General features: G+C 65.0%; 55 protein-coding genes and 1 pseudogene (2 of these 56 cut by a window edge). 38 read left to right on the forward strand and 18 right to left on the reverse strand.

Annotated elements, in window-relative coordinates:
* The 5 genes from N7650_RS12855 to N7650_RS12875 all read left to right on the forward strand — a co-directional run.
* On the forward strand, nt 1-870 hold the 3' portion of the coding sequence (locus N7650_RS12855) for an MFS transporter (RefSeq protein ID WP_279898514.1). It extends 390 nt beyond the left edge of the window; 870 of the gene's 1,260 nt are visible here — the last part of the coding sequence; its start codon lies off the left edge, out of view; the stop codon is at nt 868-870.
* Nucleotides 871-913: 43 nt separating this feature from the next.
* Nucleotides 914-1,576: a helix-turn-helix transcriptional regulator gene (locus N7650_RS12860; protein WP_279898515.1), complete on the forward strand. Its 663-nt coding sequence runs from the start codon at nt 914-916 to the stop codon at nt 1,574-1,576.
* A 267-nt stretch (nt 1,577-1,843) separates the two neighbouring features.
* The gene (locus tag N7650_RS12865; protein WP_279898516.1) at nt 1,844-2,215 is read left to right on the forward strand and encodes a GFA family protein; all 372 of its coding nucleotides are present in this window, start codon (nt 1,844-1,846) and stop codon (nt 2,213-2,215) included.
* Nucleotides 2,216-2,352: 137 nt separating this feature from the next.
* Nucleotides 2,353-3,171, forward strand: coding sequence for a molybdenum cofactor biosynthesis F family protein (locus N7650_RS12870; protein ID WP_279898518.1), 819 nt, complete (start codon nt 2,353-2,355; stop codon nt 3,169-3,171).
* Nucleotides 3,168-3,947: an SDR family NAD(P)-dependent oxidoreductase gene (locus tag N7650_RS12875; protein WP_279898519.1), complete on the forward strand. Its 780-nt coding sequence runs from the start codon at nt 3,168-3,170 to the stop codon at nt 3,945-3,947. Before N7650_RS12870 ends, N7650_RS12875 begins: the two co-directional genes overlap by 4 nt.
* 11 nt (nt 3,948-3,958) lie before the next feature.
* Here N7650_RS12875 and N7650_RS12880 read toward each other — a convergent pair whose 3' ends face one another.
* The 3 genes from N7650_RS12880 to N7650_RS12890 form a co-directional block, all read right to left on the reverse strand.
* Nucleotides 3,959-4,996, reverse strand: a complete 1,038-nt coding sequence (locus N7650_RS12880; RefSeq protein ID WP_279898520.1) for an NADP(H)-dependent aldo-keto reductase — start codon at nt 4,994-4,996, stop codon at nt 3,959-3,961.
* Between the two features lie 75 nt (nt 4,997-5,071).
* Nucleotides 5,072-6,028: an aliphatic sulfonate ABC transporter substrate-binding protein gene (locus N7650_RS12885; RefSeq protein ID WP_009401642.1), complete on the reverse strand. Its 957-nt coding sequence runs from the start codon at nt 6,026-6,028 to the stop codon at nt 5,072-5,074.
* 18 nt (nt 6,029-6,046) lie between these two features.
* A complete protein-coding gene (locus N7650_RS12890) occupies nt 6,047-7,024 on the reverse strand; it encodes an ABC transporter substrate-binding protein (RefSeq protein WP_279898522.1) in 978 nt (325 codons plus the stop codon).
* Between the two features lie 244 nt (nt 7,025-7,268).
* Between N7650_RS12890 and N7650_RS12895 the strand changes: the two genes are divergently transcribed.
* The 4 genes from N7650_RS12895 (at nt 7,269) to N7650_RS12910 (ending at nt 12,507) form a co-directional block, all read left to right on the forward strand.
* Nucleotides 7,269-8,453 carry an acyl-CoA dehydrogenase family protein gene (locus N7650_RS12895; RefSeq protein WP_009401644.1) on the forward strand — a complete coding sequence of 395 codons (1,185 nt, stop codon included), beginning with the start codon at nt 7,269-7,271 and terminating at the stop codon, nt 8,451-8,453.
* On the forward strand, nt 8,450-9,394 hold the full coding sequence (locus N7650_RS12900) for a D-isomer specific 2-hydroxyacid dehydrogenase family protein (protein WP_279898523.1): 945 nt from the start codon (nt 8,450-8,452) through the stop codon (nt 9,392-9,394). Before N7650_RS12895 ends, N7650_RS12900 begins: the two co-directional genes overlap by 4 nt.
* A 22-nt stretch (nt 9,395-9,416) precedes the next feature.
* Entirely contained in the window at nt 9,417-10,217 is an 801-nt protein-coding gene (locus N7650_RS12905) for a class II aldolase/adducin family protein (protein WP_009401646.1), read from the forward strand.
* Nucleotides 10,218-10,371: 154 nt separating this feature from the next.
* The gene (locus N7650_RS12910) at nt 10,372-12,507 is read left to right on the forward strand and encodes a TonB-dependent receptor (protein WP_279898525.1); all 2,136 of its coding nucleotides are present in this window, start codon (nt 10,372-10,374) and stop codon (nt 12,505-12,507) included.
* On the opposite strand, the gene N7650_RS12915 is transcribed toward N7650_RS12910, so the two are convergent.
* On the reverse strand, nt 12,508-12,696 hold the full coding sequence (locus N7650_RS12915) for a hypothetical protein (RefSeq protein ID WP_279898527.1): 189 nt from the start codon (nt 12,694-12,696) through the stop codon (nt 12,508-12,510). It lies immediately after the preceding gene.
* Between the two features lie 181 nt (nt 12,697-12,877).
* On the opposite strand from N7650_RS12915, the gene N7650_RS12920 reads away from it, so the two are divergent.
* Nucleotides 12,878-14,557 (forward strand): methyl-accepting chemotaxis protein, encoded by a 1,680-nt coding sequence (locus N7650_RS12920; protein ID WP_279898528.1) that lies wholly within the window; start codon nt 12,878-12,880, stop codon nt 14,555-14,557.
* Between the two features lie 15 nt (nt 14,558-14,572).
* On the opposite strand, the gene N7650_RS12925 is transcribed toward N7650_RS12920, so the two are convergent.
* On the reverse strand, nt 14,573-14,752 hold the full coding sequence (locus N7650_RS12925) for a DUF6021 family protein (RefSeq protein WP_009401650.1): 180 nt from the start codon (nt 14,750-14,752) through the stop codon (nt 14,573-14,575).
* A 262-nt stretch (nt 14,753-15,014) separates the two neighbouring features.
* On the opposite strand from N7650_RS12925, the pseudogene N7650_RS12930 reads away from it, so the two are divergent.
* Nucleotides 15,015-15,170 (forward strand): annotated as a pseudogene (locus tag N7650_RS12930) (general stress protein); the annotation flags it as partial.
* A gap of 58 nt (nt 15,171-15,228) precedes the next feature.
* Here the strand turns inward: N7650_RS12930 and N7650_RS12935 are convergent.
* Together N7650_RS12935 and N7650_RS12940 are read right to left on the reverse strand one after the other, a co-directional pair.
* Complete coding sequence (locus tag N7650_RS12935) at nt 15,229-16,104, reverse strand: AEC family transporter (protein ID WP_009406387.1); 876 nt, start codon at nt 16,102-16,104, stop codon at nt 15,229-15,231.
* Between the two features lie 80 nt (nt 16,105-16,184).
* Complete coding sequence (locus tag N7650_RS12940; protein WP_279898529.1) at nt 16,185-17,312, reverse strand: helix-turn-helix domain-containing protein; 1,128 nt, start codon at nt 17,310-17,312, stop codon at nt 16,185-16,187.
* 34 nt (nt 17,313-17,346) lie between these two features.
* Here N7650_RS12940 and N7650_RS12945 point away from each other — a divergent pair, with 34 nt between their 5' ends.
* The 3 genes from N7650_RS12945 (at nt 17,347) to N7650_RS12955 (ending at nt 21,895) form a co-directional block, all read left to right on the forward strand.
* On the forward strand, nt 17,347-18,321 hold the full coding sequence (locus N7650_RS12945; RefSeq protein WP_279898530.1) for an aliphatic sulfonate ABC transporter substrate-binding protein: 975 nt from the start codon (nt 17,347-17,349) through the stop codon (nt 18,319-18,321).
* Nucleotides 18,322-18,382: 61 nt separating this feature from the next.
* Nucleotides 18,383-19,501 (forward strand): aryl-sulfate sulfotransferase, encoded by a 1,119-nt coding sequence (locus N7650_RS12950; RefSeq protein WP_009406383.1) that lies wholly within the window; start codon nt 18,383-18,385, stop codon nt 19,499-19,501.
* A gap of 75 nt (nt 19,502-19,576) precedes the next feature.
* Nucleotides 19,577-21,895 carry a TonB-dependent receptor gene (locus N7650_RS12955; protein WP_279898531.1) on the forward strand — a complete coding sequence of 773 codons (2,319 nt, stop codon included), beginning with the start codon at nt 19,577-19,579 and terminating at the stop codon, nt 21,893-21,895.
* Between the two features lie 3 nt (nt 21,896-21,898).
* On the opposite strand, the gene N7650_RS12960 is transcribed toward N7650_RS12955, so the two are convergent.
* A complete protein-coding gene (locus tag N7650_RS12960) occupies nt 21,899-22,129 on the reverse strand; it encodes a hypothetical protein (RefSeq protein ID WP_009406214.1) in 231 nt (76 codons plus the stop codon).
* A 573-nt stretch (nt 22,130-22,702) separates the two neighbouring features.
* On the opposite strand from N7650_RS12960, the gene glsB reads away from it, so the two are divergent.
* Nucleotides 22,703-23,623, forward strand: a complete 921-nt coding sequence (glsB, locus tag N7650_RS12965) for a glutaminase B (protein ID WP_064304037.1) — start codon at nt 22,703-22,705, stop codon at nt 23,621-23,623.
* A 134-nt stretch (nt 23,624-23,757) separates the two neighbouring features.
* Here glsB and N7650_RS12970 read toward each other — a convergent pair whose 3' ends face one another.
* A complete protein-coding gene (locus tag N7650_RS12970) occupies nt 23,758-24,375 on the reverse strand; it encodes a LysE family transporter (RefSeq protein WP_279898532.1) in 618 nt (205 codons plus the stop codon).
* A 178-nt stretch (nt 24,376-24,553) separates the two neighbouring features.
* Between N7650_RS12970 and N7650_RS12975 the strand changes: the two genes are divergently transcribed.
* The 6 genes from N7650_RS12975 to N7650_RS13000 are packed head-to-tail and all read left to right on the forward strand — an operon-like array spanning nt 24,554 to nt 29,513.
* Entirely contained in the window at nt 24,554-24,976 is a 423-nt protein-coding gene (locus N7650_RS12975; RefSeq protein WP_009406503.1) for a nuclear transport factor 2 family protein, read from the forward strand.
* Nucleotides 24,973-25,725, forward strand: coding sequence for an SDR family NAD(P)-dependent oxidoreductase (locus N7650_RS12980; protein ID WP_009406501.1), 753 nt, complete (start codon nt 24,973-24,975; stop codon nt 25,723-25,725). Before N7650_RS12975 ends, N7650_RS12980 begins: the two co-directional genes overlap by 4 nt.
* Before the next feature lie 6 nt (nt 25,726-25,731).
* Nucleotides 25,732-26,979, forward strand: coding sequence for an FAD-dependent oxidoreductase (locus N7650_RS12985; RefSeq protein ID WP_279898534.1), 1,248 nt, complete (start codon nt 25,732-25,734; stop codon nt 26,977-26,979).
* A complete protein-coding gene (locus N7650_RS12990; protein ID WP_279898536.1) occupies nt 26,976-27,782 on the forward strand; it encodes a DUF1365 domain-containing protein in 807 nt (268 codons plus the stop codon). Before N7650_RS12985 ends, N7650_RS12990 begins: the two co-directional genes overlap by 4 nt.
* Entirely contained in the window at nt 27,763-29,019 is a 1,257-nt protein-coding gene (locus N7650_RS12995) for a cyclopropane-fatty-acyl-phospholipid synthase family protein (protein ID WP_064304032.1), read from the forward strand. The genes N7650_RS12990 and N7650_RS12995 overlap by 20 nt, the downstream gene beginning before the upstream one ends.
* Before the next feature lie 2 nt (nt 29,020-29,021).
* Entirely contained in the window at nt 29,022-29,513 is a 492-nt protein-coding gene (locus N7650_RS13000) for a DUF2878 domain-containing protein (RefSeq protein WP_279898537.1), read from the forward strand.
* Nucleotides 29,514-29,520: 7 nt separating this feature from the next.
* Here N7650_RS13000 and N7650_RS13005 read toward each other — a convergent pair whose 3' ends face one another.
* The 3 genes from N7650_RS13005 to N7650_RS13015 are packed head-to-tail and all read right to left on the reverse strand — an operon-like array spanning nt 29,521 to nt 32,155.
* Complete coding sequence (locus N7650_RS13005; RefSeq protein WP_279898539.1) at nt 29,521-31,065, reverse strand: cryptochrome/photolyase family protein; 1,545 nt, start codon at nt 31,063-31,065, stop codon at nt 29,521-29,523.
* Complete coding sequence (locus N7650_RS13010) at nt 31,062-31,598, reverse strand: DUF3833 domain-containing protein (protein WP_009406489.1); 537 nt, start codon at nt 31,596-31,598, stop codon at nt 31,062-31,064. Before N7650_RS13010 ends, N7650_RS13005 begins: the two co-directional genes overlap by 4 nt.
* A gap of 2 nt (nt 31,599-31,600) precedes the next feature.
* On the reverse strand, nt 31,601-32,155 hold the full coding sequence (locus N7650_RS13015; RefSeq protein ID WP_279898540.1) for a chalcone isomerase family protein: 555 nt from the start codon (nt 32,153-32,155) through the stop codon (nt 31,601-31,603).
* A 134-nt stretch (nt 32,156-32,289) separates the two neighbouring features.
* Here N7650_RS13015 and N7650_RS13020 point away from each other — a divergent pair, with 134 nt between their 5' ends.
* Entirely contained in the window at nt 32,290-32,835 is a 546-nt protein-coding gene (locus N7650_RS13020) for a lipocalin family protein (protein WP_279898541.1), read from the forward strand.
* Nucleotides 32,836-32,951: 116 nt separating this feature from the next.
* Nucleotides 32,952-33,659, forward strand: a complete 708-nt coding sequence (locus N7650_RS13025) for a tRNA (adenine(22)-N(1))-methyltransferase TrmK (RefSeq protein ID WP_279898542.1) — start codon at nt 32,952-32,954, stop codon at nt 33,657-33,659.
* Between the two features lie 12 nt (nt 33,660-33,671).
* On the opposite strand, the gene N7650_RS13030 is transcribed toward N7650_RS13025, so the two are convergent.
* Nucleotides 33,672-34,055 carry a glyoxalase superfamily protein gene (locus N7650_RS13030; RefSeq protein ID WP_009406481.1) on the reverse strand — a complete coding sequence of 128 codons (384 nt, stop codon included), beginning with the start codon at nt 34,053-34,055 and terminating at the stop codon, nt 33,672-33,674.
* Nucleotides 34,056-34,387: 332 nt separating this feature from the next.
* Between N7650_RS13030 and N7650_RS13035 the strand changes: the two genes are divergently transcribed.
* The gene (locus N7650_RS13035) at nt 34,388-34,528 is read left to right on the forward strand and encodes a hypothetical protein (protein ID WP_009406479.1); all 141 of its coding nucleotides are present in this window, start codon (nt 34,388-34,390) and stop codon (nt 34,526-34,528) included.
* A gap of 260 nt (nt 34,529-34,788) precedes the next feature.
* On the forward strand, nt 34,789-35,544 hold the full coding sequence (locus tag N7650_RS13040; RefSeq protein ID WP_279898543.1) for a gamma-glutamyl-gamma-aminobutyrate hydrolase family protein: 756 nt from the start codon (nt 34,789-34,791) through the stop codon (nt 35,542-35,544).
* A 12-nt stretch (nt 35,545-35,556) separates the two neighbouring features.
* On the opposite strand, the gene N7650_RS13045 is transcribed toward N7650_RS13040, so the two are convergent.
* From N7650_RS13045 to N7650_RS13055, 3 genes are all read right to left on the reverse strand, one after another.
* On the reverse strand, nt 35,557-36,522 hold the full coding sequence (locus tag N7650_RS13045; protein ID WP_279898545.1) for a D-2-hydroxyacid dehydrogenase family protein: 966 nt from the start codon (nt 36,520-36,522) through the stop codon (nt 35,557-35,559).
* Nucleotides 36,523-36,618: 96 nt separating this feature from the next.
* Nucleotides 36,619-37,350: a carbon-nitrogen hydrolase family protein gene (locus N7650_RS13050; protein ID WP_279898546.1), complete on the reverse strand. Its 732-nt coding sequence runs from the start codon at nt 37,348-37,350 to the stop codon at nt 36,619-36,621.
* Between the two features lie 23 nt (nt 37,351-37,373).
* The gene (locus N7650_RS13055) at nt 37,374-39,227 is read right to left on the reverse strand and encodes an ABC transporter ATP-binding protein (protein WP_009406471.1); all 1,854 of its coding nucleotides are present in this window, start codon (nt 39,225-39,227) and stop codon (nt 37,374-37,376) included.
* 329 nt (nt 39,228-39,556) lie between these two features.
* On the opposite strand from N7650_RS13055, the gene N7650_RS13060 reads away from it, so the two are divergent.
* The gene (locus tag N7650_RS13060; protein ID WP_279898547.1) at nt 39,557-40,186 is read left to right on the forward strand and encodes a hypothetical protein; all 630 of its coding nucleotides are present in this window, start codon (nt 39,557-39,559) and stop codon (nt 40,184-40,186) included.
* Nucleotides 40,187-40,437: 251 nt separating this feature from the next.
* Here N7650_RS13060 and N7650_RS13065 read toward each other — a convergent pair whose 3' ends face one another.
* Both N7650_RS13065 and N7650_RS13070 read right to left on the reverse strand, forming a co-directional pair.
* On the reverse strand, nt 40,438-41,664 hold the full coding sequence (locus N7650_RS13065) for an MFS transporter (RefSeq protein ID WP_064304020.1): 1,227 nt from the start codon (nt 41,662-41,664) through the stop codon (nt 40,438-40,440).
* Nucleotides 41,665-41,814: 150 nt separating this feature from the next.
* A complete protein-coding gene (locus N7650_RS13070) occupies nt 41,815-42,729 on the reverse strand; it encodes a helix-turn-helix domain-containing GNAT family N-acetyltransferase (protein WP_279898548.1) in 915 nt (304 codons plus the stop codon).
* A gap of 263 nt (nt 42,730-42,992) precedes the next feature.
* Between N7650_RS13070 and N7650_RS13075 the strand changes: the two genes are divergently transcribed.
* From N7650_RS13075 to N7650_RS13130, 12 genes are all read left to right on the forward strand, one after another.
* Nucleotides 42,993-44,336, forward strand: coding sequence for an MFS transporter (locus tag N7650_RS13075; protein WP_279898549.1), 1,344 nt, complete (start codon nt 42,993-42,995; stop codon nt 44,334-44,336).
* A 149-nt stretch (nt 44,337-44,485) separates the two neighbouring features.
* On the forward strand, nt 44,486-45,409 hold the full coding sequence (cyoA, locus tag N7650_RS13080; protein WP_279898551.1) for a ubiquinol oxidase subunit II: 924 nt from the start codon (nt 44,486-44,488) through the stop codon (nt 45,407-45,409).
* 5 nt (nt 45,410-45,414) lie between these two features.
* Nucleotides 45,415-47,388 (forward strand): cytochrome o ubiquinol oxidase subunit I, encoded by a 1,974-nt coding sequence (cyoB, locus tag N7650_RS13085; protein ID WP_009406460.1) that lies wholly within the window; start codon nt 45,415-45,417, stop codon nt 47,386-47,388.
* 3 nt (nt 47,389-47,391) lie between these two features.
* Nucleotides 47,392-48,003, forward strand: coding sequence for a cytochrome o ubiquinol oxidase subunit III (cyoC, locus tag N7650_RS13090; RefSeq protein WP_037062104.1), 612 nt, complete (start codon nt 47,392-47,394; stop codon nt 48,001-48,003).
* Nucleotides 48,003-48,341 (forward strand): cytochrome o ubiquinol oxidase subunit IV, encoded by a 339-nt coding sequence (cyoD, locus tag N7650_RS13095; RefSeq protein ID WP_009406455.1) that lies wholly within the window; start codon nt 48,003-48,005, stop codon nt 48,339-48,341. The genes cyoC and cyoD overlap by 1 nt, the downstream gene beginning before the upstream one ends.
* A gap of 88 nt (nt 48,342-48,429) precedes the next feature.
* Nucleotides 48,430-49,554, forward strand: a complete 1,125-nt coding sequence (locus N7650_RS13100) for a mechanosensitive ion channel family protein (protein WP_009406453.1) — start codon at nt 48,430-48,432, stop codon at nt 49,552-49,554.
* 106 nt (nt 49,555-49,660) lie between these two features.
* Nucleotides 49,661-51,949 (forward strand): 5-methyltetrahydropteroyltriglutamate--homocysteine S-methyltransferase, encoded by a 2,289-nt coding sequence (gene metE, locus N7650_RS13105; RefSeq protein WP_279898553.1) that lies wholly within the window; start codon nt 49,661-49,663, stop codon nt 51,947-51,949.
* 82 nt (nt 51,950-52,031) lie between these two features.
* Nucleotides 52,032-52,394 carry an ASCH domain-containing protein gene (locus N7650_RS13110; protein WP_009406451.1) on the forward strand — a complete coding sequence of 121 codons (363 nt, stop codon included), beginning with the start codon at nt 52,032-52,034 and terminating at the stop codon, nt 52,392-52,394.
* Nucleotides 52,395-52,423: 29 nt separating this feature from the next.
* On the forward strand, nt 52,424-53,068 hold the full coding sequence (locus tag N7650_RS13115) for a hypothetical protein (RefSeq protein WP_279898554.1): 645 nt from the start codon (nt 52,424-52,426) through the stop codon (nt 53,066-53,068).
* The gene (locus tag N7650_RS13120; protein WP_279898555.1) at nt 53,065-53,541 is read left to right on the forward strand and encodes a surface-adhesin E family protein; all 477 of its coding nucleotides are present in this window, start codon (nt 53,065-53,067) and stop codon (nt 53,539-53,541) included. The genes N7650_RS13115 and N7650_RS13120 overlap by 4 nt, the downstream gene beginning before the upstream one ends.
* A gap of 336 nt (nt 53,542-53,877) precedes the next feature.
* A complete protein-coding gene (locus N7650_RS13125) occupies nt 53,878-55,236 on the forward strand; it encodes an 8-oxoguanine deaminase (RefSeq protein WP_279898556.1) in 1,359 nt (452 codons plus the stop codon).
* A 313-nt stretch (nt 55,237-55,549) separates the two neighbouring features.
* A protein-coding gene (locus N7650_RS13130) for a sigma-70 family RNA polymerase sigma factor (protein ID WP_279898557.1) crosses the window boundary here: on the forward strand, nt 55,550-56,027 show its 5' portion. It continues 38 nt past the right edge of the window; 478 of the gene's 516 nt are visible here — the first part of the coding sequence; its start codon is at nt 55,550-55,552; its stop codon lies beyond the right edge, outside the window.

A 56,027-nucleotide genomic window follows, 5' to 3' on the forward strand; every position in this document is an offset into this window, starting at 1 on the left:
GTGGACACACCGTTGCGCCAGTCCCTGCTCAGCCGCCTGGTGGACGACCGCGCCGACCTGCCCAACGCCCTGGCCCTCAACGCCATGCTCTTCACCTGCTCGCGCTTCATCGGCCCACCGCTGGCCGGCCTGCTCCTGGCATTGACCGGCGAGGCGCTGTGCTTTGCCCTGAATGCACTGTCCTATGGCGGACTGATCCTCGGCCTGCAACTGATCCGCCTGGCACCCGGGGAAAAGGCCAGCGGCAGCATGCGCCACATGTTCCGCGAGGGGCTCGACTACGTGCTGCACTCGCCGTCGTTGCGCAGCCTGATGCTCGGGGTGCTGATGGTCAACCTGACCGCGTCCACCTACGCCGTGCTGCTGCCGGTGTTCGTCCACGATATCTTCACCGGCGACGCGCGGACCCTGGGCTGGCTGTGGGGCGCCGCCGGGCTCGGCTCGCTGCTGTCCACCGTGCTGCTGGCCGGCCACCAGGGCACCGATCGCCTGCGCAGCCTGATCCTGTTTTCCGCCTGTGCCAGTGCCCTCGGCCTGCTGCTGTTCGCCAGCAGTCGCAGCCTGCCGCTGTCGTTGCTGGCGATGCTGATCCTCGGTTTCGGCGTGACCATCAACAACGTCGGCACCAATATCCTTCTGCAAGGCCAGGCCCCGGAAGCGCTGCGCGGTCGGGTGGTGTCGATCTACACCTCGACCCGCTTCGGCTTCGACGCCATCGGCGGCCTGCTCGCCGGGATGCTTGCGGGCCATATCGGCGGGCCCCGGGCCATGGCGATCGCCGCAGCGCTGCTGAGCTTGTACTGCCTCTGGCAGCTAGCGTTGCGTACCCGTGGCGCACCTGAACCCACCTCCGAGGAACCGACGCCATGACCGACCTGCTGCGTCAGCAACCGACCGTCACCCTGGAGGACGCATGAACAGCGCCAGCGCCGAGGAACTCGGCCGCTACTGCCTGCACGCCTTCAGCCAGCAAGTGCCGGCCAGCCTTGCCGCGTTCTATCGGGTGGACGAACACCTGCTGGCCTGCGATTTCCAGTTGCTCGGCATGCAACCACCGATGCACCGCCACTACCTTGAGCATTACCGTCACCTCGATCCGCTCAAGCCCGGCAACTGCAAGGCGATCGGCCTGCCGGTGGTGTCGCTGCGCCAGGGCCTGGCCCATCAGGATGCGGCGCTGGGCCGCGAATACCTGGGCTTCCTGCGCCAGCACCAGGTCGTGGATGTGGTGGAAGTCACGGCCTGGGTCGAAGGGCGACTGACCGCCGGGATCTCCCTGCTGCGCGATGGCTCGCTGGGGGCGTTCAAGGTCGAGGAACTGGAGCGCCTGTTGCCGTTGCACGGCTTGATGCAGATGGCGGCGCGGCAGTTGCCGGCCCCTGTGCCGGACCGGCTGGCCGGGTTGACGCCAAGGGAGCGGGAGATTGCCCTGCTGCTGCGCGACGGAGCCTGCAACAAGACCCTGGCGCGGCAACTGGAGCTGGGTTTGCCGACGGTTAAGACCCACCTGATCAACCTGTTTCGCAAGGTGGGAGTGGGGAACAGGACGGAGTTGGTGGGGGCATTGTTCCTGTAGGATCGCAAGGGCTACGCGGCCCCTGTGTGCGGGTTTACCCGCGATAACGGTGGTGAGGCCACTATTGCTATCGCTGGCAAGCCAGCTCCCACAGATTCCTCGGCCAGCCGCGGGTTTTGTGCGCGGCACGGTCACTGTGGGAGCTGGCTTGCCAGCGATTGCGGTGGTGTGGCCACAATTGTAATCGCGGCGGTTCGGCGCTCCGATGAACCCGCTCCCACAGGGTCCCTGCTACATTCACACTGGCCAATGTTCAAAGGACTGCCCATGCCCACCACCTACCAAGGCGGCTGCCTCTGCGGCTTCATCCGCTATACCGCACAGGGCCTCGCCGAAAAACTCCACACCTGCTCCTGTCGCAACTGCCAGCAGCACAGCGGTGCCCTCACCGCGCTCTGGGTCGAATTCCCCCGGGACCGGGTCGAATGGACCGGCGCAGGCGGCGCCCCCGCACTCTACCGTTCCTCGGACTATTCCAGCCGCGCCTTCTGCCCGCGCTGTGGCAGCTCCCTCGGTGCAGTGGACGACGAGCCGGTGATCGCCCTGCTGGTCGGCGGCTTCGACGACCCGACCGCCCCAGAACTCGAGCCCGAATACCATGCCTTCGAAGACTGCCAGCCCGCCTGGTGGCGTACCTGACCACTGCGCAACACATAGGGGGTCAGGGTAGATCCGCTACCAACGCCATGCCGCCATCTCAACCATCCGGTTGATACCACCCGACCGCCATGCCCGGCACCATCACGGCTCCAATCAACAACAACGAGCCATCTCCCATGACCACCCATACCGACTGGATCTCCGTAGGCGCCCTGGCCGACGGTTTCGCCCCTGAAGCGTTCATCCTGCCGCAACTGGCCGAACTGGCCGGGCAGCGCATGACCCTCAATTTCGCCAATGGCTGGTCCATCGAGCACCGCTTCGACGCCGAACAACTGCACTGGAACGCCGCCGACGGTCACTCCAGCGGCAGCGCACCCTACCGCGCCACCTCGGTGCGCACAGGGATAGTGCTGGTGGACTTCCTCAAGACCGAGAATGGCCAGACCTGGTCGATTTCCCTGGTACTCGACACCCTGAGCCAGTCATTCACCGCGGTAATCGGCAGCATGCCCGAGGCCAAGGAAACCCGGGAAGGCATGTTCCACCGCGCCCTGGCCGGCAAACCGCTGACCTGCGTCGACGCGCAATTCCTCCACGGCACCCTTGACCGCCCCTGGCAGGACGGCGCCTGCCCGCATGCACCGACCGTCGAGCTGGTGGGTATCCGCAACCTGTATCGCTACAGCCCGACCGAGGAATACGAACACATCTACCTCAACGAGAACTTCTATACCTGGCAGTGCCTCAAGGGCGTCGAGCAAGGCCTGTGCGACACCGACCGCTGCCACTACTACAAGATCGCCGATGAGCTGTACCTGTTCGTCTGGCGTGAAAAGATCATCCCGACCCTGGGCCTGGTGATGATCGACCTGCGCGCCCACCGCAGCGACGGCAAGATCTTCGGCCATGCCGAGGGCGGCTTCGAGGCGTTCAGCAACTTCCCGGTGGCGTCGTACTGCAGCCTGATCAACACCACGGTCCACGCAGGATGAGCCGTTGCGTGCTGGTGACCGGTGCCGGCAGCGGCATCGGCGAAGCCTGCGCGCGGCGCCTGGCAGCGGCCGGCGACCAGTTGGTGCTGGTTGGCCGGCGCCGCGAGGCGCTTGAACGGGTGGCGGACGGCAGCGACGCCCTGGTGCTGGCCGGCGATGCTGCCGACAGCGCCACCTGGCAAGGCTTCGTCGAGCAGATCCGCAAGCGCTTCGGCGGCCTCGATGCGCTGCTCTGCTGCGCCGGCGGGCATGGCCTCGGCACCGCGCTGGACAGCGACGACGCGGCCTGGGAAGCGGCCATGCGCAGCAACCTGCACAGCGCCTTCCACAGCGCACGTGCCTGCTTGCCGCTACTCATCGAACGGCGCGGCAGTATTGTCCTGCTTGGCTCCATCGCCTCCCTCGCGGCAGGCCCCGGGGTATGCGGCTACACCACCGCCAAGCATGCGCTGGTGGGGCTCAATCGCTCCCTGGCGCGGGACTACGGACCGCAGGGGGTGCGGGTCAACTGCGTCTGCCCGGGCTGGGTACGCACGCCGATGGCCGATGCCGAGATGCAGCCGCTCATGGAGCGGCATGGCGAGTACCTTGACGCCGCCTATGCCCGGGTCACCGCCGACGTGCCGCTGCGCCGCCCGGCCACGGCGAACGAGATCGCCGCGCTGTGCCAGTTCCTGATCAGCAGCGAGGCGTCGATCATCACCGGGGCGGTGATTGCCGCGGACGGTGGCTCAACCATCGTCGATGTGCCGACGCTGGCCTTGCAGGGTATTTGAGATCGGTCGCATCAAGGCGCCGGATTCGGCTGCTGCACATGGATCGCCTCGATCCCCTGCAACAGCTCCTCGGTCAGCTTCACCTCGACGCTGGCCAGGTTGCTGTGCAACTGCTCCAGCGTGGTGGCGCCGATGATGTTGCTGGTCACGAACGGCCGGCTGGTGACATAGGCCAGCGCCAGTTGCGCCGGGTCCACGCCATGGGCCCGGGCCAGCGCCACGTAACCCTGGGTGGCCTTTTCCACCTGCGGGTTGTTGTAGCGCTGGAAACGATCGAACAGGGTCAGGCGCCCCTTCGATGGTTGCGCGCCGTTCAGGTACTTGCCCGAGAGCACGCCGAAGGCCAGCGGCGAGTACGCCAGCAGCCCCACCTTCTCGCGAATCGACATTTCCGCCAAGCCAACCTCGTAGCTGCGGTTCAGCAGGCTGTAGGGGTTCTGGATCGATACCGCGCGCGGCCAGCCACGGGTCTCTGCCAGGTGCAGGAAGCGATGTACGCCCCACGGGGTTTCATTGGACAGGCCGATATGGCGGATCTTGCCGGCCTTGACCAGGTCGTCCAGCACTTCGAGGGTCTCCTCGATGGCGGTGGGCTCGTCGGCGGCATCGTGCACATAGCCGAGCTGGCCGAAGAAGTTGGCCTGCCGATCCGGCCAGTGCAACTGGTAGAGGTCGAGGTAGTCGGTGTTCAGGCGCTTGAGGCTGTCTTCCAGGGCCGCGGTGATATTGGCCCGGTTCAGGCGGGCATCGCCGTTGCGGATATGCTCGATACGATGCGGGCCGGCCACCTTGCTCGCCAGGACCCAGTTCTCGCGGCCGCCGAAGCGGGCGAAGTAGTTGCCGATGATGCGCTCGGTTTCGCCATAGGTCTTCGCGATAGGCGGCACCGGGTACATTTCGGCGGTATCGATGAAGTTGACCCCGGCCTCGCGGGCCACCTGGATCTGCTCGAAGGCCTCGGCCTCACTGTTCTGCTCACCCCAGGTCATGGTGCCGAGGGCGATGGCGCTGACCTGGATGCCACTGTTGCCGAGTTGACGCTTTTCCATGAAGCACTCCTTTTTAGAAACGGCGAAGCCGCTGGCGCCCCGAACGGCTCCAGCGGCCTGTATCCGGTTACGACTTCAACGCGCGACGGGCTTGAACAGCTCCACGGCGCTGGCGTCGATCTTGCGCGGCAGCAGGCCCTGGGCGAAGAACACATCGGCGATCTGCTGCTGTTCGGCGAGGTTGTCGGCCTGCACCGGTTGCACATCATAACTGCGTCGACCGTTGGCTTGCTCGACCGTCGCCACATCGAGGTTGCCCCAAAGCGGTCCGAGAACCTTGGCCGCGTCGGTCGGATGAGCCTTGATCCACTTGCCGGCGCCGCTCAAGGCGGTGAACAGGGTGTTCAGCACCTGCGGGTGGGTCTTGGCGTAATCGCTGGACGCCAGGTAATAGCGCTGGTAGTTCGACAGCCCCTGGCCATCGCTCAACACCCGCGCATGCTGCTGGCGCTGGGCGCTGGCGACGAACGGGTCCCAGGTCACCCAGGCATCCACCTTGCGGTTCTCGAAGGCCGCGCGGCCATCGGCCGGAATCAGGTAGGCCGGCTGGATGTCGTTGAAGTTCAATCCGGCCTTGGCCAGGGCCTGGATCAGTAGGTAGTGGCTGCCGGCCGCCTTGGTCACGGCGATCTTCTTGCCCTTGAGGTCGGCGAGGCTTTTCAGCGGTGAATCCGCCGGTACCAGGATGGCCTGGGCCAGGGGCGACGGGGTTTCGCGGGCGAAGTAAACCAGCTTGGCGCCCGCCGCCTGGGCGAACACCGGCACGGTGTCGGCCACGTCCGCCGAAACATCGACGTTGCCCAGGTTCAGCGCCTCCAGCAGCGGCAGGCCGCTGGCGAACTCGTGCCAGGTAACGTCGATACCCTGGGCCTTGAGGTCTTTCTCCAGGGTGCCCTGTGCCTTGAGCAGGGTCAGCAGGGTCGAGGATTTCTGGTAACCGATGCGCAGGGTTTCGGCGCTGGCCGTGCCAGCGAGGCTGGCGCCCAGTACCACGGCAGCGGCCAGTTGGTAGATGCGTTTGAACGGGATCATGGGTGCAGGCTCCGGAATTCAGGGCTTCTGGTTCAGTTGCTGGGTCAGTTGTACGGTGGCCGGCAACACGAAGCCGCTGGCGAACGTCGGGGCTACGTCGAGGCGGCCGGCGATCAGGCCGTGGGCCTGGTAGAAATCGGCAGTCTCCTGTTGCTCGGCGACGGTTTGCGCATCCACTGCCTGCCAGTGCAGTTTGCGCCGCTCGAATTGCAGGCGCGCGGCGTCCACCGGGAAGCCGATGATCTGCGCCAGGGTCTTCGAGTAGCTGTCGAGGTTGTGGTAAGCCCAGTCCTGGGCCTTGGCCAGGCGCGTGAGGTAATCCTGCAGGGCCTCGCGCCGGGCCGGATCGGCCAGGGCCTTGTCGGTGGCGGCGAGGAAGCCGTTGCCGCTGGACAGGCCACGGCCATTGACCAGCACGCGGCCCTGCCCGGTCAGTTCGGACAACGCGGTGTAGGGCTCCCAGGTGGCCCAGGCATCCACCGAGCCATTGGCCAGGGCCACCTTGGCATCCACCGGGCCGAGGAAGCGGAACTCCACGTCCTTCTCGCTGAGACCGGCGCTGACCAGGGCTTTCAGAGCAATGTGATGGCCGATGGAGCCGCGCCCCGTGGCGATGCGCTTGCCCTTGAGGTCCGCCGCGCTTTTCAGCGGCGAATCGGGCCGCACCAGCACTGCGGTGCCATAGGCGTCCGACTTGTTCACCGCGATGGCCTTGACCTGCGCTCCGGAAGCCAGGGCGAACAGCAGCGGCGCATCACCGATGATGCCGGCATCGATGGCGCCGGCGTTGAGTGCTTCGGCCAGGGGCGCGGCGGCAGGGAATTCGGCCCAGCGGATATCGTAGGGCAAGTCCTTGAGACCGTCGGCGGCTTCCAGCTGGGCGCGCATATTGCCTTTCTGGTCGCCGATGCGCAGTTCGAGACGGTCGGCGGCAAGGGCCGGGCCGGCCAGCAGCAAGGCCGCTCCGAGGGCCAGGATTCGGGTGAAGGGGATCATCGCGACGCTCCTTGAGGCTGGATCTCAGCCTGTTGTCAGGTTCCGGGTTCCATCCGCTGTGCGACGCGGAATGTAGGCCGACTGTAGCGAGTCGCGAATAATCAGTGAAATGCATTTTGGTCATAACCTAATATGCGAACAATTTTTCAATCCCGTGATTAGCTTAGAACCAGAAAGAATTTTACAGAGGCACTCTCCACGCATACGGTCATAAGCCCTGCCGTCTTATGCAAATGAGTGCCTGATGAGCCAGTCTTCCGCCAATACCGTTCCGCTGCACCGGCCGACGCCGCCTGACGATGCCCTGGACCCGGTCCTTGCCATCATTACCCGCGAACTGGCTGCCAGCGCCGCCGGTTTCGACCGCAGCGGCGAATTTCCCGCCGCCAACTTCGCGCTGCTGCAGCGCCATGGCCTGCTCGGCCTGACCGTGCCGAAAAGCCTGGGCGGTGGAGGTGCCGACCTGCCGACGGCGCGCAAGGTGGTTGCGGCGGTGGCCAAGGGCGAGCCGTCCACCGCGCTGATCCTGGTGATGCAGTACCTCCAGCACTTCCGCCTGCAGGACGACCAGCGCTGGCCGGCGCACCTGCGCGAGCGCCTGGCCCGCGAGGCCGTGGAGAAAGGTGCGCTGATCAATGCCTTCCGCGTCGAACCCGAACTGGGCACCCCGGCCCGCGGCGGCCTGCCGGCAACCGTGGCACGACGTACCGCCGAAGGTTGGCGACTGTCCGGCACCAAGCTCTACTCCACCGGCAGCCATGGCCTGGAGTGGTACCTGGTGTGGGGCCGCAGCGACGATGCCGACCCGCTGGTGGGCGGCTTCCTGGTGCACAAGGACAGCCCGGGCATCCGCATCGTCGATGAATGGGATCACCTCGGCATGCGCGCCACCTGCAGCCACCGGGTGGAGTTCGACGACGTGCTGCTGCCGCTGGACCACGCCGTCGCGGTCAGCCCGGCCAGCGCGCCACGCCCGGAGCTGGATGGCGAGAGCCTGGTGTGGATGTCGGTGCTGCTGTCGAGCATCTATGACGCGGTGGCACAGGCCGCCCGCGACTGGCTGGTGACCTTCCTGCGCGAGCGCACCCCGTCCAACCTCGGCCAGCCGCTGGCCAGCCTGCCGCGCTTCCAGGAGCGGGTCGGGCGCATCGATACCCTGCTCTTCGCCAACCGCAACCTGCTCGATTCCGCCGCTGCCGGCCTGGTCCCAGCGCAGAACGCCGGCCAGCTCAAGCAACTGGTGACGCAGAACGCCATCCAGGCGGTGGAACTGGCCATCGAGGCCACCGGCAACCCCGGCCTGTCGCGCCATAACCCGCTGGAACGGCATTACCGCGACGTGCTGTGCAGTCGCGTCCACACCCCGCAGGACGACGTGGTGTTCCATGGCACCGGTCGTGCAGCCCTCGATGCAGGAGTCGCCCAATGAGCACCGTGAGCGTGATCGCCAGCCAGTTGGATGAGCAGGCCAACGAATTCATCCGCCAGCAATTGCCCGGCCACCGGGTGCTGGACCTGAGCCCGGAGCAGTTCCATGCCGAGCGCGCCGACGTGGTGATCCTGCGTCCGGTCAACGTCCGTGGCCGCCGGGTCGACGAGGCGCCGCGCGGTTGGCCCTGGTCGCTGCGCTGGGTGCAATTGGTGTCGTCGGGGATCGACTTCTACCCCGACTGGCTGTTCCAGGGCCCGCCGGTGACCAGCGGCAAGGGCAGCAACGCCGAACAGGTGGCCGAGTTCGCCCTGGCGGCGATCTTCTCCGCCGCCAAGCAGTTGCCTGACATCTGGGTCAAGGACGACGACTGGCACTTCACCTCGTTGCAGCCGGTACGCGGCAAGACCCTGGGCATTCTTGGCCTGGGCAGCATTGGCAAAAGCCTTGCGGCCAAGGCCACGGCGCTGGGCCTGCGGGTAATCGCCCTGGGTCGTCCGGGCCAGCCACTGGAAGCCGGTGTACCGGTGGAAGCGGTAGCGGACATCCACCAACTATTCGCCGAGTCCGATCACCTGGTGCTCGCCGCGCCGCTGACCGCCCAGACCCGCGGCATCATCGGCCGCGAGGTGCTGGCCAGTGCCAAGCCGGGCCTGCACCTGATCAATATCGCCCGTGGCGGCCTGCTCGACCAGCAGGCGCTGCTCGAAGCGCTGGACGCCGGACGCATCGGTCGGGCCACCCTGGACGTCACCGAACCCGAGCCGCTGCCGGCGGGTCACCCGTTGTACAGCGACCCGCGGGTGTTCATCTCGCCGCACACCTGCGCCCTTTCCACCGACGGGGTGCGCGGCTTCGCCGTGGACTTCGTCGAGAACTTCCGCCGCTATCACCAGGGCCAACCGCTGCGCAACCTGGTGGATCACCAGCGCGGCTACTGATCGTCTTCTTGGGAGTACTGCAATGACTGCCGTTTCCGCTCTAACCGTCAAATCCGATCTCGACAGCGTGCGCCAGCGGGTCAGCGCCGAGGAATGGGAGGTCCGGGTCAAGCTTGCCGCCGCCTATCGCCTGGCCGCGCTGTTTCGCTGGACCGACCACATCTACACGCACTTCTCGGCCCGGGTGCCGGGGCCGGAGGAGCATTTCCTGATCAATGCCTTCGGCTTGCTGTTCGATGAAATCACCGCCTCCAACCTGGTCAAGGTGGATGTCAACGGCACCCTCATCGACGACCCGCTGGGCCTGGGCATCAACCAGGCCGGCTATGTGATCCACAGCGCCATCCACCGCGCCCGCCCGGACCTCAAGGCGGTGCTGCACACCCATACCCGCGACGGTGCGGCGGTGTCGGCGCAGCGCGACGGGCTGCTGCCGCTGTCCCAGCACGCCCTGGCCTACTACAGCCGGGTGGCGTACCACACCTATGAAGGCGTGGCCCTGGACCTGGACGAGCAGGAGCGGCTGGTGGCCCACCTGGGCGAGAGCAATATCCTGATCCTGCGCAACCATGGGCTGCTGACCGGTGGCATCAGCGTCGAACATGCGTTCCGCGAACTGCACGGGCTGGAGCGCGCCTGCAATATCCAGATCGCGGCCCAGGCCGGCGGCAACGCCGACCTGCTGTTCGCCCCGGAGGCGGCGATCGAGAAGGTCAAGCAGCAGACGGCGGCGTTCATCGATGGCAACGGCCCCGGAATCCAGCGGCATTGGGATGCGTTGATCCGGCAGCTGGATCGCGAAGGAGATGATTACAAACACTGAGGGCCTCATCGCTGGCAAGCCAGCTCCCACAGGGATCGCGTGCACCGCTAGACCTGTGGGAGCTGGCTTGCCAGCGATTGGCCCTCAGCCTCACCAAACAACCCACTGACCGACCCCACTCAGGGAGGAAAACCCCAAAAAGCAGGATGCCAACATGCCCAAACCCGCCTTGCGCCACGCTCTCCCCCCGTTGTTGCTGTCCCTCCCCCTGACCACCTTCGCCGCAACCGAGGAACGCCTCCCCAGCGTCACCGTGACCGCCGAGCACCGCCAGGAAAACCTGCAGAAAACCCCGCTGGCCATCAGCGCCTTCGATGAAACCACCCTGCGCGACCAGCAGATCAACAACATCCGCGACCTGTCCGGCCGGGTACCCAACCTGACCCTGACCCGCCAGTCGATCTCCTACAGCGCCCAGACCTACGGCATCCGCGGCATTGGCGAGACCGACCCGATCCAGGAAGCCGCCGTGGCCGTCTACGCCGACGACCTGTACATCCCCAGGGCGATTTCCTCGATGCTCGACTTCAACGATGTCGAGCGCGTCGAGGTCCTGCGCGGGCCGCAGGGCACCCTGTACGGACGCAACAGCGCCGCCGGGGCGATCCGCGTGATCACCCGCGATCCGGACCAGAAGACCCGCGCCTTCGTCGAACTCGGCGCCGGCAACTACGAGGCGCGCAACGGCCGCCTGCTGGTCAGCGGCCCGCTGGTCGACGACACCCTGTTCGCCAGCTTCTCGGCCCTGCGCCTGAGCCGTGACGGTACGGTGTACAACCGTACCCGGCACAAGGACGTGAACAACGTCGATATCCAGTCCTACCGTGGCAAGCTGCGCCTGGCCCCGGTGGACTCGGCCTGGGATACCCAACTGACCCTGGCCGGCACCTTCGACCGCGGCGACACCACCAGCTACACGCCCTTCGACCCGAGCAACGGCCACTTCGACAAGTTCAAGACCTACAGCAGCCTCGACCCGAAGAACCGCCTCGACCAGGGCAGCGCCGTACTGCGTTCGATCTACCGGTTCGACGATCAACTGAGCTTCAAGTCGGTCACCGCCTGGTCGGCCTTCGACCAGCCGGTGGACTACGACAACTCCGGCGAGGCCAACGTCGGCAACGCCTCGCCGACGCAGAACAACCTGATCCATTACAAGCAGCGCTATGCCACCCAGGAATTCCAGCTCAACGGCGAGTACGAGCGCTTCAACTTCACCCTGGGCGCCTACCTGTACAAGGAGCGTTTCCGCGCCGAACGCGACAGCCTGACCTACTCGGTGGCCGCCGACCGGATCAACGCCAGCGGCCAGTACAGCACCACCGATACCGAAAGCTACGCGCTCTACGGCCAGGGCACCTACAAGCTCACCGACCGCCTGTCCCTGACCGCCGGCCTGCGCTACACCGCCGAGCACAAGAACTTCGATTACCAGAACTACGCGATAACCAGGCAGCGCCAGATCACAGGCCTCAACTTCAGCGCCGAAACCAGCGAAAGCTGGGCGTCCTTCAGCCCCAAGCTGGGCCTTGAGTATGCGTGGAGCGATGAACTGACCCAGTACGGCTACGTCGCCAAGGGCTTCAAGGCCGGCGGCTTCGACAACCGCGCCCCGACCCGCCTGGCGGCGTTGCAGGGCTTCGATCCGGAGAATGTGATCACCTATGAAACCGGGCTCAAGGGCGATTACCTGGGTGGCCGCCTGCGCAGCAACGTCGCGGTGTTCTACAACGACTACAAGGACCTGCAGACCAACGCCTGGGACCCGGCGATCAGCGCCAACCTGCGCACCAACGTCGGCAGTGCCCACAGCTACGGGGTGGAACTGGAAAACACCGCCCTGCTCAGCCGCGACCTGACCCTCAAGGCCAACCTCGGCTACCTCGAGGCGCAGTACGACGACTTCAAGAACGCGGCGGGGCCCGGCGTGGATGCCGATGGCAACAGGATGGTCTTCGCGCCACGCTGGAACCTGGCGCTGGGGCTGAACTGGACAGTGCCGGTGGACCTGCCGGGAGCGCTGGTAGCCGGCACAGACTGGCAGTTCCAGAGCAAGTCGTACGCCAATGCGGTGAATGGCGATATCTACGAAGTGCCGCAGCAGAGCTTCTGGAACGCTACCACCAGCTACGGCAGCGGTGATGGTCATTGGACCACCACCCTGGCGGTGAAGAACCTGCTCAACCGCGCCTATCCGCAGAGCATTGCCTATTCGGCGGCGAGCAGCACGGCGTATTACGCGGTGAACGATCCGCGGACCATCACCTTGAGCGTGCGTTACGACCTGTAGTCAGGAATCACGCTTGTCGGTAGCCGACCGCTCGGCTTTCTTGTCGGCTACCGCCTGCTGCGGCGCCTCCTGGCGCGACTGCTGGAACTGCGCATGCCATTCGGCGACCCGGTCGCTGCCGCCTTCGGCGTGAACCAGGCCCGGCAGGACGAAAAGGATGGAAAGGGTTGCTGCTTTGAACATCGACATGGAATGGAACCTTTGCCTGGGTAATGGAAAACCGTTGCCCGGGCATTGTGCGAAGGCGTGATTAACCCGCAATTAAGCACTGCATCGCCTGCGTGGCGGATGATTGCGCTTCAGGTTTTCCGGGCCGGGCCGATGAATGCTTTACCTCCCCTCGCCTTGTGTCGTCACTGAGGACCCGAAGATGCAGCTCACTCTAAAAACAAAACTGCTGTTGCTCGCCGTACTCCCCGTCCTGGTATTCGCCCTGGTCATCAGCGGCGCCGCCGACCGGATCCTGCGCAACCTTGCCGAAAGCGAAATCAGCCAGACCCGCGAACGCCTGTTGAACGAAAGCCGGCAGAGCCTGGAACACTACATGCAGATCGCCGTCGGCTCCGTGCAAGCCCTGTACGACGCTGCCCCCAACGGCGACCAGGCCAGCCGCGCACAGGCCATCGCCCTGCTGTCGAAGATCAAGTACGGCAAGGACGGCTATTTCTTCGCCCATGATTCCGCCGTGGTCCGCCTGTTCCGCGGCGACAGCCCGGTTGACGTGGGCAAGAACCTCAGCGAGCGCAAGGACGTCAACGGCGTGTTCATCAACCGCGAGCTGGTGCGCGTGGCCAAGGACGGCAGCCACTACGTCAGCTACAGCTCGCCGCTGCCCGGCAACGAAAGCGTGCAAGTGCCCAAGCTGGCCTACAGCTTCTACTTGCCGAAATGGGACATGGCCCTGGGCACGGCGGTGAACCTGGACAACATCGAACTGCGCATTGCCGAACTGCGCACCGAGATCGACCGCCGCATCGACTCGATCCTCACCAGCATCCTCGCCATCGCTGCGGTGCTGCTGGTGATCCTCGGCATTGCCGGGCTGATGCTCAGCAACACCCTGCTCAAGCCGCTCAAGGCGATGAAGGACAACCTCGACGATATCGCCGCCGGCGACGGCGACCTGACCCACCGCCTGCGCGCCGGCAATGACGAGCTGGGCCAGCTTGCCGGCTCGTTCAACCGTTTCGTCGAGAAGATCCAGGGACTGGTGCGCCAGGTGGTGGATGTCAGCGGCGAACTGTCGAGCCTGGTCGAGGCCGTGGAAAGCCAGAGCCGGCGCTCGGAGCAGGCCATGGAAGCGCAACGCCATGAAACCACCCAGGTTGCCACGGCGATCCACCAGATGTCCGCCGCCGCCCAGGAAGTTGCCCACAGCGCGCAGAACGCCGCCCAGGCCGCCCAGGAAACCGACAGCCAGGGCCAGCAGGCCCGGCAGGTGGTGGACGGCAGTATCAAGCGCATTCACGCCCTGGTGGAGAACATTCGTGGCAGCGGCACGTCACTGGACAGCTTGCAACAGGACGTACAGTCCATCGTCGGCGTGCTCGGGGTGATCCGCTCGATCGCCGAGCAGACCAACCTGCTCGCCCTCAACGCCGCCATCGAAGCGGCCCGCGCCGGTGAAGCCGGGCGTGGCTTCGCCGTGGTCGCCGACGAGGTGCGCGGCCTGGCCAGCCGCACCCAGCAGAGCACCCAGGAAATCCAGGTGATGATCGACCGCCTCACCGCCGGCACTCATTCGGCGGTGGAGTCGATGCGCCACTCCTGCGAGACCGGCGACAGCACCCGCGACCAGGCCAGCGAGGCCGGTGTGTCGCTGGATGCCATGGCCGGGCTGATCGGCACCATCAGTTCGATGAACGCGCAGATCGCCAGCGCCGCCGAGGAACAGACCGCCGTGGCCGAGGAAATCAACCGCAGCGTGCATCAGATCGCCCAGGCCGTGGACAGTGTCGCCGAGCAGACCCGCCAGGGCGCGCAGACGGCGCAAAGCCTGTCGGCGCTGGAAGGGCATCTGCGGGCCCTGGTGAAGCAGTTCCGTATATAAGGAACGGGCGGCGGATCAGTCGTGGTCCCCGCCGCTTTTCCCCGGCCCGCCCTTGGGCGCCTTGGCCGGGCCGGTCGGATCCACCTGTGGATCATCGAGGTCCGGCGAATCCGGATCGAAGCCAAGCTCATCGCTGCCGCTGGCGTGTTCCGAAGAATGCGGCCCTTGCTTGTCCTGCGGTTTGTCGTTGCCCATGGCCTTGCTCCTATAGAAGGTGTCTGACCTTGGGCCACGCCGGAGCTGGCACCGTTCAATCGGATTTAACGTCTATTGGCTCGCAAGCCATTGGCCGGCCAGCCTTTAAAGCGTTTCGTCGGGGCCAGGCGAATCGGTTTGAGCCGCCATGCGGGCACCTGCGTCGTACCTGTACACAGGCTGTTCTGTGTGCCCACTTGAAATCGACATGAGGTGAAAGATCATGGCTAACAACCAAGGCAAGCAAGGCAACAGCAATCCAGGCAACTTCGCCAATGACCGCCAGAAAGCGTCCGAAGCCGGCCGCAAGGGTGGCCAGGCTTCCGGCGGCAACTTCGCCAACGACCGTGAGCGCGCTTCCGAAGCCGGACGCGTCGGCGGCCAGCACAGCCATGGCGGCGGTCGGAAAAGCCAGTAAGTACCCGTAAGTAAATCAAGGGCCCTTCGGGGCCCTTTCCTCATCCCGGCCAGAGACGCTACATCCACCCCGCCAACACTACCGGCAACCACACGAACGACAATACCGTCGAACACATCACCACGTTCGCCACCTGCTCCGGCGAGCGGTTGGCGCGTACCGCCAGCAGGTAGTTGAACACCGCCACCGGCATGGCCGACTGCATGACCAGGATCGCCCGTTCCAGAGTGTCCAGGCCGAGCAGCATGCCGATGCCCCAGCCGACCCCGGCACCGAGGACGATACGCAGGCCGCCGATCAACATGCCACTGGCCACATCGCTCAAGCGGATGCTGGCCAGGGACACGCCCAGGGTCAGGAGCATCAGGGGGATGGTCATGCCGCCGAGCAGGTCCACGGTATTGCCCAGCCATAGCGGCAGCTTGAGGTCGAAGAAGATCAGCGGCAGGGCCAGCGCCAGGCTGATGACGATGGGATTCTTCAGCAGCGAACGCAGGGTGGCCGCACCGCCGGAAATGGCGATGCCGAGGGTGAACTGGAAGCTCGACAGGGTCAGGAAGAATGCCACAGCCAGGGCCAGCCCCTGGTCACCGAAGGCGTACAGCGCCACCGGCAGGCCCATGTTGCCGGTGTTGGGGTACATGAACGCCGGCATCAGCACCCGCCAGTGCTGGCCGAACGCACGGCTGACCAGGTAACCGATGCCGGCCATGACCACCATGCAGATCACGCAGGCCAGCGCCATGCTGGCGAACGCGCCCGGGTCCAGGCGGGTGCGGTGCAGGGTCGAGAGCACCAGCGACGGTGTGCCGATGGTCATCACCAGGCTGGCGATGAAGTCCGTGGGATAGGCATTGCCGCGGCGGGCCCAGGCAAAGCCGATCCCGGCAACAATGAAAACCGGTGCCAGGACGGCGAACAACGAAGCCAGCATGGGGCGTGTTCCTTGGCCAAAGCGGCCATGCTAGGGGGCGGCGGCAGTCTGTTGCAAGGTTTTGCTGGCGTGCCGCCGGCTCACTGGGCCAGACGATGCAAGGCAATTTCCAGGCCCGCACCATGTCGATAGCCCGTTTGCCCTGCCTCGGGTTCCGGACCGCCAGCCAGGCGCGTGCGCGAGCGATAAGCCAGCGGACTTACCCCCAGTTGCCGCTGGAAACTGCGACGCATGCGCTCTTCGTTGCCGAAACCGACGGTTTCGGCGATGCGCTTGATCGGTTCCTGGCTGGTTTCCAACAAACGACACGCCGCCTCCAGGCGCAGAGTCTCGACGGTCTGTGCCGGGGTGCCACCGGTAGCGGCGGTATAGGCCCTGGCGAAATGCCGGGGACTCATGCCGAAACGCTCGGCCAGGCGCTCGACGCGCAGGTCGCCGTCGAGGTTCTCCGCGATCCATGCATGCAGGCGCACCAGGCGCTGGTCACGGTCGCTGCGCAGGGCATCGCTCTGTGCCTTGAGCGGCGCGCTGAGCTGGGCCTGCTGCGCCGAGCGCCGCAGGAACAGGGTGAAATAGCGGGCCAGTGCCAATGCCGCATGCGGGCCGAGGTCTTCCTCGAGCAAGGCCAGGCCCAGGTCGATACCGGCGCTGGCACCGCCACTGGTCCATAGCGGGCCGTCGTGCAGGTACAGCGCCTCGCGCTCCACGTCCAGGGTCGGGTAGCGGCCCTGCAACTCCTCGGCGAACTTCCAGTGGGTCACCACACGCTGGCCGTCGAGCAGCCCGGCGGCAGCCAGGGCGAAGGCGCCGGTGCCGATGGAGCAAAGGCGTCGCGCTGCTGGCGCGCGCCGTTGCAGCCAGGCCTTGACGTCATGGTCGGTCTCCAGCTCGGCAACCCCCGGCCCGCCGATAACGATCAGGGTGTCGATCTCCAGCGCCTCGACCTGCGCCAGCGAGCGGGTCATGACCGCGATTCCGGAGATGGTTTCCACCTCCCCGCCCAACGGCGAGACCAGCACGATCCGGTACGGCGGGGCTGCCTGCAACGTGCCGCCCAGCACACGCGGCGCAGCGGCGAACACCTCCAGCGGCCCGGCGGCGTTGAGCAGCAATGCGCCAGGAAACGCCAGCACCAGCACGGTACGCGGGCCGGACATGGCAGAAAAGGTGGGGTGTTTGACATGGTGGCGGCTGGAGGGCGTGGACATACTGGGCGCACTTTCCGATTCAAGAGCGACGACCATGCCCAGAAAGTCCTTTCCTGCCAAGCGCCTTCGCCAACAGCTGTCACGCCTGGCGTTGCTCGGCGTGCTGTTCGGCGCCTTGCCGGCACAGGCCGCCGAGCTGGAGGTCGGCGACCAGAGCGGGCTGATCCAGGCACTGCTGAGCGCAGCCGGCGAGGATCGCGGCCTGGCCTACGACCTCGACTGGCACCCTTTCGGCACCGGCACGGCGCTGATGGAAGCCTTGAACGCCGCTGCCGTGGATGTCGGCGTGGTCGGCAACGCGCCACCGGTGTTCGCCCAGGCTGGCGGTTTCGACGTGCGGGTGGTCGCCGCCGCAGAAGGCGCGCAGAACAACAATGCGCTGCTGGTCCAGGGCGGATCCACGGTCGCCTCGGTCGCCGACCTCAAAGGCCAGCGCGTCGCCGTGGCCAAGGGCACCAGCGGCCACTACCTGCTGCTCGCCGCCCTCGCCGAGGCCGGCCTGGGCATCAAGGATGTCGAGGTGGTCTACGCCAGCCCGGTGGATGCGCAGAATGCGTTCGCCAGCGGCAAACTGGCGGCCTGGGCGGTGTGGTATCCGTTCGTTGGCCAGGCCACCTCGCGAGGTGCCCGCCTGTTGCTGGACGGCAGCCGCTGGCCGGAAACCGGCCTCAACTTCACCGTCGCCAGCCTCGCCGCGCTCAACGATGCGGAAAAATCCGCACATCTTGGCGACTTCATCCAGCGCCTGGCCCGGGCCCAGGACTGGGCTACGGCGCATCCCGAAGAATGGGCCCGCCGCCTGGCCGACCTCACCCGGCTGCCGTTGCCGCTGCTGCAGGAGATGCTGGCTCATCAGCAACTGCGCTACGTAGCGCTGGACGCGCGGGTCGCAGGCCTGCAACAACGTCTCGCCGACCGCTTCGCCGAAGCCCGCTTGATTCCGCGTCCGCTACAGGTCGCCGAGGCCTTCGATCCGCGCTACAACGCTCTGCTTCCCGCCCGCCCCTGATCGTCACCCCGAGTGCCATGCCGCGCTGTACGGCAGGGCCTCGCTCACCCGGAGAAACACCATGTCCACGCTTGATCGCACCACCCTGCGCCGCCACGCCACCGGGCTGATCGCCCTGGATGCCGAACGCTCGGCCGGCGGCTACACCCTCTTTGCCCCGCAGACCGCAGGCGGCCAGGTGTTCCTGATCAACCTGCGCGGCGAGCAGGTTCATCGCTGGCAACTGCCGCAACGCCCCGGCCGCGATGCGGTGATCCTCGGCAACGGCAACCTCGGCTACAACGGCAACCATCCGGACTCCCCGGAGCTGTTTCCGGGCTGGTCGGTGTGGCATGGCGGTGCCTTCAGCGAAGTGACCGCCGACGGCGAGGTGGTCTGGGAATACACCGACCTGGGCCATCATCACGACGCCCAATGGCTGGACAACGGCAACCTGCTCTACAGCACCGCCGAGCCGCTGCCCGCGGCCATCGCGGCGCGGGTGCAAGGCGGCATCCCGGGCAGCGAGGCACCGGGCGGGGTGATCTACGGCGACGTGATCAAGGAGGTCGACCGCGCCGGCACGCTGGTCTGGGAATGGCGCAGTTGGGAGCACCTGGCACCGGAGGACTATCCCCTGCACGCCTGCTTCGAGCGTTACCACTGGCCGATGACCAATTCAGTGACGCCGGGCCGCGATGGCAAGGTCATCCTCAGCCTGCGCAGCGTGTCGTCGGTGATTGCCGTGGACAAAGCCAGCGATCGCGTGCTGTGGCGCCTCGGGCATGACCTTGTGGCACAGCAGCATTGCCCGAGCGAACTGGAGGACGGCCGGATCCTGGTGTTCGACAACGGCATCTCGCGGCCCCATGTGTCCATGCCGCACTCGCGGGTGATCGAGGTCGATCCCCATGCCCAGCGCATCGAATGGCAGTACGCCGATACCCCCGGCTACGCCTTCTTCACGCCGTTCATGGGCGGCGCGCAGCGTCTGCACAACGGCAACACCCTGATCACCGAAGCCAATTTCGGCCGCCTGTTCGAGGTGACCCGCGCCGGCGAGGTGGTCTGGGAATACATCAACCCGCATTTCGCCGCCTACCCGGACGCCGCTTCGCGGGCCTATCTGCCGGGAGAAAACAACGCGATCTTCCGCGCCCACCGCTACCAGGCCAAGGACATTCCCTGGCTGCGCGACTGACCTCCAGCTTGCCTAACCTATCGCGCTTACGCAGACCACGCGCAGCGAGAGCTTTCTTCATCACAGGAGTTTCCGATGACCAAGCCGTTGCCCCGCCCCGCCCGCGCGTGCGTCTGGCCCCACCTGGTTCCCGGCGTGCTGGCCCTGGCCTGCACGCCCGGCTTTGCCGCCACACCGGGCGAAGGCCCCCAGGCCGATGATTCGACGTTGCAGACGGTAACCGTCAATGCCCGACGCCGCACCGAGGACGCCCAGAGCGTGCCCACGGCAATGACCGTGCTTTCCGCCCAGGCCCTGGAGAACCAGCGCCTGTACCGGGTGCAGGACCTGCAACAGGCGCTGCCAAGCGTCAACGTCGCCTTCATGCATGCGCGCCAGTCCAGCCTCTCGATCCGCGGCCTGGGCAACAACCCGGCAAGCGATGGCCTGGAAGGCAGCGCCGGCATCTATCTTGACAACGTTTACCTGGGTCGCCCCGGCATGGCCGTGTTCGACCTGCTCGACATCGAGCAACTGGAACTGCTGCGCGGCCCCCAGGGCACGCTGTTCGGCAAGAACACCACCGCCGGGGTGCTCAACATCAGCACCCGGCGTCCCTCCTTCAACCCCGAGGGCAGCCTTTCCAGCTCGCTCGGCGAGGATGGCTACGTGCAGACCCAGGCCGCATTCGGCGGGCCGTTGAACAGCCAACTGGCCGGACGTTTCTCCGCCTACCGCACCCGCGAAAACGGCTATGTGCACAACGACCACGACGACCACACCCTGGGTGGCGGCACCCGCCAGGGATTTCGCGGGCAACTGCTGTTCGAGCCCACGGAGCGCTTCAACCTGCGCTGGATTGCCGACTACAACGAGGAAGATTCCAGCGCCGGCACCCGTTCGCTGTTCAGCAGCGGCCCGACCATCAACGGGATCAACCGTTACGAACAACGTGTCGCCGCCGTCGGCGCCACCCTGGCCCGCGGGCGTCATGTCAACCTGGACGGCGACCAGAGTGTCAAGGTGTTCCAGGGCGGGACTTCGCTGGAGGCCAACTGGAACCTGCCGGGCGACTACACCCTGACGTCGATCAGCGCCTGGCGCTGGTGGGATTTCACCCCGCGCAACGACGACGAGCTGAATGTGCCGGTGATGTATAACGTCGGCCAGTCGGCTCGCGACCAGCAGTATTCCCAGGAGCTGCGCCTGGCCTCGCCGGCCGGTGAGTTCTTCGACTACGTGCTGGGCGGTTACGGGTTCCGCCAGGAAATGCGCAACTCGGTATTCACCGACTACGGACCGCTGGCAGACACCTGGAACGGCACGCCGCAGGGCGCGTTGAACGATGTCTACAGCCTGGGCAAGGGGCATATCGATACCGACAGCTTCGCCCTGTTCGCCCAGGGTACCTGGCACCTCACCCAACGCCTCGACTTCAGCGCCGGCCTGCGCGGCACCTACGAAGCCAAGCAGGCCCGTGTCGCACGCTATGCGCCGGTGGGCGGGGCGACGGTCAGCGGAGCTGCAGCGAACGTGCGCCAGGCACGCCTGGGTGCCTACGACTCCGGCGACCTCAACCTCTACAGCTTCAGCCCCTCGGCCCTGCTCAGCCTGGCCTGGCGCTTCAACGACGAGCTGATGGGCTACGCCTCGCTGTCCCACGGCGAGAAGTCCGGCGGGGTCAACCTTGGCGTGGCCAGCGCCCCGGTAGCCGGCGCCGACTCCTTGCTGATCGGCAGCGAGCGGGCCAACGATGCCGAACTGGGGCTCAAGAGCACCCTCCTGGACCAGCGCCTCCTGCTCAATGCCAACCTGTTCTGGACCGAGGTCCACGGCTACCAGACCAACGCCTACGACGACGCTACCCTCACCAGCTACCTGACCAATGCCGGCAACGTACGCAGCCGCGGTGTCGAGTTCGAGTCCACCCTGCTGCCGCTGCGCGGCCTGACCCTGAACCTCAACGGTTCGTGGAACGATGTGCGCTACCGCGACTACGACAACGCCCCCTGCCCGGCCGAGGTCGCCCTGCAACCCGGCGCCCCGGCCTCCTGCGACCTGGGCGGGCACGCCGTGGTCGGCGCCTCGAAATGGATCGCCAACGCCAGCGGCAGCTATGAATGGCAGGCCGGCGCACTGCGCCCGTACATCAACGCCAGCTACGCCTTACGCTCCCATGCCGTCGGCACGGTGGACGACTCGCGCTACGCGCAACTGCCCGGCTACGCGCTGGTCAACCTCTCCGCCGGCGTACGCGGCGACCTCGGCGACGGGCTATGGGACCTGTCGCTATGGCTGCGCAACGCCTTCGACAAGACCTACTACACGACATTGTGGAACTCGCCGAATGGCGGTTACACCGGGGTGCTCGGGTCGCCGAGGACGTTGGGGGTGAGTGGGCGGTACGAGTTCTAGACGTTAGCGGCCAACCACTTCGATCCGCGTCAACCCCAGCCGCTCGGCCTGCTCCAGGATCTCCTGCGGCGTGGCATCCGCCGACGGCATGACCAGGCTGTTCTCGCTGTCGCCGAAATGCAGCACCAGCAGGTGCATCGCAGCTTCGTGCAGCGGCAGTTCGGCCTGCTCCAGCTCGAAGCTGCGGGTTTGCGGGGTGTCGTTGAACAGGTAATCGAGGGTGAAATGGGTCATGGCGTGCTCCTGGGCAATGGCTTTAGAATGAAACTAACTGACCAGGAAGTCAGCTTTTTGGTTCAAATCCGGTTCCAGACCTGAGCGAGACCGAGCAGATGAACCCCAGGCGCATGCCGGGAGATCTTCAGCGCCCTTGAGATCGAGCGCCGCCCGCGCGGCGCATCGCTGGCAAGCCAGCTCCCACATTTGTTGCAACGTGCCTATGCCTGCAAGGCCATGGTTGACCGCCTTGTTCGGACGACGCGATACCGCGTCGAGCCCAACAGCCTCCCCGCAGTAGACCGCCGAACATCCAAAGGCTGGCAACGGAGATCTCACAGGCCATGGCACGTTGCAACAAATGTGGGAGCTGGCTTGCCAGCGATGCGCCGCGCGGGCGGCGCTCGATCTCAAGGACGCCGGAAAAGCCATGACGAGCACCTGCCAGCCCTGATGCGATCTACTGACGGAGCCCTCTTACCTCGCGCGTACCGGAGCCGATGCGCTGTAATGACAGGCCTTGAATACGTGCCTTGGGCACGTGGCGCATCGTCTGTGCTTACTCCCCGCCCCGCACCCAAGGCCGTCGCGATGCAAGACATGCTGCAAGAGATCCTCGACCAGGTTCGCCCCCTGCTCAGCCAGGGCCAGGTCGCGCAATACATTCCCGCCCTCGCCCAGGTCGAGCCGAACCAGCTCGGCGTTGCCGTCTACAGCCTCGACGGCCATCTGCACTGCGCCGGCGATGCCTTTACGCCGTTCTCGATCCAGAGCATTTCCAAGGTGTTCAGCCTGGTCCAGGCGATCAGCCACAGCGGCGAAGACATCTGGACCCGGCTGGGCTACGAGCCGTCCGGGCAGGCATTCAATTCGCTGGTGCAGCTGGAAGTGGAAAAGGGCCGGCCGCGCAACCCGTTCATCAACGCCGGGGCCCTGGTGATCTGCGATATCAACCAGTCGCGCTTTGCCACGCCGGCACTGTCGATGCGCGATTTCGTCCGGCGCCTGGCGGGCAATCGGCGCATCGTCAGCGATGCGGTGGTGGCCGAATCGGAGTACCAGCACCGTGCGCGCAATGCGGCGATGGCCTGGCTGATGACGGCCTTCGGCAATTTCCACAACGACGTGGATGCGGTACTGCGCAGCTACTTCCACCACTGCGCGTTGTCGATGAGCTGCGCCGACGTGGCGCGCGGCTTCGCCTTCCTGGCCAACAGCGGCTACTGCCCGCACAGTGGCGAACAGATCCTCAGCCCGCGCCAGGCCCAGCAGGTCAATGCGATCATGGCCACCAGCGGGCTGTACGACGAGGCCGGCAACTTCGCCTATCGGGTCGGGTTGCCGGGCAAGAGCGGCGTCGGCGGCGGGATCGTCGCGGTGGTACCGGGGCGCTACAGCATCTGCGTGTGGTCGCCGGCGCTGAATGCCTCGGGGAATTCACTGGCGGGGTTGCGGGCGCTGGAGCTGTTGAGCGAGCGGATCACCGGGTCGGTGTTTTCGGCGGTGTCGTAGCAAAAGGAACGTCACTGTCCCTGTGGGAGCTGGCGTTGCCAGCGATTGCGTCAGATCAGACATCATCGTTGCCAGTGCCGGCCTCATCGCCGGCAACGCCGGCTCCCACAGGGCTTTGTGCAACCCCTTTCAGGTCAGCGCATTGCCGCCAGCTTGATACCGAAGCCCACCAGGCAAGCGCCGGCCAGACGCTCGAACAGGTTGGAAATCCGCGGATTGGCACGCATGCGCTCGGCCAGCTGCTGGGTCAGCACCACGGCGATCAGGCCGTACAGGAAGGTCACCACCGCTACCGTGGCCGCCAGGAAGCCAAAGGTGACCAACCCCTGGTGCTTCACCGGATCGACGAACAGCGGGAAGAACGCCATATAGAACATGATCGCCTTGGGGTTGAGCAAGGTGATCATCATGGTCTGGCGCAGGTAACGGCCGTTGTCCATGCGGCTCTTGCGCGGTTCGCCGCCAGGTTTGCTCAACAGCATGCGCATCCCCAGGTAGGCCAGGTACGCCGCACCGGCCCACTGCACAACATGGAAGGCCGCCGGATAGGCCGCCAGCAAGGTCGCCACCCCGGCCACCGCCAGCCACAGCAGCACCTGGTCGCCGAGTATCACGCCGCAGGTCGCCGCCAGCCCGGCCTTGATCCCGCCTTTGCCGGTGGCGGTGATCAGGGCGAAATTACCGGGCCCGGGAATCGCCAGGACGATGATGAAGGCGATCACGAAGGCGCCGTAGTCGGTTACGCCAAGCATCCGCAGTGCTCCTGTCAAAAGGCCATAGCCTACCCCAGGCGTTGTCAAGTTCCCTAGTGCCCCGGCCAACGTCGTAAACAAATACCTGTGGCCATTTGACTTGTACAAGTTTTGTCGTAGGATCAGTAATACCTGTACAAAAAATACTTCTTGTACAAGATTGCTCGGGAGCCTTGGCATGTCGAAGTACCTGGAAACCTTCGCGGATCGTTTTGCCATGCTGGATTCGACGAATCTGCAGTCATTGGAAAACTTGTACAGCGATGACATCACCTTCCGCGATCCCCTGCACAGGATCCAGGGCCTGCCGGCACTGCACGACTATTTCGCCCGGATGTACGCCAACGCCAGCGACATCCGCTATGACTTCCACGACGCCAGCGAAACCCGCCCCGGGCAGGGTTACCTGCGCTGGACCCTGCATTTTCGCCATCCGCGCCTGGCCGCTGGCCAGTTGATCAGCCTCGACGGCGTCAGCCATCTGCACTGGTGTGAGCGCGTGCACAGTCATCAGGATTATTTCGACGCCGGCGCCCTGCTCTACGAGCATGTGCCGCTGCTCGGGCGCGTGATCGGCTGGCTCAAGGGGCGCCTGGCATGATCCGTTGCTGGCTGACCGGCGCCAGCAGCGGCATCGGCGCCGCCCTGGCCCTGCACCTGCTGGAGCACGGCCATAGCCTGGTGGTCAGCGGGCGCCAGCGCGAGCCGCTGGAGGCGCTGCGCAGCCGTTTCCCCGGCCGGGTGGTGGTCGCCCCGGGCGATATCGGCAACCGCGACGACGTTGCGGCGATCGGGCAGGTCCTGGAAGCGACCTGGGGCGCCATCGACCTGGCAATCCTCAACGCCGGCACCTGCGAATACCTGGAGCCCGGCCACTTCGACGCCGCCCTGCTGGAGCGGGTGCTGCGCACCAACCTGATCGGCCTCGGGTACTGCCTGGAAGTGGCCTTGCCCTTGTTGCAGCGTGGCAACAACCCGCACCTGGTGGTGACCGGCAGTTCGGTGGACTGGCTAGCGCTGCCGCGCGCCGGTGCCTATGGCGCATCCAAGGCCGCCGTGCGTTACCTGATGGAATCCCTGCGTATCGACCTGGCCAGCGCCGGCATCGACGTCACCCTGGTCAGCCCCGGTTTCGTCGACACCCCGCTGACCCGGCGCAACGACTTCCCCATGCCACAACTGTGGAGCGCGCAACGTGCCGCCCGGCATATCGCCGAGCGCCTGGCCAAGCGGCCCCTGCAGATCACCTTTCCGACCCTTTTCATCCTGGTATTGCGCCTGCTCGGCGCACTGCCGGGGCGCTGGCGCCTGAAGCTGGGCCAGCGCATGGCCCGCCGCGAACAGGACTGAAACACCATGCGCATCGCGATCATCGGCAGCGGCATTGCCGGCCTTACCTGTGCCCACCTGCTCGCGCGCCAGCACGAGATCACGGTATTCGAGGCCGCCAGCTGGATCGGCGGCCACACCCATACCGTCGATGTGCAGTGCCAGGGGCGCAGTTATGCGGTGGACACCGGCTTCATCGTGTTCAACGACTGGACCTACCCCAACTTCATCCGCCTGCTCGGCCACCTCGGCGTCGCCTCCCGCCCCACCGAGATGAGCTTCTCGGTACACGACCCACACAGCGGCCTGGAATACAACGGTCACGACCTCGACAGCCTGTTCGCCCAGCGCAGCAACCTGCTCTCGCTCGGGTTCTGGGGCATGCTGCGGGACATCCTGCGTTTCAACCGCCAGGCCCTCGCCGACCTTGACCGGCAGCGCATCGAGCCGACCACCACCCTGGGCGACTACCTGCACCGGCACGGTTATGGCCAGCGCTTCATCGATCACTACATCGTGCCGATGGGCTCGGCGATCTGGTCGATGTCGCGGGCCGACATGCTCGGCTTTCCCTTGCAGTTCTTCGTGCGCTTCTGCCGCAACCACGGGCTGCTGTCGATCACCCGGCGTCCGCAATGGCGGGTGATCGAGGGTGGCTCGCGCAGCTATGTGGAGCCGCTGTGCCGCGCTTTCATAGACCGTATCCGCCTGGATTGCCCGGTGCAGAAAGTGTCTCGCGACGCCAGCGGGGTGACCGTCTTCAGCGCAGGCGCAAGCGAACGCTTCGACCGCGTGGTCTTCGCCTGCCACAGTGACCAGGCCCTGGCTCTACTCGAAGCGCCCAGCGCGGCGGAACGGCAGATCCTCGGCGCTATCCGCTACGCCAGCAACGAGGTGGTGCTGCACACCGATACCCGCCTGCTGCCCGTGCGGCGCAAGGCCTGGGCCAGTTGGAACTACCGCCTGGGCGGACCGGAACAGGCGCCGGCCGCGCTGACCTACGACATGAATATCCTGCAGGGCCTGGACGCCCCCGAGACCTTCTGCGTCAGCCTCAACCAGAGCGCACTGATCGATCCGGACAAGGTGCTCGCACGCTTCGACTATGCCCATCCGCAGTACAGCCTCGCCGCCCTCGCGGCCCAGGCCCGGCACAGCGAAATCCAGGGTCCGCAGCACAGCTACTACTGCGGCGCCTACTGGGCCAACGGCTTCCACGAAGACGGCGTGGTCAGCGCGCTGCAGGTCGCTGAACTGTTTGGAGAACGCCTGTGAACAGCAGCCTGTGCCACGGCTGGGTCAGCCATCGGCGCCTGGCACCCAGGGTCCATGGCTTTCGCTATCCGATCGGCATGCTGCTGGTCGATCTGGACGAACAGCGCGAACTGCTGGCGCTGTCACCCTGGCTCGGCAGCGCATGGCTGGCGCCCCTGTGCTGGCGCGAACGCGACTACCTGCCGGCACTGACTCGCAGCGGCCTGGCGCTGGCCGATGCAGCCCGCCAATTGGTCGGCGAGGCGACCGGGCAGGTACCTGCCGGCCCGGTGCAACTGCTCACCCAGCCCCGGTGCTGGGGGCTGTCGTTCAATCCGGTGAGCTTTTATTTCTGCCATGAGGCGGACGGCCAACTGGCGGCGATCCTCCTGGAAGTGCGCAACACGCCCTGGCGCGAGCGCTTCCACTATGTGCTGCCGGTGCAGGCCGGCCAGGCCGGACGCTTCGCCCTGCGCAAGGCCTTCCATGTGTCGCCGTTCATGCCGCTGGACATGGACTACCGGCTGGACTTCCGTCTCGCCGGGCAACACCTGCGCATCCATATGGAGAACTGGCGCGACGGGCAGCGGGTGTTCGAGGCCGACCTGGCCCTGGTCCGCCAGCCCCTCGACCGTGCCGCCGTGCACCGGCACATCCGCCGCTTTCCGTGGATGAGCCTGCGCACCGTCGGCGCCATCTACTGGCAGGCCCTGCGCCTGCTGTGCAAACGCACGCCGATCCACGACCACCAACCCCTCCAGGGCAACCTGGGCCTGGGCAAAGCCCTCAACGAGGAATCAGATCATGTCCAACCCCACCCTTAGCATCGGCAAGTCGGCAGGCCTGGCGCCCGTACTCGGCAGCCTGGCCCGGCACGCCGTGACCGCGCAATTGCGCAAGCTGCGCCACGGTCACCTGCGCCTGCTGTGCAAGGGCCGGCAATGGACATTCGGTGATGCCACCTCGGCGTTGCAGGCCGAGGTCGAGGTGCTCGACGAAGCGACCTGGAGCCTGGTGGCCGGCAACGGTTCGATCGGTGCCGGCGAGGCCTATATCCACGGCTACTGGCGCAGCCCCGACCTGGCTGCGGTAACCCGGCTGTTCGTGGCCAATCTCGAGGTGCTGGACGCACTGGAGGGCGGACTGGCGCGACTCGGACGCCCGGCATTGCGCCTGTTGCACCATCTGAACCGCAATGACCGGCGTGGTTCGCGACGCAATATCCTCGCCCACTACGACCTCGGCAACGCGCTCTTCGAGCGCCTGCTCGACCCGAGCATGATGTATTCCGCAGCGCACTTCGACAGCGCCGAGCAGAGCCTGGAACAGGCCCAGTTGAACAAGCTCCAGCGGATCTGCGAAAAGCTCGAACTCAAGCCCGACGACCACCTGCTGGAAATCGGCACCGGCTGGGGCAGCCTGGCGATCCATGCCGCCAGCCAGTTCGGTTGCCGGGTGACCACCACCACCCTGTCCGACGCGCAATACGCCCACACCTTGCAACGGGTGCGGGCCCTGGGCCTGGAGCAGCGCATCCAGGTGCTGCGCGAGGATTACCGTGACCTGCGCGGGCGCTTCGACAAGCTGGTGTCCATCGAGATGATCGAAGCGGTCGGGCACCGCTACCTGCCGACCTATTTCCGCCAGTGCGGCGCCCTGCTCAAGGACGATGGCCTGATGCTGCTGCAGGCCATTACCATCCGCGACCAGCGCTATGACCAGGCACGGCGCTCGGTGGACTTTATCCAGCGCTATATCTTCCCCGGCGGTGCCCTGCCCTCGCTAAGCGTGCTGCTGGACACCGCCAGCCGCCAGACCGACCTGAACCTGGTGCACATGGAAGACTTCGGCCAGGGCTACGCCCGCACCCTGCAACACTGGCGCGACAACCTGCATCGCTCCCGCGCGGCGCTGATGGAACTGGGCTATGACGAGACGTTCCAGCGTCTGTGGGAGTTCTACCTGTGCTATTGCCAGGGCGGCTTCGAGGAGCGGGCAATCGGCGTAGCGCAATTGCTTTGGGCCGCACCCAAGGCACGCCGGGCGCCGCTGGAGGCCTGAAGGTGTCGCGGCGGGCATGGCTGGTCGGCAATGCCCTGTGGCTGCAGGCCGGATGGTGGGGCTGCGTGCTCGGCGCCCGCCACCCCTGGATGCTGGTGGCGGTGCTGGCCGGGCTGCTCCTGCACCTGCGGCTGTGCCCGGACCGGCGCAACGAATGTCGCGCCGTGCTTGGTGTCGGCCTCGCCGGCTGCCTGCTCGACGCGACACTGGGCATGTTGGGCGTTTTCGACTTCGAGCAGAAACCGCTGCCGCTGTGGCTCGCCCTGCTCTGGCTGGTACTGGCGAGCGGTTTGCGCCACAGCCTGGCCTGGGCGCGATCGCCGCTGTGGCTGGGGGTGGTCGCGGGCATGTTCGGCGGGCCCCTGGCCTATCTTGCCGGCGCGGAGCTGGCGGGGGTCGGGTTGCCGCTGGGCAACATTGCCACTGCACTGCTGCTGGCGCCAATCTGGGGGCTCTGGTTCACCCTGTGCCTGCGCGTCGCGGCACGGGCGTAAAGCTTTTCTATAGCGCGTCGCCGGCGTCCAGCCGCGCCAGCAACGCCTCGCCCCTGTGCCACAGCGCTTCGCGCCGGGCTTCCTTCATTCGCTCAAGATTGCGATAGAGCATGACCATGCGCGGGTTCTTGCCGAGTTTCTGGCGGTGGCGCATCAGGAAATGCCAGTAGAGGGCATTGAACGGACAACCATCCTCTTCCACCGCATGATCGACACGGTACTCGCAGTGCCCGCAGTGATCGGACATGCGCCGGATATAGGCACCGCTGGCGCAGTACGGCTTGGAACCGAGGTATCCGCCATCGGCGTGCATCACCATGCCCAGGGTGTTGGGCAGTTCGACCCAGTCGTAGGCATCCATGTACACCGCCAGGTACCACTGGCAGATCTGTTCCGGCTCGATCCCGGCGAGCAGGGCGAAATTGCCGGTGACCATCAGCCGCTGGATATGGTGGGCATAGCCCAGTTCCAGGGTCTGGCCGATGGCCTGGGCCATGCAGCGCATGCGAGTCTGGCCGTTCCAGTAGAACGCCGGCAGGGCGCGGCGGTTGCCGAAGGCGTTGAGCCCGGCGTACTCGGGCATGCGCAGCCAGTAGATGCCACGTACGTATTCGCGCCAGCCAATCAACTGGCGAATGAAGCCTTCGGCGGCATTCAGCGGCACGGCACCGCGCCGCCAGGCCGCTTCCACGTCCTCGCACAGTTGCCGCACTTCCAGCAGGCCGATGTTCAGCGCGGCGCTGATCCGTGCATGGAACAGGTACGGCTCGCCCTCGGCCATGGCGTCCTGGTAATCGCCAAAGGCACCCAGGCCGAAGTCGAGAAAGTGCTGCCACAACGCCTGGGCCTCGGCGTGGGTCACCGGGTAGTCGAAGCCTTCGACATTGCCGTAGTGATCAGCAAAGCGCTCGCGCACCAGCTCCACCACCTCGCGGGTGATCGCGTCCGGCTTGAAGGCCAGGGCGAACGGGCCGTGGATCTTGCCCGGCAGTGGCTTGCGGTTGTCCTTGTCGTAGTTCCACGAACCACCCGCCGGGCTGCCATCGGGCTCCAGCAACAGGCGATTGCGCTTGCGCATGCCGTGGTAGAAGTGCTCCATGCGCAGTTGCTTGCGGCCTTGTGCCCAGCGTGCAAAGGCCTCTCGGGAACAAAGAAAGCGGCGGTCGCGATGCCAGGCCAGCGGCAGGCCGGACTCGCGCATCGCCTGCTCCAGCCGCCACTCGCCGCATTCGGTGACATGCACCTGCTCGGCACCGAGTTTCCTGCACCAGCGGCGCAACTCGCCGACGATGCTGCCGCTGTTGCCGCGCGCGTCCAGCTTGACGTACTCCACGCGCCAACCCTGCTCGCGCAGGGCTTCGGCAAAATGACGCATGGCACTGAAGACCAGGATGATCTTGCGCGGGTGATGCGGGACATAGCGCGCCTCGTCGCGGACCTCGGCCATCAGCAGCACATCGCGGGCAGGGTCGAGGGCGCGCAGCAGATCGAGATCGAAGGACAACTGGTCGCCGAGCAGCAAACCCAGCCGCGGGGCCTGCAGCCCGCTCATGGCGCGCCCTGCGGCAGGCGGCGGAAGAACAGGGAAATCTGCCCGACCTCGACCCCCAGCTTGCTCATGCGGGTGCGATTGACCAAGGTGTCTTCGTCCATCAGGTACATCCAGTCGTCCATGTCCATCACCCAGTTGCGTCCATCGACCGGCAGGTCAAGGCGGTAGCGCCAATGCAGCGCGTTGCCGGCAATTTCGCCGACGGCCTCGCCGACCACGTCGCCGGCGGTGCCACGCCAGCGTCCGGGCCCGTCCGGCACCAGGGTCCAGGTGCGTTGCTGGCGGGTGCCATCGCTGTAGACGAAACGCTCGTCGAGAATCAGTTTTTCACCCTCGCGGCGACTGTCGACGCGCACATGAAAGCGCTTGACCACCTCGCCCGAGCGCTTCTGGAAAATGCCCCAGGCTTCCACCGGCCGGGAAAAATAAGCCGCCAGGTCGAGCCTGGGCTGCTCCTTGGCATAGTGGTCGACCTCGACATTGCCGCACGCCGCGAGCAGCAGGCAGCCCAGTACAGCCAGCAGGATACGCATCGTCACTCTCCTCGATCGTTTGCGGACAGGCCGGACAGGCGCTGGCGCAGTTGGGGATCACGGGCACGCGGGTCCAGCCAGATGGCGAAGAATCCACGGACGAACGCGGCATCATCGAACTGCCGGCGCAATTGGCCATCGACGTAGAAACTGCCGCCCTTTCCGGGCTGGTACAGGCCTGCGATGCGTGTGCCGGGTCGTACATCGACGAACGCTTCGCGCATCAACGCGGCCCAACGGGCCAGGGTGGCCTCGGACAGGTCCGGCCCACCGAGGCGGCGCATCTCGTCGAGACTGGCCTCCACCAGGGTGTCGCGCGACAGGCTGCGGTGGTAGGTCAGTTCCAGAACGAACGGCTGCGACCACGCCAATGGCGTGACCGGGCTGAACGTGCGAGCGCTGTACAGGCGCAGGCCGAACCAGGTGAAGTCGCCGCTACCGACCAGCCGGCCATCCTGCAAGGCCGGGCGCCAGTCCGCCAGGGCCGGCTGTGCCAGCAACAGCGCCAGGCACAGCGCAGTACGGGACAACCTGCGAATAGCGTCACCTGCTGTCATCGACCGACCCTCAAACGCACAAATGTTGTACAAGTATATTTCTTTGTACAATTTTTTCGCGAAAAGTTTGTACAACTTTTTCAGCCAGCGCTTCTCCAAGCTTCAACAGACCTCGCAAACCAGCGGAGCCCGACATGACCCTGCGCAAACCCCTGCTGTTCTCCTGCCTGATGCTGGCGCTGGCCGGCTGTTCCAGTACCGATCGTGGCAGCCCGCCCCCGGCCACCGTGCAAGTGGACCTGCAGCGTTACCAGGGCGTCTGGTACGAGCAGGCGCGCCTGCCGATGTTCTTCCAGCGCAACTGCGTGCAGTCGGAGGCGCACTACACCCTGCGCGACGACGGCAAGATCGACGTGACCAATCGCTGCAAGGAAAAGAACGGCGAGTGGAATGAAGCCCGAGGTGTTGCCGAAGCCCAGGTACCGGGCAAGACCGACAAGCTCTGGGTGCGTTTCGATAACTGGTTCAGCCGCATCGCGCCGGACATGACCAAGGGCGAGTATTGGGTGCTTTATCACGACACCGACTACAAGGTCGCCCTGGTCGGCCACCCGAACCGGGACTACCTGTGGCTACTGTCGCGCTCGCCGCAGATCGACAGCGCGACCCGTGACAAGCTGCTGGGCATCGCCCGCGAACAGGGCTACGACGTCAGTGAGCTGATCTGGCGCCAGCAATGAGCGAAGCGGCATCGTCACAGATGCCGCTTCACGTTCATCAGGATTTGTAATGCCCGGCAATGCCCGCCAGAATCGCCGGCCAATCCGTCCTGCGTACTGCTGACAAGGCCTCCTGCTTGAACGAACAGACACTTTCCCTGCGCCTGGAGCGCGTGGCTGCCCATATACCAGGCGGTTCGCGCCTGGCCGACATCGGTTCGGACCATGCGTACCTGCCGGTCGCCTTGATGCGCCGTGGCCAGTTGACTGCGGCGGTGGCCGGCGACGTGGCGCTGACGCCCTTCCATGCCGCCCGGCGTAACGTGCGCGAGAACGGTCTGGAAGGGTCGATCAGCGTGCGCCTGGCCAGTGGCCTGCAAGCGATCGAGGCGGATGACGCTATCGATGTGATCACCCTGTGCGGCATGGGCGGCGAGACCATCCGCGACATTCTCGAGGCGGACCAGGCCCGGCTCGGTGGCCACGAGCGACTGGTGCTGCAGCCCAACGGCGGCGGACAACCGCTGCGTTCATGGCTGATGGAGCACGGCTACCGGATCGTGGCGGAAGAAGTACTGCGGGAAAATCGTTTCGACTACGAAATCATCGTCGCCCTGCCCGACGGGCCAGCGAGCTACAGCGCCGAGGAGCTGTATTTCGGCCCGTTGCTGATGCGCGAGCGCAGCGAGGCGTTTCTCGCCAAATGGCGGCGCCTGTTGCGCCTGAAGGAGAAGACCCTGGCGGGATTGGGCCAGGCTCGTCAGGCAGTAGCCGAAGAGAAAAGCCGGGCATTGGTACAGCAGATCCGCTGGATACGAGGACTGCTCGCCCTGGATCGAACGTAGCCGCGAGGCGGCTCAGCCCTCGCAGAACCTGATCCGGTTGCCGAACGGATCATGTACTTCGAGCACCCTGCCCCAGCCCTGTTCGGTGATATCCGGACGCGCATAGCCGTAGCATTTGGCCAACAGTTCGTCGCGCAGTTGCTCGATGTTCTCCACCGGCACGAACAGCGTCGCCCCCGGGCTGGCATCGCCATGGTGTTCGGACAGGTGCAGCTGCAGACCATCGCGGCGAATCCCCAGGTACAACGGCAGATCGGCTTCATAACGGTGTTCGAATTCCACGTTGAAGCCCAGGAAGTCCAGGTAGAACTCCCGGGCCTTGGCTTCGTCGAACATGCGCAGGATGGGAATGGCGCGTTCCAGGCGAATGGCGGGGCCGGCAGCGGTTGCAGTCATGAACATGTCCTTGTCGTCGATGATGGTAGGGCATCATACGGAACCGCCCTGAAGCGGACCACCCCGTCACCGGACTTCAACATCCGATACCCGGCCATGATCGCAATGGAACGATCAGCGAAGTTGCGAGCCAGAGCATTATGAATCTGGCATGAAATTCTCATGCTAACGTTCAGCGATATCCAGGAACACAATTACGCATTCATCTTCCCCACCCAATAAAAGCGAAAGGGGGTTCCATGAGTTGTCTGATCTGCGCAGGTCTTGCCGAATCCATCGAGTGCTCGCCGGGGTGGGAACAACGCAGTTGCCCGCAATGCGGGTGTTACCGGATGTCCCAGTCATTGGTGCTACTGATGATGAACGAGGGCCAGATCTTCGATTCGACGAAGATGCGCGAATGGCTGGAAGTGCGTCGCGGCGTCGTGCCGGTACCGTCCATCGACCTGAACCAGGCCATTATCGTTCGATAAGGCTTTTGGTACGGAACCTATGAAAAAAGCCCGTCCGAAGACGGGCAAAGGACCTGATGTGGAGGGTCTGAGCGAACCCTGCGTAATGTTCGATAGGGGTTATCAGGCAAGTTTCTTTTTTAATCGAAGTCCGCTCGACGAATGGTCTTTCGCCGGTTTTACATGCCTGTTGATTGACCAACCTTGCCAATCAAAAGAATTGAACAAGCGCGACCGTACTTCAGTCATTCGATATATCCCGGTTCAAAAGGATGTATTGCATGTCCGGCCCTCCCCTTATCGGCATCATTGCAAGCTCGTGGAAGATCGGTCCGCACGCGGTGCAGATCCTCGACGACAAGTACGGCCAGGCCGTGGCCACCGCAGCCGGCGGGCTGCCGCTGGTCCTGCCGGTGTTCCCCGAGCTTGTGCAATTGCCGGATATCATCGAGAGCCTGGACGGCGTGCTCTTCACCGGCTCGCCATCCAACATCGAGCCGCACCACTACGACGGGCCACCGAGCCCACCACGAACCCCACACGATCGCGCCCGGGACGGTCTGGCGCTTCCGCTATGGCGGGCCGCCGTCGAGGCCGGCCTGCCAGCCTTGGGCATCTGTCGCGGGTTCCAGGAGCTGAACGTCGCCTTTGGCGGCACCTTGCACCAGCAATTGGCCGGTTCGGGCGCCGAACATGAGCCACCGAACAATGAACCCCTCGAAGCGCAGTACTCGCGCACTCACGCCCTGACCATACGCCCGGGCGGTGTGCTCGAACGGCTGGGGCTGGCCGGAAGGCTCGAGGTCAACTCCGTCCATGGACAGGGCATCGCCGAAGTCGGCCCAGGGCTGCGCATCGAGGCCGTGGCCGAGGACGGCCTGGTAGAAGGGCTTTCGGTGACGGGTAGCCGCAGCTTCGCACTCGGGGTGCAATGGCATCCGGAGTGGCAAGTGACGGCCAATGCGGATTACCTGGCGATCTTCAAGGCGTTCGGCAGCGCCTGCCGTGAGCGGGCGCAGCGTAGGCCTGGTCGGTAACGGGCCCCGCGCTCACAGGGCTGCCGGATTTGCCACGTTCTTTGGTGCGCCATCGAAAAACGCCACGACATTCTCGAACGCATCGCCGAAATACAGCTCGTAGCCCTGTTTCTCCACGTATCCCAGGTGCGGGGTCGCCAGTACCCGGGGATGAGTGAGCAAGGGATGGCGCGGATCGAGGAGCGGTTCCTGCTCGTAGACGTCCACTGCGGCGAATCCCGGCCGCCCGGCGTCCAGGGCCTGCAACAGCGCTCCCGGCGCGATAAGTTCGGCGCGGCTGACGTTCACCAGCAAGGCGTCGGGCTTCATCCGGCCAAGGTCTTCGAGGGTGACGCCATGGCGAGTGCTGTCGGACAGCCGCAGGTTGAGGCTGAGGATATCCGCCTCAGCGAAGAACGCCTCCCGCGATGGCGCAGCCCGGTGTCCATCGGCTTCGGCAGCCTCGCGACTGGCCGCACTGCCCCACACCAGCACCGGCATATCGAACGCCCGGGCGTAGCGCGCCAGGCGCTGGCCGATCTTGCCGTAGCCCCAGATACCCAGGGTCTGCCCGGCCACGGCCTGGCCGAGGTTGACCTGCCAGCGCCCCTGCCTGAAGGCGTCGATCGCCGGCACCAGTTGCCGCCGCGCAGCGAGGATCAACGACCAGGCCAGTTCCGCCGGCGCCACAGGCGAGCCGCGACCTTCGGTGACGACCACGCCATGCGCCGTGCACGCCGTCAGATCGAGATGCGCGGACACCTTGCCCGTCTGGCTGATCAACCTGAGCCTGGGCAGGCGCGCGAGCAAGGCGGCGTCGATCCGGGTGCGTTCGCGGGTAAGCACCAGCGCATCGGCATCGATGAAGCGGGCGACCAGCTCGTCGAGAGAGGCGGGCTGGACGTCGTGATGGAGGGTCACCTCATGCCCGGCAAGCAGGGCGAAGCAATCGAGGCTGCGGATCGCGTTCTGGTAGTCGTCGGGAATGACAATACGCATCGGGGCAGGTCCAGGCGGGGGATCGGAACGGCTGACGATAGCCGAACAGCCAGGTGAATGCACCGATGCCGCGCCGTCCTGCCCATGGTTTCCTGTTCAGGCCAGCGCCACCACTTCGCCCTCCCCGGTCCCCAGGTCGTACACCACCAGCGCTTCGCCGGTCGCATCGGCCGCCGCCACCAGCGTCCCGTCGGCATTCCACACCGCCGACTGCCCGGCGGCGACATAGTCGTCGGCCTGTCCCACGCAGTTGGCCATCAGGACGGTCATGCCGTGTTCACGGGCAACCATGGGATAGTGCCCGTAGCCTGTTTCCACACCGCGCTGCGACTTGGCGACACTGGCGAAATACACCTGCGCCCCGGCCTGCGCTGCCTGTTGCGCATGCTCCGCCTGCAGCGATTCGTAGCAGATGGCCGGTGCCAGCAGCACCTCGCCGCGGCTGAACAGGCTCTGCCCGCTGCCCGGCAGGAAGAACGGGTATTCGTCCGGGTGCAGGCGCTGCTTGCAGTACAGGCTGCGCGGCAGTTCCGGCTGGAACACCAGCATGCCGATGCGGTTGCCGCCGGCCTTGCGGATCGGCGCGCCGACGGCGATCAGCAGGCCGAAGCGATCGCTCAGCCACTGGAACACCTCCAGCCGCTCGTCTTCCACCGGCATCGCCAGTACGTCGGCCAGCCGCGGTTGATAGCCGGTCAACGACAGCTCCGGGAAGACGATGCCATCGGCTCCCAGGCTGGCAGCGATCTCGATCACATCGACATGCTTGTCGAGGTTGTGCTCCACCGCTCCGGCAACCGAGGCGATCTGTGCGGCAATCAGTTTCATTGCTCCTCCTTTTGAACCTGTGATCACTCCTGCGCCTCGGCCACGCCCTGGTCCTCGCCGAGAAAGCCGCCGCTCTGGTGCTGCCAGAGCCGTGCGTAGGTGCCATTCCTCGCCAGCAGTTCGGCGTGGGTGCCCTGTTCGATGATCTGGCCGTTGTCCATGACGATCAACCGGTCCATGGCGGCGATGGTGGACAACCGGTGGGCGATGGCGATGACGGTCTTGCCCTGCATCATCTCGTCGAGGCTTTCCTGGATCGCCACCTCCACTTCCGAGTCGAGGGCGCTGGTGGCTTCGTCGAGCAGCAGGATCGGCGCGTTCTTCAGCATCACCCGGGCGATAGCGATGCGCTGGCGCTGGCCACCGGAGAGCTTGATGCCACGCTCGCCGACCAGGGTGTCGTAGCCGCTATGCCCCTGGCGGTCGCTCAACTGCATGATGAACGCGTCGGCCTGGGCATTTTTCGCGGCGGCGCGGACCTGCGCCTCGCTCGCCTCGGGGCGGCCATAGGCGATGTTGTCGCGGATCGAACGATGCAGCAGCGAGGTGTCCTGGGTGACCATGCCGATGGCGCTGCGCAGGCTGTCCTGGGTGACCTTGGCGATGTCCTGGCCGTCGATGCGGATGGTGCCGCTGTCGACGTCGTAGAAGCGCAGCAGCAGGTTGATCAGGGTCGACTTGCCGGCGCCGGAGCGCCCCACCAGGCCGATCTTCTCGCCCGCGCGGATATCCAGGCTCAGGCCATCGAGCACCTGGCGCTCGCCGTTGTAATTGAAGCTGACGTTATCGAAGCTCACCGCGCCGCCGGACGTTACCAGTTGCCCGGCATCCGGCGCGTCCACCACCTTGGGGCCCTGGGTCAGGGTCTGCATGCCGTCCTGCACGGTGCCGATGTTCTCGAACAGCGAAGTCATCTGCCACATGATCCAGTGCGACATGCCATTGATGCGCAGGGCCATGGCCGTGATCGCCGCCACCGCGCCGGTGCCGACATCGCCCTGGTGCCAGAGCCACAGCGAGTAACCGCCGGCAGCAATGATCAGGCCCACCACCAGCGCCTGGTTGACGATCTCGAACTGGCTGACCAGGCGCATCTGGCGGAAGCCGGTTTCCTTGAAGTCTTCCATCGCCGCACGGGCGAAATGCGCCTCGCGTTTGGAGTGGGAGAACAGCTTCACGGTCGTGATGTTGGTGTAGGCATCCGATACCCGCCCGGTCATGGACGAGCGGGCATGAGCCTGCTCCTGGCCGACCTTGCCCAGGCGCGGCACGAAATACAGCATGGCCAGGCCGAACAGGACGATCCAGGCCATGAACGGCAGCATCAGCTTGAGGGCGAAACCACCGGCCAGGGCGATGATCGCGATGAAGTACACACCGATGCCGGGAAGAATCTCGATCAGGGTGAACAGCACCTCGCGCACCGCCAGGGCGGTCTGCATGACCTTGGTGGTAACCCGTCCGGAAAACTCGTCGGAGAAGAACGACAGGCTCTGGCGCAGCATCAGGCGGTGGAAGTCCCAGCGCAGGCGCAGCGGCAGGTTGATCGCCAGTACCTGGTGCTGGACCATGGTGCGCAGCGCCACCAGGCCGATGCTGGTCACCAGCACCAGGCCGATGCCCCACAACACCCGGCGCTCCTGCTCGCTCACGGCGCCGCCGGCCTGCCACGCGGCCAGCAGGTCGACCACCTGGCCAAGGAAGGAAAACAGCCAGGCTTCGTAGATCGACACGGCAGCGCTCAGCAGCGCGAACACCAGCACGTAGCCACGGGCGCCGCGGGTGCAGGCCCAGAGGAAACGCAGCAGGCCGACCGGGGGCGGCGGCAGTTCGTCGGGCGGGAATGGGTCGAGCCGTCGTTCGAAAACACGAAGCATGGAAAATCTCTGCACAGGTGATGGTCGGGAGAGTCTGCCATCTGATGGAGGCTTTGCGGGGGTTTTTGGTTCAAGCGCCGTTGGCGAAGTTGTCTGGAGACAGGGCATCGGGAGCTGGGGCATGCAGGTTTCAGTGCCCCCCGCCCCTCAGGGCGGAAATTTAACTTCCCTTATTGTGTGAGTTAAATTCCATCAGCCAAAGCCGACAAGAAAACATAAGCTTGTCGCCAAAATAAGTAAATATTGACAATTCGAAAAATATAAGTTCGAAGCCTTGCCAGCAGCCTTTTGACCTGTTTACATCAGCCAAAACAACACTGGAGCACACCATGAACGACATTGAAAAAGTTGAAGGAAGGCTGTTCAAGTACTACTCGATAATTGCGTGCGCAGACCAACTTGAAGCAAAGCAGATCAAACACTTCCTCAAACTCAACCCTTACCCACAGTTCGATAAGAACGCAACACTGGAGCACTTTCAAAATGTGCTGTTTGGTCCAGGGGCGAAATTGGGATATGTATTCGAAGAGTTCGACTGTGATGTTCCTGGTGCCAGTCGTCTTGCCGCTTATCAGTTTTCACCGGTCTATGCCCGCCGGATCGCCCTGATGCGCGAGGCCTGGAGGGAAAAATTCCGTACGGAAAGAATAAGCGTCACACATGTTCATAACCGAGAACTCTCGGAGGTGCGCCGAAAGGCATATTCGGAAGGTCAGGTCAGCGCCTTGCTCGCTGGGGCAAGAGAGGCCGTTGAATACATGAGCGACTATTCAAAAATCCATTCGGAAAGAAAGTATGCACCTGGCGCAATCGAGGACATCGAAAAGTGGCTACACGATGCTGAGCTCGGCGCGCTCGGCACACCCATGGAAATTGAAGCGTTGCTCGTTCATATGGTTGAAAGATTCACACAGCGAAGTGCCTTGGCTTCACGCTTCAAACCTGCAGCGGATCAATAATGGCGATCCATGAATGCTTGGGTATCTACACATCTTCTCTGAATAGCGGTGGCTGCGAGGTGCCCATCAGAGAACCGCGTTATGGCCACCAGGCGCATGCCGACAGATCTTCAGCGTTCTCCAGATCGAGCGCCGCGCGGGCGGCGCTCGATCTCAAGGGCGCCCAAAAATTCATGACGAGCACTGGGTCCCTGCCAGGTCGCAAGCCGCCGCCAACCAGCGACAACCACAACCCGGCAGACACGCTTCGCTCAACCCGCCTGCGCCGCCAGGCTGTTGCTGACATTGCGCCCGAGCACCAGCACGGTCACGAAGCCGCAACCCACCAGCGCGGTGGCCAGGCTCAGCAGCAAGGCGCTGCCGAACTGGTCGACGATGCGCCCGCCGAAGAACGAACCCAGGGCGATGATCACCTGGAACATGGCGACGAACAGCGGCATGCCACGCTCAACGTCCTTGGGTGCGACGACGAACATCCAGATGCTGGCGCAGGCCGGGAAGGCGCCGAAGGCGAAGCCCCACAGGGCGATCAGCATCACCGCACCGGTCAGGCCGGTGGCGAAATGGGGGAACAGCGCGGTACTGGTGCCGATCATCAAGGCCACCAGCAACAGCGTGTAGCGCACGCTCTGGTTGGCCGCGAAGCCGGCGAAAAGGTTGCCGATCACGCCGGCCACACCGTACAGCAACAGCAGCGAGCCGATGGTCGGGGCATCGAAACCGGAGCTTTGCTTGAAGAACGGCGCCACATAGGTGTACGCGGCAAAGTGCGCCAGGCCGATCAGCAGCACCGCGATCAGGCCGACCCGTGCCAGCGGATTGATGAACAGTGCCGGCAGGTCATGGATACGAATGGCCTTGTCAGGGGTCAGCCGCGGCAGCAGGAAGACCTGCGCCAGCAATACCGGAACCCCCAGCACCGCAGTGGCGAGGAAGGTCATGCGCCAGCCCATCAGGTCGCTCAGCCAGGTCCCGACCGGGACGCCCAGTACGGTAGCGAGGGTCACCCCGGCCATGATGATCGAGGTCGCCTGGGCTACCCCGACACCCCTCGGCGCCAGCCGGCCGCTGAGGGCGATGGCGGTGGCCCAGAAGCCGCCGATGCTGATGCCCAGCAGGACGCGGCCGAACAGCAGCAGGCTGAAGTCGCTGGCCAGGGCCACCACCGAGTTGGCGATGATCATGATCAGCGTCAGGCCGACCAGCAGATAGCGGCGATCCATCGCGCCGATACCCACCGACAGCAAGGGCGCGGCCAGTGCGGCCATGATCCCGGGCAGGGTCACCATCAGGCCGGCACGCCCGGCACTGATGCCCAGGTCGCTGGCGACGTCGTTGAGCACGCCTACCGGAAGAAATTCGCTGGTCACCAGGGCGAAGGCGCCCACGGCGACCGAAAGGATCGCCAGCCACTGTTGGCTGACGCTTTGCTGATCATGTTCGGGACGGCCCTGGTGGGCCTGGCTGGCGCTTGACATGGGTATGGATTCCAAAGGGAGATGGCGCCTGTGGCAGGCGCAGGGAGCGGGGAAAAAACAGGAGGCGATTATAGGAGGCGGTTTTGCCGGCAAGACAGGCAGCCCGTTCGATAGTAATCATCAGTGTTATCGATAGGCGTGGGGCGCCCCCTACAGCTCCAGCACCCAGGTCTGGCTGAGCAGGTCCTTGCCGAATTGATGCACCGGTGCCTCCTCGACCAGTTGGAATCCCGCCTTCTGGTACAAGCGCCGGGCTTCCGTCAGCACGCTCACGGTCCACAGCATGATGCGCGTGTAGCCGCTGTCGCGGGCAAAGCGCAGGGTCTCCTCGACCAGCCGCTGGCCGATGCCCAGGCCGCGGGCGCTGGCATCCACGTAGAGCATGCGCAGCTTGGCGGTAGTGTCGTCGTGGCGGGTCACGAACACCGAGCCGATGATCTCGCCATGCTTTTCCGCAATCCAGCAACGCTGCGCAGACGAATCGGATTCGCGCAGGAACTTCGCCACGATCTCCGCCACCATGGCTTCGAACTCCGAATTCCAGCCGTACTCGCGGGTGTACAGCTGCGCCTGCTGCTGGACGACCCGGCCCATATCGCCGGCCTGCGGCGGTCGCAGGACATAGGCGCCGTCGCGTTCGCCGAGCAGCGCCTGGATCTGCTCCATCGCCTGGACCAGCCGTTGCTGGCGGGCCGGCGGCATGTCCCGGAGCAGGCCGGCGACTTCCTCGCGAGCGGCCTGTTCCAGGGACGCCAGCACCGCCGAGCCCTGCTCGGTAAGCCGCAGCACCGTGGCCCGCGCATCGCTGGGCGAAGGCGACTTGCTGACCAGGCCCTTGCGCTCGAATCCGGCGATGATCCGGCTCAGGTAGCCGGCGTCCAGCCCCAGCAGCTGGCGCAGCTCGGCGCTGGTCAGGCCAGGTGTGCTGCCCAGCTCGTAGAGGATGCGGCTTTCGCTCAGGGAGAACTCGGTGCGCGCCAAATGCTCGTCAAGGGCGCCGATCTGCCGGGTATAGAAGCGGTTGAAACGGCGGATGGCGTCGGCGGTTTCCAGGGTCGTATTCATGGTGAAATCCGGTTAATTGCTTTTGGCAAAAATATAGTTGCTAAAAGCAACCATATCAACCGCTACGTCCCTGCAAGCGGCGGCGAGAGCAAAAAACGCCACACCCTCACCGAATACGACCCCCACCTTTCCGATCAAGACACCCGCCTTGCCGACCGCCACGTGCGCCTTGCATCGTGCGGAAAAAAGCATTCGCCGCACGGCGCACCTTCCTCCACTGCCCTTCCCTTTTGCCCTTGAAAGGTTCCAGGAGAGCATCGGTCATGAACGAAACGATCAGCGTACCCCCCGCCACACTGCGCAAGGTCACCGCCGCCGCCGCCGTGGGCAATTTCGTCGAGTGGTTCGACTTTGCCGTGTACGGCTTCCTCGCCACCATCATCGCCAAGCAGTTCTTCGCCAGCGACGACCCCAACGCCGCCCTGCTGCAGACCTTCGCCGTATTCGCCGTGGCCTTCGCCCTGCGCCCCCTGGGCGGCATCGTGTTCGGTGCGCTGGGTGACCGCCTTGGACGCAAGCGGGTGCTGTCGGCCACGGTCTTGATGATGGCCGCCGCCACCACCCTGATCGGCCTGCTGCCGACCTACGCCAGCATCGGCCTGATGGCTCCGGTGCTGCTGACCCTGACCCGCTGCGTCCAGGGGTTTTCCGCCGGTGGCGAATACGCCGGCGCCTGTGCCTACCTGATGGAGCACGCGCCCAACCACAAGCGCGCCTGGTATGGCAGCTTCCTGCCGGTATCGACCTTCTCGGCCTTCGCCAGCGCTGCGGTGATCGCCTATCTGCTCGAAGCCAGCCTGTCGCCCGAGGCCATGGCCCAGTGGGGCTGGCGCGTACCGTTCCTGGTGGCCGCGCCGCTGGGTATCGTCGGCCTGTACCTGCGCTGGCGGATGGAAGAAACCCCGGCCTTCCGCCTGGCCCTGGCGGAACAGAAGGAGCACGCCCATTCGCCGCTGCGGGAAACCCTGACCCAGCAGAAAGGCGCGATGCTGCGCCTGGGCGCGTTCATCTCGCTGACGGCGCTGTCGTTCTACATGTTCACCACCTACTTCGCGACCTACCTGCAGGTGGTGGGCCACCTGACCCGGGCGCAGGCGCTGATGGTCTCGACCATTGCCCTGCTCTTCGCCGCCGGCGCCTGCCCGGCAGCGGGTGCCTTCGCCGACCGCTTCGGCCGGCGCCGGACCATCGGCCTGACCTGCCTGTGGGTGATCGTCGCGGTATTCCCGGCCTATTGGCTGGCCAGTTCCGGCAATGTGGCGGCGGCAGTGGTCGGCGTAATCCTGCTGGCCGTAGGCGCCGTTTCCTCGGGCGTGGTGACGGCCGCCCTGCTCTCGGAAACCTTCCCCACACGCACCCGCTACACCGCCTCGGCCATGACCTACAACATCGCCTACACCGTGTTCGGCGGCACCGCACCACTCATGGCGACCTGGTTGATCGGCCTCAGCGGCAGCAGCCTTGCACCGGCGTTCTACCTGGTAGTGATCGCCCTGGTGGCATTGATCGGCGGGCTGGCGTTGCCGGAGACCAGCCGCATCTCCTTGCATGAAGAAGCGGGCGGCACGGCCTCCAGCGCAGCCGGCGGGGCCCGGGATCCGGCCTGAGCCCTCGGCCCCGGCTATCGAACCGCGCGGGGCCTTTTACTCCCTGGACCATTCGTCGCGTTATTCGGAACTTTGCGCAACCCCTGTCCGCTTGCCCTGCTTCTAACCCTGCAGATGTAAACATCCGGATACAACTACAGGACAGGGACATGCTGCAGCGATACCGCAACCTCGCCAGGCTGGCCGGCCTGATGGTACTGGGCACCCTCGCCCTGCTGCTGTCGGGCTGCGACATGGTGCTGTTCAACCCCAAGGGCCAGGTCGGGCTCGAGCAACGCAACCTGATCATCCTTGCCACGGCCCTGATGCTGATCGTGGTGATCCCGGTGATGGTCATGGCCCTGGTGTTTTCCATCCATTACCGTGCCTCCAACCACAAGGCCCGCTACGAGCCCGAGTGGAGCCATTCGCGGGTTATCGAGGCGGTGGTGTGGGGCGTACCGCTGGCGATCATCATCGTCCTGGGCGTGGTCACCTGGCGCTCGACCCATGCCCTTGACCCCTACCGTCCACTGCAGGCCGATGTGCCGCCAATCCAGGTCCAGGTGATCGCCACCGACTGGAAATGGCTGTTCGTCTACCCGCAGCTGGGCATCGCCTCGGTCAATGAACTGGCCATGCCGGTAGGGACGCCGGTGGATTTCCGCGTCACCTCCGACGGCGCCATCACCTCGTTCTTCATCCCGGCCCTGGGCGGGCAGATCTACGCCATGGCCGGCATGCAGACGCAACTGCACCTGATTGCCGATCACGCCGGCACCTACACCGGCATCGCCGCCAACTACAACGGCCCGGGTTTTTCCGACATGCACTTCCAGACCCTGGCCCTCGACCGGGCCGGCTTCGACGCCTGGGTAGCCAGGGTGCGCGCCTCGGGCCAGACCCTGGACCAGGCCGGCTACACGCGCCTGGCCCGGCCCAGCGTTGCCCACCCGGTGGAGCATTACGCCAGCGTGGACGAGCACCTGTTCCAGTCATTGATCGATAAATACCAGGGCGTAAACCGCTCCCGCGAGGTCGAGCGGCGTCTCGACATGTCCGGGAACGCGTCGGCGCAAGGCAGCCAGGAGTAATGGATATGTTCGGAAAGCTGAGCTGGGACGCCATCCCCGTCGACGAGCCCATCATCATGTACACCCTGGCCATCGTTGGCCTGATCGGCTTCGCCGGGGTGGGCGCGATCACCTGGAAGCGCAAGTGGACCTACCTGTGGAAGGAGTGGTTTACCTCGGTGGACCACAAGCGCATCGGCGTAATGTACATCGTCGTCGCCCTGGTCATGCTCCTGCGGGGCTTCGCCGACGCCCTGATGATGCGTACCCAGCAGGCCATGGCCTCCGACGGCTCGCCAGGCTACCTGCCACCGGAGCATTACGACCAGATCTTCACCGCCCACGGGGTAATCATGATCTTCTTCATGGCCATGCCCTTCGTGGTCGGCCTGATGAACATCGTGGTCCCGCTGCAGATCGGCGCCCGCGACGTGGCCTATCCGTTCCTCAACGCGGTGAGCTTCTGGTTGTTCGTCGCCGGCGCGCTGCTGGTGAATATCTCCCTGGGCATCGGCGAGTTCGCCCGCACCGGCTGGGTAGCCTACCCGCCCCTGTCGGGGATCGGCTACAGCCCCGGGGTCGGCGTCGATTACTACATCTGGTCGCTGCAGATATCCGGGGTCGGCACGCTGCTCACGGGGCTGAATTTCTTCGTCACCATCCTCAAGATGCGCACCACCGGCATGACCCTGTTCCGCATGCCGGTGTTCACCTGGACGGTGCTGTGCACCTCGATCCTGATCCTCGCGGCGTTCCCCATCCTCACCGCGACCCTGTTCATGCTCAGCCTCGACCGCTACCTGGGCATGCATTTCTTCACCAACGAGCTGGGCGGCAACCCGATGATGTACGTCAACCTGATCTGGGCCTGGGGCCACCCGGAGGTGTACATCCTGATTTTGCCGGCCTTCGGGATCTTCTCCGAAGTGGCCTCGACCTTCGCGCGCAAGCGCCTGTTCGGCTATTACTCGCTGGTCTGGGCGACCATCGTCATCACCCTGTTGTCGTTCATCGTCTGGGTCCACCACTTCTTCACCATGGGCGCCGGGCCGAACGTCAACGCGTTCTTCGGCATCATGACCATGATCATCGCCGTGCCCACCGGGGTGAAGATCTTCACCTGGCTGTTCACCATGTACCGCGGCCGGGTGCGCTTCGAAACGCCGATGCTGTGGACCGTGGGCTTCATCGTCACCTTCAGTATCGGCGGTATGACCGGCGTGCTGCTGGCGGTGCCGGGCGCCGACTTCCTGCTGCATAACAGCCTGTTCCTGATCGCCCATTTCCATAACGTGATCATCGGCGGCGCCGTGTTCGGCTATCTCTGCGGGCTGACCTACTGGTTCCCCAAGGCCTTTGGCTTCAAGCTCTACGACCCGCTGGGACGGGCAGCGTTCTGGTGCTGGCTGGCGGGGTTCTACTTCGCCTTCATGCCGTCGTATTTCCTCGGTTTCATGGGCATGACCCGGCGCCTGAACCACTTCGACGTACCGCAATGGCGCCCGCTGCTGCTTCTGGAGATGTTCGGCGTGTGCATCATCCTGTGCGGCGTGGCCTGCCAGGTCGCGCAGCTGGTGGTGAGCATCCGCAAGCGCCACGAGAACCGCGACTATACCGGCGACCCTTGGGACGGCCGCACCCTGGAGTGGGCCACCGCCTCGCCGCCGCCGTTCTACAACTTCGCCGAACAGCCCGTGGTACATGGCATCGACGCCTATTGGGGAATGAAGGAGCGCGGCGTGGAAACCCTGGCCAAGGCCGATTTCCGCAAGATCCATATGCCGTGCAATACCAGCCTGGGCCTGGTCATCGGAGCCCTGAGCACGGTGCTGGGCTTCGCCCTGGTCTGGCATATCTGGTGGTTGGTGATCGCAAGCCTGCTGGCGACCGTCGCGACCCTGATCGTGCGCAGCTACGACCAGAACACCGAATACTACGTCGAGGCCAGGGAAGTGGAACGCCTGGAAACCGAACGGCGCCAACTGATGGCGGAGGCCTGAACCATGTCGCAGATCGTCCTGAACGAGACCGCCCACCAGCAGGAGCACGGCTACGAGGATGCCGGCTCGCTGAGCCTGTTCGGCTTCTGGATCTACCTGATGACCGACTGCATCCTCTTCGCCACGCTGTTCGCCACCTATGCGGTACTGGGCCAGGCCACGGCGGGCGGACCGAGCGCGGCGGACATCTTCGAGCTGCCCTACGTACTCGGCGAAACCTTCCTGCTGCTGTTCAGCAGCATCACCTACGGCTACGCCATGCTCGCCAACCACCGCAAGGACAAGCGCCGGGTCCTGCAATGGCTGGGGGTGACCTTCGTCCTCGGCCTGGGCTTCATCGCCATGGAGCTCAACGAGTTCCATACGCTGATCGCCGAGGGCAACGGCCCGCAGCGCAGCGCCTTCCTTACCGGTTTCTTCACCCTGGTCGGCACCCACGGCCTGCATGTGCTGATCGGCCTGGTGTGGATGGCGCTGCTGATGCTCCAGGTCCGGCAGCGCGGCCTGTGCTGCGTCAATTCCACGCGCCTGAGTTGCCTGAGCCTGTTCTGGCACTTCCTGGACATCGTCTGGGTCTGCGTGTTTACCGTCGTCTATCTGTTCGGGGTGATCTGATGTCCAGTGAAAGCCAGGTTCACAGCAGCGCCGGCGCCAGCCAGTCCAGCGCCAGGTCGTACAACATCGGCTTCCTGCTGGCAGCCATCCTGACCCTCGTTCCCTTTGCCCTGGCCCTGTACCCGAGCATGTCGCGGCGGGTCACCTTCGCGGTGATCCTTGGCTGCGCGGTGTTGCAGATCCTGGTGCACGTGGTGTTCTTCCTGCACCTGACCACCGCCCGCGAGCAGCGCTGGAGCCTGGTGGCGCTGGTGTTCAGCGTGGTGATCATCGCTCTGCTGGTAGGGTTGTCGCTGTGGATCATGTACTACGTGCACGCCAATATGCTGGGTTTGTGAAATCGGATCGAACTGTGACGGTCGCAGGGCACCCCATAAGAAGGACCCTGAGCAAACCACCCGAGGACAACCCGGAGGCTGACCACCCATGAACGATCGCATCATCGAACTGTTCACCGACACCACGCTGTTCGGCATTTCCCTTCTCAACCTGCTCCTGGCGCTGTGCGTAGCGTTGCTGACCTTCCTCGTCTCGCGCGCCGCCATCAGCTTCCTGCTGCGCCGGGTGCGGCGCTGGTCGGAGCATGACGGCGCGCTGAGCCAGGTACTGGCCAAGGTACTGGCGGGCACCAGCAACCTGCTGCTGTTCCTCGCCTCGCTGCTGGTCGGCCTGGGCATGCTCGACCTGCCCGAGCGCTGGCTGAACCGGGTCGGCAGCCTGTGGTTCGTAGTCGCGGCGTTGCAGATTGGCCTGTGGGCCAACCGTGCCATTGCCCTTGGCCTGTCGCGCTACTTCGCCCGGCAGAGCAGCGACGGCCTGTACCAGCGCGGCGCCCTGGCCACCCTGTCGGCCTGGGGTGCGCGGGTGCTGTTGTGGTCGGTGGTACTGCTGGCGATGCTGTCCAACCTGGGGGTGAACATCACCGCCTTCGTCGCCAGCCTGGGCGTGGGCGGTATCGCCGTGGCCCTGGCAGTGCAGAACATCCTCGGCGACCTGTTCGCCTCGCTGGCGATCGCCGTGGATAAACCGTTCGAGGTCGGCGATTTCATCGTCATCGGCCCGCTGGCCGGGACCGTCGAGAACGTCGGCCTGAAGACCACGCGAATCCGCAGCCTGGGTGGCGAACAGATCGTCATGTCCAACGCCAGCATGATCAGCAGCACCATCCAGAACTACAAGCGCCTGCAGGAACGGCGCATCGTGTTCGAGTTCGGCCTGTCCTACGACACCCCGACCGAGGCGGTGAAGCAGGCACCGGAGATCGTCGAGCAGGCCATTCGCGCGCAGGACCAGGTGCGCTTCGACCGTGCCCACCTGCGCGGCTTCGGCAAGGAAGCGCTGGAGTTCGAGTGCGTGTATATCGTCAAGGATCCGGGCTACAACCTGTACATGGATATCCAGCAGGCGATCAATTTCCACCTGCTCGAGCGCTTCTCCAGGATCGGCGCGAAGTTCGCCGTGCCGGTGCGGGCGATCAAGGTCACGGCACTGCCGCAGGAAATCCAGGCGCAGCAGCTTTCCGAGCGCGGAGCGGCGTTCGGGCAGGCTTAAAGACCATGAACAAACCTAAAGTTCTTCGCGAATAAAATGAGTTTGTCTCACCAAGGCGCAATCCCGAAAATCCCTCCACTGATTTTTTCGATGGAGAGATTGCAGCATGGCACTGGCACACAACCTCGGTTTCCCGCGCATCGGACGCGACCGTGAACTGAAAAAGGCCCAGGAAGCCTTCTGGAAAGGCGAGCTGGATGAAGCCGGCCTGCGCACCGTGGGCCGCGCGCTACGTGCCAGCCATTGGCAGGTGCAGAAGGACGCCGGGATCGAGTTGCTGCCGGTCGGCGATTTCGCCTGGTACGACCAGGTCCTGACCCATTCGCTGACCTTCGGCGTGATCCCCGAGCGCTTTCGCAACCACGCCGGCAAGCCGACCCTGCACACCCTGTTCGCCATGGCCCGCGGCGTCAGCGAAGGGTGTTGCGGCGCCCATGCCCAGGAAATGACCAAGTGGTTCGACACCAACTACCACTACCTGGTCCCCGAATTCACGGCCGACCAGCAGTTCGAACTGAGCTGGGACCAGCTGTTCGAGGAAGTCGATGAAGCCCTGGCGCTGGGCCATGCGGTCAAGCCGGTGGTGCTGGGGCCGCTGACCTACCTGTGGCTGGGCAAGGCCAAGGGCGGCGACTTCGACAAACTGGAGCTGGTGGACCGCCTGCTACCGCTGTACGGCCAGATCTTCCAGCGCCTGGCCGCGCAAGGCGTGGAATGGGTGCAGATCGACGAACCGATCCTGGCCCTCGACCTGCCCCAGGACTGGAAGAACGCCTACGAGCGCGTCTACAACCTGATCCAACGCGAACCGCTGAAGAAGCTGGTCGCCACCTACTTCGGCGGCCTGGAGGACAACCTCGGCCTGGCCGCCAACCTGCCGGTGGACGGCCTGCATATCGACCTGGTGCGCGCCCCCGAGCAGTACCCGATCATCCTCGACCGCCTGCCGGCCTACAAGATCCTGTCCCTGGGCGTGGTCAACGGCCGCAACGTCTGGCGCTGCGACCTGGAAAAAGCCCTGGAAGTGCTGCGTCACGCCGCCGAACGCCTGGGCGATCGCCTGTGGATCGCGCCATCCTGCTCGCTGCTGCACAGCCCGATGGACCTGGAGCGTGAAGACCAACTGGATGCCGAACTGAAAAGCTGGCTGGCCTTCGCCGTGCAGAAATGCCGGGAAGTCGCCCTGCTGACCAAGGCCATCGACCAGCCAGACGCCGCCGACGTGCGCAGTGCGCTGGAGCAGAGCCACGCCGTGCAGGCCAGCCGCGCTGCCTCGCCTCGCATCCACAAGCCCGCCGTGCAGGCTCGCCTGGCAGCGATCAAGCCGGCCGACAGCCAGCGTCATTCGGCGTTCGCCCAGCGGATCGGCAAACAGCGCGCCCATCTCGACCTGCCTGCGTTTCCCACCACCACCATCGGCTCGTTCCCGCAGACCGCCGCCATTCGCCTGGCGCGCCAGTCCTTCAAGCAAGGCCGGCTGACCGAGGCCGACTACATCGAAGCCATGCACAGCGAAATCCGCCACGCCGTGGAAATCCAGGAAAACCTCGGGCTCGACGTGCTGGTGCACGGTGAAGCCGAGCGCAACGACATGGTCGAGTATTTCGCCGAGCAACTGGACGGCTACGTCTTCACCCGCTTCGGCTGGGTCCAGAGCTACGGCTCGCGCTGCGTTAAACCGGCGGTGATCTTCGGCGACCTGAGCCGTCCGCAGGCGATGACCGTGGACTGGATCAGCTATGCCCAGGGCCTGACCAGCAAGGTCATGAAAGGCATGCTGACCGGCCCGGTGACCATGCTGATGTGGTCCTTCCCGCGCGAGGACGTGAGCCGCGAGGTCCAGGCCCGGCAACTGGCCCTGGCCACCCGCGACGAAGTGCAGGACCTGGAAGCCGCGGGCATCCGCATCGTGCAGATCGACGAAGCGGCCTTCCGCGAAGGCCTGCCGCTGCGTCGCAGCGCCTGGGGGCATTACCTGGAATGGGCCACCGAAGCCTTCCGCCTGTGTGCCGCTGGCGTGCGCGACGAAACCCAGATCCACACCCACATGTGCTACAGCGAGTTCAATGACGTGATCGAATCGATCGCGGCCATGGACGCCGACGTGATCACCATCGAAACCTCGCGCTCGGACATGGAACTGCTCGACGCCTTCGAGAAGTTCGACTACCCGAACGAGATCGGCCCCGGGGTCTACGACATCCACTCGCCGCGGGTGCCGGGCAAGGACGAGATGATCAAGCTGCTGGAAAAGGCCGCGCGGCGCATTCCGGCCCAGCGACTCTGGGTCAATCCGGACTGCGGCCTGAAGACCCGCGGCTGGCCGGAAACCGAAGCGGCACTGGTGAACATGGTGGCTGCGGCACGAGAGCTGCGCAGGCGGGTTCAAATCTAGTTATCCTTGCCGCCATCCAGGCACGGGCCGCCACACAGGCATGACAGCAGTGCCGTGGTGGCCCGTTGGAGGAATAACCGGAATGCGCATGAAAGCCCTGTCCATCGTCAGCCCCGGCGGCACGAGGATCGCCTGCGGGCAGAAAACCCTCGAAATCCGTCGCTGGCAGCCTGGCCTTGAGCCCTCCGAAGACCTGCTGATCGTCGAGAACAAGCGCTTTTTGCATAACGACGGTGAGCAGGACGATGGACTTGCCGTCGCCATCGTGCGGGTCAAGGCAGTTCGCCCCTTCGAAGTCGGCGATATCGAGGCGGCCTGTGCGAGTTATCACGAAGAAGGCTGGCTCGCCTGGGAACTCACCGACCTGAGGGCGATCACAGCACCGGTGCCGATGCGGGCCGAGCGAGGCATCTACGAAGTGGATTTCCCGGCCCTGCATCCGTAGTTTCCCACCCGTCCAGGATATCCGTCTCAATGGAACTGACCCGCATTTCCCCCCGCACGATCAAACCCGCCCTCGCGCTGCTGCTCGGCCTGTGGGCCGGCAACTCGCTGGCGACCGGCCTGGCCGAAGGGCTGCTGCAATGCCAGCCTTCGTTCTTCAAGAACCTGCATGCCCAACGTGGCGAACTGGCCCGTCAGGTGAAGCTGAGCCAGGACGAAAAGGCCGGCGTGGCCTGGATATCGGTCGCCGACCGCACGAGCCCGGAGGGTGCGCTGCTGACCTTTGCCCATCCCTTGGATGACAACGGCCTGCCGTTGACCGCCTGGTATGACCGGGCCTTCGACCTGGGCGCGCAAGGTACCTATTACTTCTGGGGCTTCGAAACCGTGGCCAGCCGCGAGGAGGTCATGGCGAAACTGCCCCAGGCCCAATGGAAAGAAGCCGGGGAATATTTCATTTCCCGGCCGCAGATCAAACCGCGCGGCAGTGACGCCTGGCAGGACAACCCGAGCGCGGCATCGGGCATTGCGCCGGCGGCAGGCTCTGCGGAAAAGCTGCTGATGCTCAGCACCGAGGACGGCAAGACCCGTCTGCTGTGCTCGCTGCAAGGCAGCATCGATACCGCGTTGCTGCAGCGCGAGCGCCCGGATGTCGTACCAGGAGCCGGACAATGAAACCTGTCCTGTGCCTGACCGCAGCCCTGCTCCTGGCCGGCTGCGCCCATGACGGGGCGAAACCCGAAGCGACGCCGGCTGCCCCGCCGGCCAAACCTGCGGGCATGTTCGAAATCATGTCCACGCCCGAAGTGGCCAGTTTCTTCGCGGCCAACTCCGTCGCCCTTTACCAGGGCAAGCCGCAGTTGCGCCAGTTCAACCTGGTTCACAATTACGGCAAGCCCGAGCAGATCGGCGCAGGCAAGACCTATGTGCGCAGTTCGAGCGCCTTGCGGGTGATCAACTGCGAACGGGACGAAACGGCCCAGTTCGGCCGGGTTTATTTCACCGACTATTTCGCCAGCGGCGAAGAGATCGCGCGCAGGGACGAGACCCCACAGTGGGAGCCCCTGCAGCGCCAATCGATCCTCGGGGAGCTGCGCAATCTGGTTTGCGCGATCGATGCCAAACGCCTCAGGGCCGCTGGCCACTGAACACCCGGCGCAACGGCAGGGACCGTAGCGCCGAAACTGTATACAAAAAAATACAAATGCAACTACAATCCTCCGGCGCCTACGACATTGGCAATCGCCCATGCGTATAGCGACGGTCTGACACCATGCAACACCTGATCCTGCCCGAACCACTCGGGCGCCCTCTCCCGATGTCGCTTGTCGTGCGCCTGGCCGCCGACGATGAATTCCGTTCCCGCGAACGCCTGGCCCCATCGAGGCCCCACGCCCCGACCGCCTTCTCGCCCCCTTCGCATTGATCGAATCGCCGCCAAGGCATCCCATCGAAACCGCACTCCCATCAGGAGAGGAATACCCATGCCCAAGACATTACTGGTCAAGAACGCCACGCTGCTGGTCACCATGGACGGCGAACGCCGCGAAATCAGAGGTGGCGGCCTGTACATCGTCGACAACCTGATCCAGCAGGTCGGCCTCAGCGACGCGCTGCCGCAACAGGCCGACGAAATCCTCGACATGACCGGCAAGGTGGTCATCCCCGGCCTGGTCAACACCCACCACCATATGTACCAGAGCCTGACCCGCGTGGTCCCGGCCGCCCAGGATGGCGAACTGTTCAACTGGCTGACCAACCTGTACCCGATCTGGGCCCGGCTGACCCCGGAGATGATCGCGGTCTCGACCCAGACGGCCATGGCCGAGCTGATCCTGTCGGGCTGCACCACGTCCAGCGACCACCTGTACATCTACCCCAACGGCTGCAAGCTCGACGACAGCATCCACGCCGCCGGCGAGATCGGCATGCGCTTCCATGCCGCTCGCGGCAGCATGAGCGTCGGCCGTAGCCAGGGCGGCCTGCCGCCGGATTCGGTGGTGGAAAAGGAAAGCGACATTCTCAAGGAGTCGCAGCGCCTGATCGAGGACTACCACGATGCCAGCCATGGCTCGATGCTGCGGGTCGTGGTCGCGCCCTGCTCGCCGTTCTCGGTGAGTCGCGATCTGATGCGCGAAGCCGCCGTGCTGGCCCGTGAGCATGGGGTTTCGCTGCATACCCACCTGGCGGAGAACGTCAACGACATCGCCTACAGCCGCGAAAAGTTCGGCATGACCCCAGCCGAATACGCCGAGGACCTGGGCTGGGTCGGCCACGATGTCTGGCACGCCCACTGCGTGCAGCTCGACCAGCACGGCATCGAGCTGTTCGCCCGCACCGGCACCGGCGTCGCTCACTGCCCGTGCTCGAACATGCGCCTGGCCTCGGGCATCGCGCCGATCCGCAACATGCGCGATCACGGTGTACCGGTGGGTCTGGGCGTCGATGGCTCGGCGTCCAACGATGGCGCCAGCATGATCGGCGAAGTGCGCCAGGCCCTGCTGTTGCAGCGGGTCGGCTTCGGTCCGGATGCGATGACTGCGCGCGAAGCCCTGGAAATCGCCACCCTGGGCGGCGCCAAGGTGCTCAACCGCAACGACATCGGCGCCCTCGCCCCGGGCATGGTGGCCGACTTCGTCGCCTTCGACCTCGGCCATGTAGCTTACGCCGGCGCCCTGCACGACCCGCTGGCGGCCCTGGTGTTCTGCACCCCGACCCATGTCGATACCAGCGTGATCAACGGCCGGGTGGTGGTGAAGGACGGACGCATCACCACGGTGGACCTGCCGCGGGTGCTGGAGCGGCATAACCAGCTGGCGCGGCAGTTGGTGATCGGCGAGTGAACGATCTCCGCTACCGCTGATGGCCTCATCGCTGGCAAGCCAGCTCCCACAGTCGATTGAGTCGAGCTGGAATTCTGCGGCCGGTGCAGTCCACCCTGTGGGAGCTGGCTTGCCAGCGATAGCGGTAGTGGATTCACCATCGTCATCCCGAGGCAAACCCGCAAGATCCTTGCAAATCAAATAGTTATGTCTTGCTTAATGAGAGCCGGCGCAGGCTGGGACGCCGCCGAAAGCAGCCGCTTTTATCCGGGGATTGCCAAACCTGCTGCAAAAAGGTGAAATTGCAAAAAATTCTCATTAGCGACTCTTTCCCATGTCTGCCGACGATTTCGCCCTGCGCTCCGCCGTCCATGATCTGTACAGCAGCCACAGCGGCTGGCTGCGTGGCTGGTTGCGCAAGCGCCTGGACAACCACAGCGATGCCGCCGACCTGGTCCAGGACACCTTCGTGCGGGTGCTCAAGGCGCGGCAGGCCACGGACATTCGTCAGCCCCGCCAGTACCTGAGTACCGTGGCCAAGGGCCTGATGATCGATCTGTTCCGCCGCCGCGCCCTGGAGCACAGCTACTTGGAAGCCCTCGCCGCCCTGCCCGAGGAAACCTGGCCCTCCCAGGAAACCCAGGCTATCGTCCTCGAGACCCTCATGGAGATCGACCGCATGCTCGACAGCCTTGGCGACAAGGTGCGCCAGACCTTCATCCTGTCGCAGTTCGAAGGCCTGAGTTATCCGAAGATCGCCGAGCGCCAGGGCATCTCCCTGCGCACGGTGAACAACCATATGGCCAAGGCCA

The sequence above is a fragment of the Pseudomonas sp. GD04058 genome (genome assembly GCF_029836855.1).
GTDB classification, from domain to species: Bacteria; Pseudomonadota; Gammaproteobacteria; order Pseudomonadales; family Pseudomonadaceae; genus Aquipseudomonas; species Aquipseudomonas bharatica.

Coding starts and splice junctions, on each gene's coding strand:
- N7650_RS12860 (WP_279898515.1), top strand. CDS start 914: ATGAACAGCGCCAGCGCCGAGGAACTCGGCCGCTACTGCCTGCACGCC.
- N7650_RS12865 (WP_279898516.1), top strand. CDS start 1,844: ATGCCCACCACCTACCAAGGCGGCTGCCTCTGCGGCTTCATCCGCTAT.
- N7650_RS12870 (WP_279898518.1), top strand. CDS start 2,353: ATGACCACCCATACCGACTGGATCTCCGTAGGCGCCCTGGCCGACGGT.
- N7650_RS12875 (WP_279898519.1), top strand. CDS start 3,168: ATGAGCCGTTGCGTGCTGGTGACCGGTGCCGGCAGCGGCATCGGCGAA.
- N7650_RS12880 (WP_279898520.1), bottom strand. CDS start 4,996: ATGGAAAAGCGTCAACTCGGCAACAGTGGCATCCAGGTCAGCGCCATC.
- N7650_RS12885 (WP_009401642.1), bottom strand. CDS start 6,028: ATGATCCCGTTCAAACGCATCTACCAACTGGCCGCTGCCGTGGTACTG.
- N7650_RS12890 (WP_279898522.1), bottom strand. CDS start 7,024: ATGATCCCCTTCACCCGAATCCTGGCCCTCGGAGCGGCCTTGCTGCTG.
- N7650_RS12895 (WP_009401644.1), top strand. CDS start 7,269: ATGAGCCAGTCTTCCGCCAATACCGTTCCGCTGCACCGGCCGACGCCG.
- N7650_RS12900 (WP_279898523.1), top strand. CDS start 8,450: ATGAGCACCGTGAGCGTGATCGCCAGCCAGTTGGATGAGCAGGCCAAC.
- N7650_RS12905 (WP_009401646.1), top strand. CDS start 9,417: ATGACTGCCGTTTCCGCTCTAACCGTCAAATCCGATCTCGACAGCGTG.
- N7650_RS12910 (WP_279898525.1), top strand. CDS start 10,372: ATGCCCAAACCCGCCTTGCGCCACGCTCTCCCCCCGTTGTTGCTGTCC.
- N7650_RS12915 (WP_279898527.1), bottom strand. CDS start 12,696: ATGTCGATGTTCAAAGCAGCAACCCTTTCCATCCTTTTCGTCCTGCCG.
- N7650_RS12920 (WP_279898528.1), top strand. CDS start 12,878: ATGCAGCTCACTCTAAAAACAAAACTGCTGTTGCTCGCCGTACTCCCC.
- N7650_RS12925 (WP_009401650.1), bottom strand. CDS start 14,752: ATGGGCAACGACAAACCGCAGGACAAGCAAGGGCCGCATTCTTCGGAA.
- N7650_RS12935 (WP_009406387.1), bottom strand. CDS start 16,104: ATGCTGGCTTCGTTGTTCGCCGTCCTGGCACCGGTTTTCATTGTTGCC.
- N7650_RS12940 (WP_279898529.1), bottom strand. CDS start 17,312: ATGTCCACGCCCTCCAGCCGCCACCATGTCAAACACCCCACCTTTTCT.
- N7650_RS12945 (WP_279898530.1), top strand. CDS start 17,347: ATGCCCAGAAAGTCCTTTCCTGCCAAGCGCCTTCGCCAACAGCTGTCA.
- N7650_RS12950 (WP_009406383.1), top strand. CDS start 18,383: ATGTCCACGCTTGATCGCACCACCCTGCGCCGCCACGCCACCGGGCTG.
- N7650_RS12955 (WP_279898531.1), top strand. CDS start 19,577: ATGACCAAGCCGTTGCCCCGCCCCGCCCGCGCGTGCGTCTGGCCCCAC.
- N7650_RS12960 (WP_009406214.1), bottom strand. CDS start 22,129: ATGACCCATTTCACCCTCGATTACCTGTTCAACGACACCCCGCAAACC.
- glsB (WP_064304037.1), top strand. CDS start 22,703: ATGCAAGACATGCTGCAAGAGATCCTCGACCAGGTTCGCCCCCTGCTC.
- N7650_RS12970 (WP_279898532.1), bottom strand. CDS start 24,375: ATGCTTGGCGTAACCGACTACGGCGCCTTCGTGATCGCCTTCATCATC.
- N7650_RS12975 (WP_009406503.1), top strand. CDS start 24,554: ATGTCGAAGTACCTGGAAACCTTCGCGGATCGTTTTGCCATGCTGGAT.
- N7650_RS12980 (WP_009406501.1), top strand. CDS start 24,973: ATGATCCGTTGCTGGCTGACCGGCGCCAGCAGCGGCATCGGCGCCGCC.
- N7650_RS12985 (WP_279898534.1), top strand. CDS start 25,732: ATGCGCATCGCGATCATCGGCAGCGGCATTGCCGGCCTTACCTGTGCC.
- N7650_RS12995 (WP_064304032.1), top strand. CDS start 27,763: ATGTCCAACCCCACCCTTAGCATCGGCAAGTCGGCAGGCCTGGCGCCC.
- N7650_RS13005 (WP_279898539.1), bottom strand. CDS start 31,065: ATGAGCGGGCTGCAGGCCCCGCGGCTGGGTTTGCTGCTCGGCGACCAG.
- N7650_RS13010 (WP_009406489.1), bottom strand. CDS start 31,598: ATGCGTATCCTGCTGGCTGTACTGGGCTGCCTGCTGCTCGCGGCGTGC.
- N7650_RS13015 (WP_279898540.1), bottom strand. CDS start 32,155: ATGACAGCAGGTGACGCTATTCGCAGGTTGTCCCGTACTGCGCTGTGC.
- N7650_RS13020 (WP_279898541.1), top strand. CDS start 32,290: ATGACCCTGCGCAAACCCCTGCTGTTCTCCTGCCTGATGCTGGCGCTG.
- N7650_RS13030 (WP_009406481.1), bottom strand. CDS start 34,055: ATGACTGCAACCGCTGCCGGCCCCGCCATTCGCCTGGAACGCGCCATT.
- N7650_RS13035 (WP_009406479.1), top strand. CDS start 34,388: ATGTCCCAGTCATTGGTGCTACTGATGATGAACGAGGGCCAGATCTTC.
- N7650_RS13040 (WP_279898543.1), top strand. CDS start 34,789: ATGTCCGGCCCTCCCCTTATCGGCATCATTGCAAGCTCGTGGAAGATC.
- N7650_RS13045 (WP_279898545.1), bottom strand. CDS start 36,522: ATGCGTATTGTCATTCCCGACGACTACCAGAACGCGATCCGCAGCCTC.
- N7650_RS13050 (WP_279898546.1), bottom strand. CDS start 37,350: ATGAAACTGATTGCCGCACAGATCGCCTCGGTTGCCGGAGCGGTGGAG.
- N7650_RS13055 (WP_009406471.1), bottom strand. CDS start 39,227: ATGCTTCGTGTTTTCGAACGACGGCTCGACCCATTCCCGCCCGACGAA.
- N7650_RS13060 (WP_279898547.1), top strand. CDS start 39,557: ATGAACGACATTGAAAAAGTTGAAGGAAGGCTGTTCAAGTACTACTCG.
- N7650_RS13065 (WP_064304020.1), bottom strand. CDS start 41,664: ATGTCAAGCGCCAGCCAGGCCCACCAGGGCCGTCCCGAACATGATCAG.
- N7650_RS13070 (WP_279898548.1), bottom strand. CDS start 42,729: ATGAATACGACCCTGGAAACCGCCGACGCCATCCGCCGTTTCAACCGC.
- N7650_RS13075 (WP_279898549.1), top strand. CDS start 42,993: ATGAACGAAACGATCAGCGTACCCCCCGCCACACTGCGCAAGGTCACC.
- cyoA (WP_279898551.1), top strand. CDS start 44,486: ATGCTGCAGCGATACCGCAACCTCGCCAGGCTGGCCGGCCTGATGGTA.
- cyoB (WP_009406460.1), top strand. CDS start 45,415: ATGTTCGGAAAGCTGAGCTGGGACGCCATCCCCGTCGACGAGCCCATC.
- cyoC (WP_037062104.1), top strand. CDS start 47,392: ATGTCGCAGATCGTCCTGAACGAGACCGCCCACCAGCAGGAGCACGGC.
- cyoD (WP_009406455.1), top strand. CDS start 48,003: ATGTCCAGTGAAAGCCAGGTTCACAGCAGCGCCGGCGCCAGCCAGTCC.
- N7650_RS13100 (WP_009406453.1), top strand. CDS start 48,430: ATGAACGATCGCATCATCGAACTGTTCACCGACACCACGCTGTTCGGC.
- metE (WP_279898553.1), top strand. CDS start 49,661: ATGGCACTGGCACACAACCTCGGTTTCCCGCGCATCGGACGCGACCGT.
- N7650_RS13110 (WP_009406451.1), top strand. CDS start 52,032: ATGCGCATGAAAGCCCTGTCCATCGTCAGCCCCGGCGGCACGAGGATC.
- N7650_RS13115 (WP_279898554.1), top strand. CDS start 52,424: ATGGAACTGACCCGCATTTCCCCCCGCACGATCAAACCCGCCCTCGCG.
- N7650_RS13120 (WP_279898555.1), top strand. CDS start 53,065: ATGAAACCTGTCCTGTGCCTGACCGCAGCCCTGCTCCTGGCCGGCTGC.
- N7650_RS13125 (WP_279898556.1), top strand. CDS start 53,878: ATGCCCAAGACATTACTGGTCAAGAACGCCACGCTGCTGGTCACCATG.